Here is a 57,671-nt window from a genome sequence, read left to right as displayed (position 1 = left end):
TTGGCCTCCTCCGCTGTAAATACCGTTTGTCCTGCAGGTCTTGGGATCCTGCATTCCTCCAGGATCTTATCAAACAATTCCCGGTCCTCTGCCGCATCCACATCCTCTGCCGCAGTTCCAAGAATAGGAATCCCCATTTTCATCAGCGCTTGTGTCAGCTTAATAGCCGTCTGTCCGCCGAACTGGACCACCGCCCCGTCTGGCCTTTCCATATCAACGATGCTTTCCACATCCTCTGGGGTAAGAGGCTCAAAATATAGCTTATCAGCGATATCAAAGTCCGTGCTTACTGTCTCAGGGTTGTTATTAACAATGATGGTTTCATATCCTTCCCTGCGGAAGGTCCATGTACTGTGGACCGAGCAGAAGTCGAATTCGATCCCCTGTCCGATACGGATAGGGCCGGAGCCAAGAACCAGTACCTTTTTTCTCCCCCGGGTGTTTACCGCTTCATTCTCACTTCCAAAGCAGGAATAATAGTAAGGGGTTTCGGCGGCGAATTCAGCGGCACAGGTATCTACCATTTTAAACGCAGCTACAATGCCGTTCTCCTTTCTCATCCGGTGAATCTCCTCCCCCGGAATTTTAGTCAGACTGGAAATGACCGTATCCGGAAATTCCAGCCTTTTTGCCTCCTTCAGAAGATCCAGAGTCAAAGGACCTTTCTTAAGGGCTTCTTCCATTTCCACAAGAATGGCCAGCTTATCAATGAACCACACATCTATTTTTGTAATATCATGGATGGTTTCATAGGAAAAGCCTCTTCTTAAGGCCTCAGCTATGACCCATATCCTTCTGTCATCTACAAGGTGTAGGGTTTCAGCCAGTAATTCATCCGTAAGTCCTGAAAAATCGTAGGACATAAGGCTGTCCACATGCTGTTCCAGGGAACGGATGGCCTTCATAAGGCCGCCTTCAAAATTGGTACAAATGCTCATGACCTCGCCTGTCGCCTTCATCTGGGTTCCCAGGCTTCTCTTTGCGCTTAAGAATTTGTCAAAGGGAAGGCGGGGCATCTTGACCACACAGTAATCCAGCATTGGTTCAAAGCTGGCATAGGTCTTCTTTGTCACCGCATTTTTTATTTCATCCAGGGTATAGCCCAGAGCAATTTTTGCAGCAACCTTTGCAATGGGATAGCCGGTAGCCTTGGAGGCCAGAGCGGAGGATCGGCTGACACGGGGATTTACCTCGATCACACAGTATTCAAAGCTTTCCGGATGAAGGGCATACTGTACGTTGCAGCCTCCGGTGATTCCCAGCTCACTGATGATCTTTAATGCTGAGGTGCGCAGCATCTGGTATTCTTTATCCCCCAGGGTCTGGGAGGGAGCAACCACAATGCTGTCTCCGGTATGCACGCCCACGGGATCGATATTTTCCATGTTGCACACAGTGATCACATTGCCTGCGCCGTCCCGCATCACCTCGTATTCGATTTCCTTCCACCCTGCAATGCAGCGTTCCACAAGAACCTGTCCCACCCGGGACAAACGAAGTCCGTTTTCCAGGATCTCACGGCACTGTACCGGATTTTCGGCAATACCGCCTCCGGAACCTCCCAGGGTATAGGCAGGACGGAGCACCACCGGATATCCGATCTTTTCCGCAACTTTCAGGCCATCCTCCACATGCTCCACAATATCAGAGGGTGCCACCGGCTCGCCGATTTTTTCCATCGTCTCTTTAAACAGCTCCCGGTCCTCTGCTTTTTTAATGGTAAGGGCTGTGGTTCCGATCAGGCGCACCTTGTGCTCCTTTAAGAATCCCCGATCCTCCAGCTCCATGGCAAGGTTTAACCCTGCCTGACCTCCAAGGGTAGGCAGGACGCTGTCTGGCCGTTCCTTTAAGATCAGCTGTTCCACCACCTCTACGGTCAGTGGTTCAATGTAAACCTTATCTGCAATATCCTTATCCGTCATGATGGTCGCCGGATTGGAGTTTAGCAGAACTACTTCGATTCCTTCTTCTTTTAAGGAACGGCAGGCCTGAGTACCGGCATAGTCAAATTCCGCTGCCTGGCCGATAACGATAGGACCGGAGCCAAGCACGAGCACCTTTTTAATATCCTGATTCTTCGGCATTATTTTCCCACCTCCATCATTTTTATAAACCGGTCAAATAAGTACCCGGAATCCTTTGGTCCCGGGCAGGCCTCCGGATGGTACTGCACGGTAAATATATTTTTGCCCGTATATTTTAACCCTTCGTTGGTTCCGTCGTTTACATTGACAAAGGCAGGAACAGCCACTGATGGATCCATGGTCTCCACATCCACCACGTAACCATGGTTCTGGGAGGAAATATACACCCGGCCGGTTTCCAGATCCTTTACCGGATGGTTGCCTCCCCTGTGGCCGTATTTCAATTTGTGGGTATCTGCACCGGCTGCAAGGGCCATCAGCTGATGCCCTAAGCAGATGGCAAATATGGGGACATTGGATTCATATAATTTCTTTATTTCTTCAATGATCTCCACGCATTCCTTCGGATCCCCCGGCCCGTTGGAAAGCATTATACCATCGGGACAGGAAGACAGGATCTCCTCTGCTTTCGTCAAAGCAGGGTAAACCGTCACTTCACAGCCTCTTTCCTGCAAGGACCCTGCAATATTCCTCTTGGCTCCAAGATCCAGCAGGGCCACCTTTTTCCCGCTGCCCGGAAGAATATATTTCTCTCCGCAGGTGGTTTTCTTAACCACTCCGGTCACCGAATATTGTTTCGTACGCAAAATGACATCGTCAAGGTCATAACCTTCATCGGTTGTGATCATGCCGTTCATCGTACCTTTTTCTCTTAGAATTTTTGTAAGGGCTCTTGTATCGATACCACTGATACCTGGAATGTTGTGTTCTTTTAAGAAATGCTGAAGTGTATCCCCGCTTCTAAAGTTGCTGGGAATTCTAGATAATTCTCTGACAATGTAGCCATCCGGCCATGGGTTTAATGATTCCATATCTTCATGACAAATACCATAATTCCCTATCAGGGGATAAGTCATTACAACTGCCTGCCCCGCATAGGAGGGGTCGGTGAGGACTTCCAGATAACCTGTCATGGAAGTATTAAATACGATCTCACTGATCACTTCCCGGGTGGATCCAATGCTCGATCCTGTAAACACAGTACCGTCTTCCAGTATTAAAAAAGCTTTCATACGCAAAGTCCTTGTCCTTTCTCAATGCTATGGTTATTGAGCTGCCCGAATGCTTCTGTTCAGCCATGCCATTCCTATTTTGGCAGAAGAAAATAACTCCGAAAGGAGAATATGTATGCCGTTTAAATGGTTCTGCATGTCTGAACGGTAATGCCCAAATTGAATAGATTATACATGATACTGCGACATTTTTCAACTGTTTTCTTCTTATATATTTTTTTATATTTACTTATAAATCATGCATAATTTATAATTTTATTAAAAAAAATTGTATAATAATACATTGTACCTGGCTGATTTTTCAAAAGTATAGTTTTTCATAAACCGTACAGACTATGACTGAGGTGATAAATTATGATTGATAACAGCGAACTTCCCATTGGCTTTACCATGGAGTTGGCACAGCACTCGGATATTCTGACCCGGTTCGCCGGACTTCCGGAAGAACAGAGAAACCGGATCGTAGACGGAGCAAGATCCGTTGAAAGCCGGGATGAAATGCGAAACTATGTGGAGTCCATGTTTCAAGAAACAAAATCATCCTTTTTCTAAAAGGCCTCCCGCAGGATTAAATTTTATCTTTCCCTGCGGGGGCTTTTGTAATTATTCCTTTTCCCCTTTAATATATTTAATAATAATCAATTCATTAAGGGGCATTCTATGAAAAAATACATGATGGCTGCGCAACAGGAAACCACTGCTACCGGCATTCTTCAGGTAGATGTTGTTTCCCGGGAAAATAACTTTCCGATCCGGGATGCGGAGGTTTCCATTGCCTACAAGGGAGATCCTGAAAGTACGGTAGAGCAGCTCACCACCAATTCATCCGGTCAGACAGAGCAGGTAAGTCTTGCTGCTCCTCCCGTCGACTACAGCTTATCACCCGGCCTTGTCCAGCCTTACTCGGAATACATACTTATGATCCGTGCCCAGGGCTTTGAACCTGTTGCTATCTCCGGTACGGAGATTCTGGCAGATACGACGGCCATCCAGCCGGTTCGCATGACTCCTGTCCAGGATGAAATCACTCCGGACGTTCCCATTGTCATCCCGGACCACACCCTTTATGGTGAATATCCTCCCAAAATTGCGGAAGCTGAAGTTAAAACCGTGGCAGAAACCGGGGAAATCGTTTTAAGCCGTGTGGTTGTTCCCCAGACCATCATTGTCCACGACGGAGTTCCCACGGATCCCACTGCTCCCAATTATTACGTTCCTTACCGGGATTATATTAAAAATGTGGCATCCAGTGAGATTTATGCCACCTGGCCCAGAGCATCCATTACCGCCAATGTGCTAGCTATTATGAGTTTTACCTTAAACCGGGTCTATACGGAATGGTACCGGAACCAGGGATATGACTTTACCATTACATCCTCCACAGCCTTTGACCACAAATGGATTTACGGGCGGAATCTTTATGAAAGCATATCACAGGTAGTGGACGAAATCTTTAACAGCTACTTATCCCGCCCGGGTATCAGGCAGCCCATACTTACCCAGTACTGTGACGGGAACAGAGTCCAATGCCCCAACTGGATGTCTCAGTGGGGAAGCTGCACCCTTGGAGAACAGGGCTATTCCGCCATTGAAATACTGCGTCATTTTTACGGAAGTGATATGTATATCAACACTGCCGAACAGGTATCCGGAGTTCCCTCTTCCTGGCCCGGCTTTAATTTAACCGTCGGCGCCAGCGGAGATAAGGTACGCCAGGTCCAGGAACAGCTTGATACCATTGCAACGGTCTATACCGCCATCCCCCGTATCAGGGCTGACGGAATCTTCGGTCCCGCAACCGCTGAAGCTGTCCGGCAGTTCCAGTCTATTTTCGGACTTCCGGTAACCGGGGTCATTGATTTTGCCACATGGTATAAGATCTCCCACATCTATGTAGGGATTACCCGGATCGCAGAATACTCTTAAAAACAGTCACTAATCCCAAAAATCAGTTCATAAAAAAGAGGAAGGCCCTCATAAACAGGGTCTTCCTCCTTTTATCCTAACCTTCTCCCCCCAGCAGATCAGCCGCCACATATCCCAGCAAAGCCAGCGCGATCCCTCCAAGAAGCTCATACAGCTTCACCATTTCCCACGGCATATCCCATAAGATAACGAAAGGAGAGGAACAAACCAGACCAATGATGACACGGTACATTTGGCGTTCATGATGGGTGAGCAGGCGTTCCACTACTTTTGCAAACAGAAAAACCCCGAGTAATAAACCAGTTATATAGGGAGCAAGCACCATCCCATTTACCAGAAGGCTTTGGAAGTCAAAAGATGACAAGGCTCTTATACAGGCATTGTTCGTCTGCAATATCGGTTCATAATAACCTATCATCATCATGATCATGGAACCGCTCACTCCCGGAACCACCATGGTGGCCGCAGCCAGCAGTCCCACCAGAAACATTGAGAGCATCCAAAGCTTTCCGGAGGATAGATAGGCCGCACCGGAAGCCATATCCATTCCTTCCCCGCTATGGCCGGAAGTGATGGTTGTTTCCGCAATATAAGTAATGAGAAGGACCACGCAGCAGGTAAGGATCGCCGTGATGATCCCTTTTTTTCTGTCTGTACGGTCTTTGGAAAACGATTTTTGAAAGAGGGATGGAAGCCCTCCGCCGATCAGCCCTAAAAATGCCATTTTGGTCTGGAGCGGATATGTATGGAAGAGATATTCAAATGCCAGAGATAGAAAAACAATGCCTGCCGCCGCTCCAATCCCGTAGGGAAGAAGAACCCGCAGGCTTTTTATAGGTTCCCGGAAAAGCTGCGTTACCGCATGAATAATCTTATCGTACACTCCCATGGTAATGGCCAGCATTCCTCCGCTGATGCCGGGAAGTATATTTGCCACACCAATGATAACACCTCTTAGAATCTCACTGATATATTCCAAGCAATTCCTCCTGAATGAATGATGTATGGTATATCCTATGCCTTTCTGACCGCTTCTAATACACCTTTCCTCTGGTTCCGGCCATCAGGCATCAGAAGGATCAAGATTCACGCAAAAAAAGCCGCAGGGGCGTGACTTTATGGAAAAGCCTGCGTCCCGGCGGCCAGATTTCAGAATACTGCCGGTCTTTTTACCATAAACGTGCTGTAGCCGCATTGCCTCAGTGCCTGCTCCATACGCACCGCATTATCCAGATTACGAAATGCTCCCACCCGGACCTTGTATATTTCGTCTTCATAAACAACAAACGCCGGGAAACCCTGGGCTTTTAACGTGCTGACCTGCTCTTCCGCCAGGGTATGAACCCGGAACGCTCCCGTCTGTACCTGATAATATTCGGGACGTAATTCCTCCTGCTCTTTCACGGATTTCAAAATGCCATCGGCTATGGCCTGGGCAATGGCCTCAAAGTTCTGATCAAAGAAATTATTGTCCTCTTCATTGTCAATAAAACCCACCTCTACAAGAACTGTTGGTATATTTGTCCGCCTGAGAATAACCAGGCCCGGACGTTCCACTGTGCCTAAATTAGCGAATCCTGTCTTATTTAAGACGTCTCCTATATTCCTGGCAAGAATGCCCTGTACCCCTTTATCTTCAAATACAAGAACTTCTATTCCGGAGCCGGTGCCAGGTACCGGCATGGCATTGCGGTGAATGGAAACAAGAAAATCTGCTTCCCCATCGTTGGCCATCACGGCCTTTTCAAGAGGGGTATTGTAGGTATCGTCAGTTCTGGTATATCTGACGTCAACTCCGTTGTCTGCTAGAATTCTTCCCACAGCCATCGCAAGCTTTAAGTTATCATTTTTTTCCTGCCGTCCTTCAAAGGATGCACCTGGGTCCGCGCCGCCGTGTCCGGCATCTATTACTACGATCGTTCTCTCAGCCAAAAGAAAAACTCCCTTCACATACTTCTATTCTATAAAGTATGTAAAGGCAGCCTTCTGGGTACCACTTTTTCGTACCATATTTATTCTTTTTCTCCCAATTCCGCCATTACATCCACGTCTCTTGGTCCTACCGGAGTGGAAAATACAATCTGAGTGCTGGTCTTTCCGTATTTTTGTATCCGGCCGATAAAAACATCCAGCTCCATGGTGCTGGGAAAGGCTACTTTGACCAGCATGGAGTAATCTCCTGTGACGCAGTTGCATTCCAGAACATTGGGAATGGTCTCCATCTCTTCATAAAACTGGATCTTTTCCACAGGCGGAACATCCAGGCTTACAAATGCGGTGATATGGTATCCCAGCTTCCTTGCATCCACTGCCGCATGATAGCCTGTAATAATTTTTTCCCTCTCCAGCTTTTCAATTCTGGCGGATACCGCAGGAGAAGACAAAAAAGTGGCTTCTGCTATATTTTTTAAGGATTCCCTGGCATATTTTTGTAATATCTTCACTATTTTTTTATCGATGTCATCCATGTTTTCCTCCTGAAAAGAAAAAAGCGTCAGCACCACCCAGGCACCGAACGCTTTTGTTCCTTTAAATAAAACTGCACGTTTATGAACTTCTCATAAAATGATCATAACCAATCAAAATCTGCTTGTCAATGCTTATTTTTTAAGGGATGGCATCTTTTTCATCCGTTCTATGGCTTCTGCCGTATTTTCATAGGTACCAAATGCCGTCAAACGGAAATATCCCTCGCCGTTTGGTCCGAACCCGCTTCCAGGAGTTCCCACCACGCCGGCTTCCTCCAGCAAACGGTCAAAAAATTCCCAGGAGGTCATTCCTTCCGGCACCTTTAACCAAATATAAGGAGCATTGACACCTCCATAAACCTCATATCCGGCTTCCTTCAACCCAGTGTAGATGGTTTTGGCATTTCTCATATAGTAAGCTACCTGTTCTTTTAACTGAGCCTTTCCTTCTTCCGAATAGACCGCAGCGCCGGCCTTCTGAACGATGTAGGGCGCACCGTTAAATTTGGTCCCATGACGTCTGGCCCATAAGGAATGAAGGGCAACCCCTCCCCTTTCCAAGGCCTTTGGTATGACCGTAAAGCCCAGACGGACCCCGGTAAAGCCGGCATTTTTGGAAAAGGAGCGAAATTCAATGGCACAGGTTTCTGCACCCTGGATCTCAAAAATAGAATGCGGTACATCATCCTGGGCGATATAGGCCTCATAAGCGGCATCATAAAGGATCACTGCCCCCTTTTGATTGGCATAATCCACCCATACCTTCAGCTGGTCCCGTGTCAGGGTCGTACCAGTAGGATTGTTGGGAACGCATAAGTAAATCAGATCAGGCGTTTCCTGGGGAAGCTCCGGAACAAAATGGTTATGAGCCGTACATGGCATATAAATCACCCTGCTCCACCTGCCGGTTTCTTCCTCATATTCCCCTGTTCTTCCAGCCATGGCATTGGAATCCACATAAACCGGATAAACCGGATCGCAGACCGCAATACGGCAGCTCTCGTCAAAAATCTCCTGAATATTGCCGCAATCGCTTTTCGCCCCATCCGAGATAAAAATCTCGTCGGGGGATATGTTGCAGCCTCTGGCAGCGTAATCTTCCTTTGCAATGATTTCCCTTAAAAATCCATAGCCCAGATCCGGCGCATAGCCATGAAAGGTTTCTTTATGGCCCATTTCATCCACCGCTTCGTGAAGTGCGTAAGTAATGGCAGGCGCAATAGGCTGTGTTACATCACCGATCCCAAGCCGTATGATCCTTTTATCCGGATGTGCCTGGATATAGGCGTTTACCTTTTTTCCAATGGTGGAAAAAAGATAGCTTCCCGGAAGCTTTAAGTAGTTTTCATTGATTTTTACCATAAGTTCCTCCTGTTTCCTTACAGATTATTTATATCAAATTCTCCTTCAAAAACCTCAACCGCCGGCCCGGTCATGAACACATGGCCGCTTCCTTCCCGATCCCAGTGAATGGTCAGATTGCCGCCCTTTAATTCTACTTCAACCATATGGGCAGTGCGGCCGCTTAAGGCCGAGGCAACTGCACTGGCTGCTGCTCCTGTCCCGCAGGCCCAGGTCTCCCCGCTGCCCCGTTCCCATACCCGCATGCGAATGTAATTCCGGTTCACTACCTGGATAAATTCTGAATTCGTCCGTTCCGGAAAACGCTCATGGTGCTCAAAGGCAGGACCAATGGCCTCTAAATCCAGGCCGTCAATAAAATCCATATAATAAATGGCATGGGGATTGCCCATGGAGATACCGATAAATTCATACTCCATCCCGTTAACCCATATGGGTTCCGGCACCTGGCTGGTAACCTCCGGCACGCCCATGTCCACCGTAATACGGACAGCTTTTCCGTCCTCAGTGCTGACCTTTAGATGTTTGATTCCAGCACCGGTTTCCACGTTAAATTCCGTTTTTTCCACCAGTCCGTGATCGTAAACATATTTTCCAACACAGCGGATACCATTGCCGCACATCTGGCTCTCCGAGCCGTCCGCATTAAACATCCTCATACGGCAGTCCGCTGTTTCTGACGGACAGATAAGGATCAGACCATCGGAGCCGATGCCAAAATGGCGGTCACTGACCTTTTTCGCCAGCTTCTCCGGGGTTTCCACAATTTCCTCAAAACAATTAATATATACATAATCGTTGCCGATTCCCTGCATCTTCGTAAATTTCATCATTCTCTCCCATAGCTACCGATTGATCAGGCTCATGATCATCTGGGCGGTTTCCACCATATTGGTTCCGCTGTCCATGCTGCATTTCTGGATGTACCGGTGGGCATCAGTTTCGGACATATGGTTCCGTTCCATTAAAAGCTCCTTTGCCTGTTTGATCAATTCCTTTTCTTCGCTGCTCCGCTCCTTTGGCTGGCTTTTTAATTTCTTCCGTCTTTTGGCAAGAGAAGCTACCATCATTTCAAGAGTGCTTACCAGATCCTGGGCCTTTAATGGATGGCCCAGACAGACCACCCCCTCCGGCGCCCTGCCGCTCCACTGGCTGGGGGACACCAAAAGAAGCATCTGCATGCCTTTGGGAAGGCATTCATAAAGCTCATTAAACACCATATCTGCAAACCTGCAGCCGCATACTACGATTCCACTGCCCAATTCGTCGGCACTGTTTACCGCCTGGGCACCGGAGGTGCAGACCGCTGCTACCATAAAGCCGTTCCTTACAAGAATATTTCTAATATTTTTTGCATCCTCTTCTCTGGAAAATGCCACTATCACATTGGTCAAACACTCTCACCTCCAGATAACCGTATCAGAAAACAGAAACCATTAGTATTTATACAGGTATTCTTCCACTTCCCAATCTGTTACCTGGGCCCGGAACAGATGCCATTCGGTTTCCTTGGCCTCCAGGTATTTGGTAAAGATATGTTCGCCCAGCACTTTTTTCATAAAATCATCCTTGCGGAAGAACTCAATAGCTTCTCCCAGAGTTTCCGGAAGATGTTCCATTCCTTTTTCCAGAATTTCCTCCGGCAGCATGTCGAAAATGTTCCTGTCAACGCTCTCCGGAGGAGTCATCTCTTTTTCGATTCCATCAAGGCCGGCAGCCAGGCAGGCAGCCAGAGCCAGGTAAGGATTGACGGCAGGATCCGGGCAGCGAAGCTCAATCCTGGTTCCTGCGCCTCTGGAGGCGGGGATGCGGATCAGGGGGCTTCTGTTCGCCTTGGCCGACCATGCAATATAAACCGGTGCATCGTAACCGGGAACCAGGCGCTTATAGGAATTGACCAGAGGATTGGTGAGTATGGCCATCCCTTTCATGTGATAAAGGATACCGGCTATAAACTGATAGGCAACCTTACTTAAGCCAAGCTCATCGGATGCGTCCTCAAACATGTTCCTGCCCTTTAAATCAGACAGGGACATATTGATGTGCATCCCTGAGCCGTTGACGCCTGCCTTTGGCTTTGGCATAAAGGTAGCATGAAGTCCGTGGCGCTTTGCAATGGACTTCACTGCCATCTTAAAGGTCATGATGTTATCCGCCGTTACCATGCCCTCTGCATACTGAAAATCAATTTCATGCTGCCCCGGAGAAATTTCATGATGGGAAGCCTCAATCATGAATCCCATTTCTTCCAGGTTCAGCACGATATCCCGGCGGACATTCTCAGCCAGGTCAATGGGAGCCACATCAAAATAGCTTGCCATTTCATGAGTATCTGTTGTGGGGCGCCCCTCTTCATCGGTATGGAAAAGAAAGAATTCACATTCTGGCCCCGCATGGAATTCAAATCCCATATCCCTGGCCTTTTTCAATACTTTTTTAAGCACGAATCTGGGATCGCCTTCAAAAGGCGTCCTGTCCGGGCAATATACATCACACATTAAGCGGGCAACCTTCCCCTGCTGGGGACGCCATGGAAAGATCTCAAACGTATCAAGGTCCGGATAAAGGTACATATCGGATTCTTCTATTCTTACAAAGCCCTCAATGGAAGAGCCGTCAAACATGCATCGGTTCTCCAAAGCCTTATTAAGCATGCTTTTAGTAATGGCTACATTCTTCAGCATACCGAAAATGTCAGTGAACTGAAGGCGGATAAATTCCACATCTTCTTCCTCTACGATCCGGAATATATCTTCTTTGCTATATTTGCTCATATTGCGTTCTCCCTTCTCAACATCCAGAATTAAAAAGTCCAGTTTTCCTGCAAAAGCAAAAAGGGCAGGCAAAAACAGTCACCACATGGACCATCTTCGCACCACCCCGTCATATGTGTAAAATATAACAGCTTCAAAAAAATTTGTCAATGCTTTTATTTATGACTTTTATTTATGACTTTTATATCCTAAAGCCCGTATGGCATTTAATATCGCAAGCACGGAGACTCCTACGTCACCGAATACAGCCGCCCACATGGTGGCAATTCCTGCCGCTGAAAGTAAGAGTATGAGCACTTTCACCCCTATGGCAAAAATGATATTCTGCTTCACTATGACGGCTGTTTTCCTTGCGATTGCTATGGCATCAATAAGCTTTGACGGCTCATCGGTCATAATCACAACATCCGCAGCTTCCACTGCAGCATCGGAACCGATTCCTCCCATGGCAATTCCAACATCGGCGCGGGCTAGAACCGGTGCATCATTGATACCGTCGCCTACAAAGGCCAGGTTCTGTCCTTCCCGTTTCCTTGACAGCAGTTCTTCTACCTTGCCAACCTTATCACCGGGTAGCAGTCCGCCGTGAACCTCATCAAGTCCCAGCTGTTCCCCAACCGCCTGGCCCACCTCCGGCTTATCACCGGTCAGCATCACCAGTTTCCTGACCCCTGCTTCCCTTAAGCCCTTTAAGGCCATGGGAACATCCTCCCGGATGGTGTCGGAAATGGTAATAGAGCCAAGATAACGCCCGCTGTCAGCCACATAAAGAGAGGTTCCTGATACTGTCTCCTGGGCTGGAACTGTAATGCCCTGCTGTTCCATAAGCCTTGCATTGCCGATATAAAGTTCCTGTTCATTTCCTTCCTCTTTCAGCTCTGCCCTGATGCCGTATCCTGCAATTTCTTCCACCCCTCCGATTAAGGTCTCATCAACAGGCTTCCCATAGGCTTCCTTAACGGATAAAGCAATGGGATGGTTGGAGTGAAACTCTCCATGAGCCGCAAGCCTTAAAAGCTCTTCTTCGGTTCCTTCCACAGGGGCAACCCTTGTGACGCGGAATTTTCCTGTAGTAAGAGTTCCCGTTTTATCAAACACAACGGTATCCAGGGAAGCCATGGCTTCCAGGTAATTGCTTCCCTTCATAAGGATCCCGTGCCTGGAAGCAGCTCCCAGCCCTCCGAAAAAGCTTAAGGGAACGGAAATCACCAGAGCGCAGGGACAGGAAACCACCAGAAAGCTGCATGCACGGTATATCCAGGTCCCCCATGAGCCGCCTAAAAGGAGCGGAGGAACCACTGCAAGAATCAGGGCAAGAATTACTACAACCGGCGTATATACCCTTGCAAACCTGGTGATGAAGTTTTCCGCTTTTGCTTTTCGAAAGCTGGCATTTTCCACCAGCTCCAGGATTTTTGCCACTGTGGAGTCATCAAACAGTTTTGTTACCCGAACCTCCAAAACACCGTTTAAATTAATGGAGCCGCTGTATACCGCATCGTTTTCCTTTACTTCTACCGGCATGGATTCTCCTGTCAGGGCTTTTGTGTCCAGGCCTCCGGCACCCTTTACAACGATTCCGTCAAGAGGAACCTTTTCGCCCGGTTTTATCACGATAATATCCCCTACGGAAACCTCATACGGGTCTACTTTCTCTTCTCTGCCATCTTTGATAAGGTTGGCATATTCCGGATTAATATCCATAAGCTCGGTAATGGATTTTCTGGATTTGTTTACTGCGTAATCATTAAAGAGTTCGCCGATCTGGTAAAACAGCATAACTCCCACTGCTTCTTCCATAGCCCCAATGCCGATGGCACCGAAGGTGGCCACCGTCATAAGAAAATTCTCATCGAAAAACTGGCCGTTTTTAATATTGCGTGCCGCCTTTAAAGGAATGTCATATCCTGCTGCCAGATAGGAAACCAAAAAGAGCATCCAATACCAGGCCGTCTTTTCCTCCCAAAGCATTCCTGCTGCAAAAAACAGGGCGCTGGCTGCAAGCCTTATTGCCATCCGTTTCTGTTTCTTCGTCATAACTGCTCCTTTGCTCTTACCGAAGTACCTTAAATTCTGCTTCCGGTTCAATTTTATTTGATATCTTTTTGGCTGCCTCCAGAATTTCATCAGTCTTTCCGTCCTGGACTTCCATGGTCATCCTCTGGGTCATAAAGCTGATTGATGCGCTTTCCACACCATCCAGCTTTTTTACCTCTTCTTCAATCTTGGCCGCACAATTGGCACAGCATAAACCTTCCAGCTTAATAATCTTCTTCATAACCGCTTCTCTCCTTTTTGACTCTTCATTCTTTTCTTATTCAATTCTTCACTCACTAATATGCTCCATACCCTGGGCCAGAATTGTCTCAATATGACCATCGGCCAGTGAATAGAATACGGTTTTTCCCTCTCTTCGGAACTTTACCAGTCGCATCTGCTTCAGCACCCGGAGCTGATGGGAAATAGCTGACTGCCCCATCTTTAAAAGATTGGCGATATCGCATACACACATCTCCGACCTGCTGAGCACATAAAGGATTTTTATCCTGGTTGCATCTCCAAATACTTTGAAAAAATCCGCCAGATCAAGAAGCTCCTGCTCCTGGGGCATAGCCTCCAGAACATGATTCACCACCTCTTCATGAACGCAGATAAAATCACATTGGTCAATTTCACAGTCCTGAATGCTTTTCTTAATGTCCTGCTCCATTTGGAACCTCCTTCATCTTATTATTAATATATGAATATCTGTTCATATGTTTATATTATCACATTTTCAGGAAAAGTCAACCATTTTTTTACTTACTTGACAGCCTGTTATGGCAGTGGTAGACTTAAAGTCCTTTTCCAATCTAATTTCACATCTTACATAAAGGAAAAGAGAATATTGATACCACGGTAGAGTCCCCGGAAAAAGAGAATCTCTTCTTTCGGAGAGCAGCGTTTCCATAGCATTCACTGGCGGCGCTCACCGCTTGGCAAGATATTAGGACCCTTTTCAACCGGTTATGACAGGATTTTTTCATTGCATAAAGCTGCCCGCTGCCGGAAGGAACAGGTTCACAAATATTACTACCAGGAGGAACTTTTATGATTCAAGTGGAACACATGAACAAGACCTTCAAGGTCACAAGAAGAAGTGCCGGCTTTTCTGAAGCAGTCAAGGCCCTTTTTCACAGAGAGGCGGAACGCATCCACGCCCTTTACGATATCTCCTTTACCATAGGAGACGGAGAAATGGTAGGCTATATTGGCCCCAATGGCGCTGGAAAAAGCTCCACCATTAAGATTCTAAGCGGAATCCTTACACCGGACGACGGTATCTGCCGGATCAATGGCCGGATTCCATGGAAGGAACGAAAGGCACATGTTAAGGACATAGGCGTTGTCTTCGGACAGCGAAGCCAGCTTTGGTGGGATGTTCCCATCCTGGATTCCTATGAACTGCTCCGCGACATCTATGAAATCCCCACACCCCAATACCAGGAAACCCTGGACGAGCTGACAGAACTTTTGTACTTAGGAGAGCTCTTGCGCACACCTGCCAGACATCTGTCCTTAGGCCAGAGGATGCGCTGCGAGATTGCAGCTTCCCTTCTCCACAGACCAAAAATCCTTTTTCTGGATGAACCCACCATCGGCCTTGATGCAGTCTCCAAGCTGGCGGTCCGGGATTTTATCCGAAAGCAGAACCAGAAGCATAAAACCACGGTGCTTCTCACCACTCATGATATGCAGGACATTGACGCCCTGGCAGACAGGGTCCTTTTAATCGGAAAAGGAAGGCTGCTTTTAGACGGCGCCCTGTCCGATTTAAAATCCCACCGCCCCAGGGAAGATGCCACACTGGATGAAATCATTGCCGCCCTTTACCGGGATTACAGGATATAGGAGGGAAAGCCATGAAAAAATACTGGTCTTTTTTCCGCATCCGTTTTATCCGGGGACTTCAGTACCGGGCAGCAGCCCTTTCCGGAATGGTGACTCAGTTCGTATGGGGAACCATGGAGATTCTTTTATTCCGTGCCTTTTATGAGGCTGCACCGGAAAGCTTTCCCATGGAGTTTCAGGCACTTTCTACCTATGTGTGGCTGCAGCAGGCCTTTCTGGCCCTTTACATGACCTGGTTCTGGGAATCTGAGCTGTTTGATTCCATCACAACTGGTAACGTGGCCTATGAATTATGCCGCCCGGTCCGCCTTTATGATATGTGGTTTGCCAGAGGCCTGGCGGTCCGTCTTTCCAAAGCAGTCCTGCGGTGCATGCCAATTCTGCTGTTTGCCTGGCTGCTGCCGGACCCCTATGGCCTGGCACTGCCCGGAAGCTTCCATACATGGTTCTTCACCCTTTTATCCATGACCCTTGGACTTCTTTTTGTCGTTGCCTTCGGCATGACCGTATACATGTCCGTTTTTTACACCATTTCCTCCCAGGGGATCAAACTAATCGTCACCTCTCTTTCCGAGTTTTTAAGCGGCGCGGTCATTCCGCTTCCCTTTCTTCCGGATGGAATCCGGCAGGTGGTGAATTTTCTGCCCTTTGCATCGGCTCAGAACGTTCCCTTCCGGATATTCGGCGGAGACTTAAATGGGCAAGATATGTATGTCAGTCTTCTGGTACAGGTGTTCTGGCTGGCAGTGTTTCTGATTATCGGACGGACCATGGAGCGCAATGCTTTAAAACGTGTTGTGATCCAGGGCGGTTGAAAGGAGGCAAACTATGAAATCCATCCGGTTATATGAAAAATATCTGCTCATGCATTTAAAAAGCATGATGCAGCATAAAACCTCCTTCTTTTTCACCACCATAGGGCAGTTTCTCATATCCTTTAATATATTTCTTGGGGTTCTTTTTATGATGGATCGTTTTAATGAGGTAAAGGGATTTTCCTATGGGGAGGTTCTCCTTTGCTTTTCCATTACACTTATGGCCTTTACCATAGCCGAAACCGTATTCCGGAGCCTGGACACCTTTGAGACCATCATCGGAAACGGAGAATTTGACCGCATCCTTTTAAAACCAAGAGACAGCTTATTTCTGGTTCTGTGCAGTAAAATAGAGCTGACCAGAATGGGCCGGCTTATGCAGGCTGTGATCATGCTTGCCTACGGACTGCACTCCAGTACCATCGTCTGGACCCCTGTCCGCGCCCTTACTGTTGTTCTTATGATCACTGGAGGTGTGGCAGTGTTTGCCGGCATTTACCTGATTTTTGCCTCCATATGCTTCTTTACCCTGGAAGGCCTGGAATTTATGAATATATTCACAGACGGAGCAAGAGAATATGGAAAATATCCCATCGGCATCTATGGGAAGACACTTTTTACCATATGTACCTATCTGGTCCCCTTTGCCCTGTTTCAGTATTATCCTTTTTTATTTCTTACAGGCAGGACTTCTAACCCATGGTACAGCCTTCTTCCGTTGGCCGCCTGTTTATTTTTGGTTCCTGCGGGTTTCCTATGGAACTTCGGACTATCCCGGTATCAGTCGACCGGATCTTAAACAATAGCAAAAAGACCAGGGAGCAGGCGGAATTCATAAATCCGCCTGCTCCCTGGTCTTTTTTACGGTAGAATGATCATGGCAAACCACAAAATCATTCTACCCCTTCGTATGTCAACGGCTTATTCGCCTCCCTTTTTTTCAAAACCCGGTCAAACACCAGCAATGTCACGGTCACCGATACCAAAACACTGATGAAATCCGATACCGGTTCCGTATAAAATATTTTGTCGATCCCAAACCATACGGGAATAAGGGCGGCTCCGCCTAAAAATATTACCTTCCGGAACATGGAAAGAGAAATAGCCACCTTTGCTACTCCCATTCCCACAAACCCATCTACCACCGCATACTGCAGCGCAAGAGGTATAATGCCCATGGTATAAATCTTAATGGCCCAGACCGTCAGCTCCACATAAGCCTCATTCTGGGTAAAAATGCGGACAAAGTATTGGGGAACCGTATGAGCCAGGATAAACATGATGGTGGTAAAACCAAGGGCAAGGCTTGAAATATGAATGCCTGCCTTCTTAATCCTGTCCGGCCTTCCTGCCCCGTAATTATAGCCTAGTATGGTTTGTGTTCCTCCTGTAATTCCCCCAAGAGGCATGGTGACCATAAGCATAAAGCTCTGTACAATGGTCATGCAGGTAAGGAGCATGTCTCCCTGGCTCTCTCCGCCGTACCGCTGAATCAGCATGTTTAAGGATATGATCAAAACATTGTCAAATGCAATAATAAGAAAGGGGCTTAAGCCCAGCATCAGCACACGCTTCATAACCTGCCAGTCATAATTGCCAAAGGTGATCCGAATGGGGGGCTTGTCTCCAAACAGGAACCGGAGAACATAAAAGCAGGAAGCCATCTGAGACAGCACCGTAGCGATTGCAGCTCCCCGTACTTCCAGGCCAAATACGAACATGAATACAGGGTCCAGCACAATGTTGCAAACAGCCCCCAGAAGAACAGATTTCATACCGGTCTTTGCAAAGCCCTGACAGATGATGAACTGATTCATCCCCGTAGACAAAAGTGCAAAAACAGTCCCCAGAAGGCATATGGTAATGTAATCATTGGCATAAGAAAAGGTGGCTTCGCTGGCTCCAAACCACATCAGCAGCTTTTCCTTTGCCAAAAAAGAAGAAATAGTAAACAGCACCGATAAAACCGCTAAAAGTAAAAAGCAGTTTGCCAGTATCTGACTGGCAGCCCGCTGGTTTTTCTCGCCCATGCGGATGCTCATCAGAGGGGAGCCGCCTACGCCCACTAAAAAAGCCACAGAAGAGATCATGGTAATAATGGGGCCGCAGATTCCTACGCCTGCCAATGAAATCTCACCGGTTCCGGCGATGTTCCCTATGTACATCCGGTCTACAATGCTGTAAAAAACACTAACAAACTGGGCCAGCATGGAGGGAATCGCAAGCCTCCACACCAGGCCCCTGATTTGATCTGTATCTAAATTATTTTCTGTTTTCACTTCATAACTCCGTTAATCCGGTCACTGGACCATGGCCCCGTCAGCCCCAAAGGTATAGGAAGCTCCGTCAATATTCATGGTGGTATCATGAATCATGATGCCATTGGAATCCAGATAATACCAGATTCCTTCCACCTGGACCCAGCCGGTCTGTTTTATATAATTCTTTGTATAATATTTATTTCCGTCAATGGTCTTCCAGCCCTCGGAAGGGATGAGAGCCCCGTAATCTGCAAAGGAAAATTCAAGGGTCACATCTCCGCTGATTCCTTCCACTTTTCCCTGATCCGTACACTGCCAGATGGTTCGGTTCTTAAAATTGTTGACGGTCCCGTACCTGGCATACCATACATCATATGGGACCTGGTCCATATCAATGTAATTGGTCAGCCACTGGTTATTGGCATAGACAATGGGACGATAGCCTGCATCGGCAATCGTCTTGCAGAACGCATTGATGTTATCCGTAATCTGCTGCTTTGACAGATGATTGTCAAGAAGGTGCTGGGATTCCACATCATAGGCAATGGGATAGGAAACCTGGTAATCCTTAACCATCCGAAGCACATATTTGGCTTCCTCCACGGCAGTCTGGGTATCTAGAGCCTGGGTATAAAAAAACACTCCGGTTTTAAGCCCGTTAGCCGCCGCTCCCTCCATGTTTATCGTATAGTAGGGATCCCTGTCATTGAGATAACCGATGCGTACCATGGCAAAGGATACTCCGTCCTGCGCCACCTTCTTCCAGTCGATCCCTCCATTTGACTCATTCTGGCGGTTCTGGTACTTTGTTACGGTAATTCCCTTAGCTATTGCACCTGCAATGGGAAGGCCGGAGGCATCCACATATTGTCCGTTTTCCAGCTTCCAGGCTTCCGCAGAAAATCCGGTGGCCGGTGCTGCCGTTGTCATGAAACACATAAGGCCTGCCGCTAGGCATAAGACCGCTTTCCGTTTTGTATTCTTTTTCATCATTTCCTCTTTCCTGCCCACGCTTTTCAGGCATAAAGGCATACCCCCAGGGTGTTTATTCTTCAATGATTCATCCGATGTTAATCTGTCCCTCTGCGAAAGGCATTGATGTCATGGATCAATGTCTTAACGCTGTCAATAAATGAATCAAAGGCTCCGAATTCATATAGATTTATAAGCAGCATGCCAACGGGTACTGCTAAGATCATGCCGGCGATCCCGCTTATCTTAAATCCCAGATATAAAAACAGCAGCGTCATGAGAGGGTCCAGCCCCATGGTATCGCCTACGATCTTAGGCTGTATGACCTGCCTTAGCACAAGAGTCAGTACATAGATGACCAGCAGGCCGAAGCCAAAGGCATACTCCCCTGCCACAAGGCGGATCACCGCCCAGGGAATCAGAATGGTACCTGTTCCCAAAATCGGCAGGAAATCAAGAATGGATATGATAATTGCAAGAAGCAGCGCATAATTTACTCCCAATACCAGAAACCCTGCCGCAAGCACCGCTGCAATGATAAACATGATTTTAAACTGGGCAAGAAAATAGCCGCCTACCAGTCGCTTTGCGTCCTTTTTTAAATACCGGAAATACTTGGTCCCTCCAGCCGGGATATAGGGACGGATCACTTCCATGATCTTATCCCGGTCCACAATAAAGAGGTAGGAGGAAAAGATCGTAACAATGGTGTAAACCAGGGCAGCCGGTATGCTCTTTACCACATTTCCTGCCACCGTCACAGTAGGAGAGGCAATCTTTTGGACCATTACGTTTAAATATTCGCCTATATGGGTAAAAAACTGGTTCACGGATACCTGAATGTTCTCTGGCAAAAACTGCAAAAGCCCTTCCACCTGCAAAAGCAGCTTCTGGATCTCAATCCAGGCGGATTCATAATACTTGGGAATATCTCCTGCAAAACCCGCCGCTTCCGATATCAGCTTGGAAAGCAGAAAATAGAGCACTGTAATAATCAGGGCCAGTACTGCCACTACGATCATTACGGAACTGTGTTTTCTAACGATTTTCAGCCGTTTCTCCAGAAAACGCACCAAGGGATTTGCAATGACCGCTATGATCCAGCCTATGACAAAGGGCAGAAAGAAATTTAATAGCCTTGGTCCCCACACACAAATTAAATATAAAAATAAAATCGGTATAATAATATTGAGAATCAGTCTGCAATACTTTTTTACTTGTTCCATTTTCATCACCTGCTTACATGATACTCCCCAAATACCTTCCTGACAAACGAATAAATTCTAAAGATATTCTTTCAAAAAACGGTACAGTTTTTCCATCTCTTCATCTGTTCCGATGGTAATTCGCAGGTAATTGTCAATCCTAGGCTGCTTAAAGTACCTGACAAAGATATTTTGTTCCCTGAGAGCCATGTAAATTTCCTCGGCGCGTCTTTCCCTGTGAGATGCAAAGATGAAATTTGCCATAGAATCCGGGAATGTAAATCCCAGCTCCTTAAGCCAGCCCTTGGCCGTCTCCCTTGTGCATCTAATCTTTTTAAGCGTATCCATAAAATATCTTTCATCCTCAAGAGCTTTTGCTCCCAGAACCAGAGAGGGGATATTCATGGTGTAGGAATTATAGGAATATTTTACATCGTTTAACCTGCGGATCAGCTCTGGATGCCCGAAAGCACAGCCGATTCTCATTCCGGCCATGGAACGTGATTTGCTGAAGGTCTGCACCACCAGAAGGTTCTCGTATTTTTCAGTCAGCCTAATGGCGCTTTCCCCTCCGAAATCAATGTAGGCTTCATCTACGATTACCACTGACTCCTGATTATGGGCAATGATATCCTCTGCTTCTGAAAGAGGCATAAGAAGTCCTGTAGGCGCATTGGGGTTTGGAAATATGATTCCCCCATTTTCCCTGTAATAATCTTCCTTTTTTATGCGGAATTCCATATCAAGAGCAGGCGTCTCATACGGAATCTTAAATAAATCCGCCCATACCTTGTAAAAAGAATAACTCACATCAGGAAACAGTATGGGCTTATGGGAATTAAAAAAGGTCATAAAAGCCACTGCGATCACATCATCAGAACCCACTCCCACAAAGATCCGTTCCTCATCTGCCTCATATGCCTTTGACAGGGCTTTAATCAGAACCGTTGCGGCCGGATCAGGATATTTGCGGAACCAGTCGCAGTCCATCCGTTCCATAGCCTCCCTGACGCCCGGAGCCGGCGGATATGGATTTTCATTGGTATTCAGCTTTATTAATTTTTCTCCCTTTGGCTGCTCTCCCGGTACATAGGGGGCCACTCTGCGGATGTTTGCTTCCCATGGTCTCATTGCACTTTCCCCCTTTTTTCTGTAAGGCCATATTCTTCTGCTATCTTCTGAAATGCAGGAAGAGCGCGTTCTATCTGTTCATAGGATACGCAGTAAGCGATCCTGACATAACCCGGACATGCAAAGGAAGTTCCGGGCACCAACAGCACCCGGTGCTTTTTGCAGGCCTGGCAGAATTCCTTATCATCCACCGGTGCCTTTACGAATAAGTAAAAAGCTCCTTCCGGTTTAATACAGTCAAACCCATATTCTCTTAAGCTGCTGTAAAGAAGCTCCCTGTTCCTGTTATAAGCTTCCAGATTTACCTGTTCATCCACGCAGCGCACGATCACCCGCTGCATAAGAGAGGGAGCATTGACGCAGCCAAGGACCCGGGTTGCAATGGCAGCCGCCGCAATGACCTTCCGGGAATCCTCTACCTCTTGGGGAATCACCAGATATCCGATCCGCTCCCCGGGAAGGGATAAGGATTTACTGTAGGAATAGCAGACGACTGTGTTGTGATAAAATGGAGTGACATAGGGAACCTCCACCCCGTCATAGGCCAGTTCCCTGTAAGGTTCATCAGAGATCAGAAGGATCTGGGTTCCAAGGGTCTCTTCCTTTTCCAAAAGAATGGCAGCAATTCTGCGGAGGGTCTCTGCAGAATAAACCACACCCGCAGGATTATTGGGAGTATTGATGATCACAGCCTTTGTCTTTGGAGTGATCCGCTTTTCAAATTCCTTAAGATCAGGCTGAAAGGTGTCCGTATCCGGGGGAACAACAACGAGAACACCTTCATAATTCCTGACATAGGAGCCATATTCCATAAAATATGGCGCAAACACCAGAACCTCATCGCCTGGATCCAATATGGTTTTTAATATGACATTCATTCCGCCGGCTGCTCCAACGGTCATAAGAATATTTTCCAGATGAAAATGAGTCCCGAACCGCCTGTTTAAGGACTGGGCAACTGCAGCTCTGGCATCTTCAAATCCTGCGTTGCTCATATATCCGTGAACGTAAGTGGTTTCCTCTTCCCTGATAATGTCAAGAATGGCCTGGTTCACCGCCGGCGGAGCCGGTACATTGGGATTTCCAAGGCTGAAATCATAGACATTCTCCCTGCCGTATTCGGCAGCCATCTTCTTACCTTCCTCAAACATGGCACGGATGGCGGAATTATTCTCTACAAGGGGTCTCATCTTGTCTGCTATCATAATCTTATCCCTTTCCTTTTTACTGCCTGTCAGGCGTTCTTACTGATTGCTATGCTTTTTCATGATTACATTCACCGTTCGCGCCGATGAGCAAGCTTCATAGCGCTCTCTTGCGCTCATTATATCACAAGTGCTGGAAGCGGTCTATTCATATTACAAACTTCCCTTTTTTGAAATCTGCCTGGCCTGGGAAAGAGCCGTTCTGGCTTTTTCACAGCAGTCTGCAAGATCCTTATCCTGTGTCTCTATCATAACAAAAGCGGTGTTGAGCCGATACAGGGATTCTTCCGCACCTCCTGTAAGCTCCCGGGCCAAAGCCCCAGTTACCCGCTTCAGCTTATTTTCCATATCGATTTTCCGGATATTTTTACATAGAACCATTGCCTCATAAACGCCGTTTAAGCAGATGATATCGTCTTCTCTAAAAAATTGTTTCAGGCTTTCCATGTATGGGGCAAAAAATGGTTTTCCAGCATTGCAGTCTTCCTCTTCCGGCCCTACAATCTCAAACAGGATCAGAGCCGAAGGCAGAAAGCGGCGGTGAGCCAGATATGCCTCCATCATGGAAGCGGCAGCCTGGCTGTCAGGAATCCCATTCATCAATTCGGGCATTCCCAATGTCATCCGCTCCATCTGATTCAGCATCTTCCTGCTGCATTCGATCTGCCTGCGCAGCTCCACGATTTCATCGATGTGCAGCATTACTCCGTATAAAAAGCTGCCATCTGCTTTCACCGTCAGCTTGGAATGGCATAGAATCCAGATATAGCCGCTTTTTGAGAGGACCCGGAATTCCACCCCTCTTAAGTTTTCCTCCGGCTTTAAGTCTTTTGTCAGCTCATAGACCTTTTCACGGTCCTCCGGATGGATCATAGCCATAAACCGGCTGCCAAACCGTTCTTCCAATTCCTCTTTTGAATAATCCACGATTTCCATAAAACGGAGGCTGGTATAAAGCAGCTCCATGTGTTCCGATCTTTTGCAACGGAAATACCCTCCAGGCATTCCGGAGCCTAAAAATTCCAGTTCATCGTTTTTTAACTGAAGGACCTGATTGGTATCCTGCAGCTTTTTCTGGGCCAAAAGAGTATCACTGATATCCATACAAACATTTACAACGGCCAGCCTTCCATCCTCTGCCTGGACCACACGGCTTTTTGTCATGACCCACAGCCAGCTTCCATCCCGTTTTTTCATACGGTGGCGGAAGGCATATTCCATGCCCGGCGATATATAATGGAAGATGGATTCCCGGATCCGCCTCAAATCCTCTGGATGAATGAGGTTGGCGATCTTTCCATCCACAGCCTTAGTAAATAACTCATAAGTATCATATTCCAGAAGGCGGAGCAGTTCATTGTTGACAAAATACAAAGGCAGATCCTTTTCACAGTAAACCCCAAGAAGAACGCCGGGAGCGATCTGGGCGAATATGGCACCGGCTGCCCACTCATTTTCCTGGGCAATGTTTTCAAAAGAAAGGTCTCTTCCGGAAAGCCTTAAGACATCTCCCAGAATTTTTTGGGAGTCCTCCAGCTTCTGGCGCTGCTCCATCTGCTCTGTGGCATCTCTTACCGAACCATAGTACAGACGGTGCTCATCCTGCTCCCGCAAAAAGAATACCCGCAGATGCACCCACATCAGTTCACCGCCCGGACGGTATTGCCGGAAAATCCCTTCTCCTCCGCGAAGGGGATTGGTGTATGCGCTTTCAAAAATGTTCAGGACCCAGTCCATGTCATCCTTATAAACCTTATTTAGGAGAAACCACCTGTGTTCTTCCATATCTGCCGGGTTATCTCCTGTAATCCGGTAATATTCCTGGTTTACCCGGAGAATCTCGCACCGGTCCTCATACACCTCGTACAGGGCAATCGCTCCCAGCATGTTATTGAGCATTGCCTCGCTGGTTATGTTCTCATTAAACAGATCCTCCAGCTTCAGCTGCCCGATCTGGCTGGTCTGGATCCCTCCGTAATCCACATTTTCCTCCTCCATCAGGAGCCGTTCCGCTTCCCCCAAAGGAAGCGGTTTATAATAATAATATCCCTGCCCGTATATGCAGCCGATATTTCTTAAAAAATCTACCTGCTCCTTTTTTTCCACCCCTTCTGCAATGATTTTCATCTGCATGACCCTTGCCATTCTAACAATGGTCTCTAAGATCCCCATTCCACGGCTTTGGCTGTTTTCATTCATATCCAGAAATTTGGTGTCGATCTTAATGACATCTACGTTAACATCCTTCAGCATGTTAAGGGAGGAATAACCGCTGCCAAAATCATCCATAAACACCGGAAAGCCCGCTTTACGCAGATCCTCCAGCACCCTGCGGATCTTATCATCATCCTCCGCATAAGCGCTTTCCGTGATCTCTATTTCCAGGTATCTGGGATCAATCTCATACCGGCTCACCAGCTCCTTGAACTTTTCAACCACATCAATGGCGTAGATATCCATGCGTGACATATTGACGGAAATGGGGACCAGCCTTTTCCCTTCCCTGATCCAGGCGTTCAGCTGCCTGCATACCATTTCCCAGATATAGATATCCAAATAGGTGATAAACCCGTTCTGTTCCAAAAGAGGAATAAACTCTCCCGGAGAGATCAGTCCCCGCAGAGGATGCTGCCATCTGACCAGGGTTTCCAGTCCTATGATCTTTCCAGTAAGCATATTGCACTGAGGCTGGAGGTAAAATATAAACTCTCTTTTCTCCAGAGCCCGCTGGATCTCCGAAAGAAGAAGCTGATCCTTTTCCATCTTCTGCTTCATTCCCGGATCATACCAGCCCATGCGCCTGGCGTAATTGCCCTTTACGGAATTCAAAGCGATGGCCGCCCTGTCATACATCATGCTGACCGAAAGGCTGCTGTTTTCTATCCGGTATATGCCGAAAGCCGGCAAAAAGCCCGCATTTCCCCCATACTGCCTGACATAGTTGTTAATCTCCTTTTCCAGGCCTTTTAATATGGAAATGTCTTCCGGAAGAATAATAATAAAATCGTCTCCCCCCATATAACCTGCAATGGTGTTATACAGCAATTCCAAAGATTTTAAATGCTTGCCGATCTTGATTAAGAAGCGGTCCCCTTCCTCTTCCCCGTACCACTCGTTAAACAGTTTAAAGTGTTCAATATCAATGGCTACCATCACATATGTTCCGTCCAGCCGTTCTTTCAAAAGCTGCTCCGCCTTCTCAAAAAAAGGGCCGTAACGGAAAAGCCCGGTCATGGAGTCTGTTTCTTCCCGCATCTCCCGAAGCTTTTTCTGTTCTTCTTCTTCCAACTTCTTCCTTCGGTCAATATCCTGGACATAACACATGATGACTGGTTCCGCGCAGTCCCCGCAACGGAATAAGACAGCGATCACTCTGACCCAGCAATGGTCTCCGTTTACCAGCAGCTTACGGAATTCCCCCTTCATCACCTTTCCGCTGGCGTGGAGCCGGTCCAGCAAGGTGGATTCCTCCCAGAATTTTAAAAACTTTTCCTTGTCTTCCGGGTGGATCATGTGGTCCGCCACCTTCGTGAGCAGGGAATCCAACCGTCCTTCTACCTGGGGAATCCGGAATTTGTCCTTTTGATAAAACAGGATCTTATAGGTATTTGCAGCAACATTCAGCTCAAAAAGTTCATCATAAACGGTATTGTCTGTCAGATGATAAAAAAGATTTTTATTCTTCTCATCAACGGGCCGGAACATAATAAGCCTGCACCCGCCGTGTCCTGGCCAGTCGATGAGAGCAGAAGATACATCCATCCAAAGTTCTAAAACAGAATTATAAAATATCACATGATCGGATTTCTGGGTTGTACCCGGACAGTCCCTGCAGGGTGCCAGACCTTTCCCGATCCCCTGATAACAAAACATCCCCTCTTTTAAATCCGGATAATATGATTTGGCCGCATCATTCAGATAAACGATCCTGTAGTCCTGGTCCACTATGTAAATACCGGCCTCTCCACTTTCATCCGACAAACGATTCATACACTCCCGCCTCTCCTGCATTACACTATCTACGCACCATATAAATTATTGTAATATTATAGTATGAAAACTCTGATTCCGTCAACAAGTTCAGGCTCAGGCGCGAAACGGAACGTCAGGGAAAATGCAAAAGGCACTTCAATCATCCGTTATTCCCAGACAGGATTCTTTTCCCTGTTCTGGCTAAACGCTGACTGCCGTGCCCTTTTTCCATTTTATTTTATCTGATTATTCCAATGCCCGTAGCTGCTCCGTCATTTCATGGGAGAGGGTAAACCGGCCTACATAGCCCACTTCCCCTGTCATCAGCACACTGCCATCTTTTTCGATCTCCACCTCAAGCACGCCTCCGGGCATGTGAACATACATCTTAGGATCTGTAAGTCCCATGCGGTAGGCCGCGCCTGCGGCCGCACAACCGCTGGTTCCTGATGCCAGGGTATATCCGGCGCCCCGCTCATAAATCTCAATTTCAATATTGGTCCTGTCCAAAACCTTTAAAAGCTCCGTATTGATCTTTTCCGGGAAATAATCGGCCGTTTCCGAATGCTTCCCGATCCGGCAGGCCAGATCCTTTGATATATCATTTAGCCAGATAACGCAATGAGGATTCCCAATGGACACACAGGTGACCCGGTATGGGATGCTTCCAAACATCATGGTTTCGTTAAGCACCTCTCGCCTTGGACCTGTGACAGGAATTTCATCGCTGTAAAAGCTCAGCTTTCCCATGGAAACCTTTATCCTGGTCCCATCTTCATTTAGATACTGAATGGTCTGCTGTCCGCTTAATGTATTGACAATAAAGCGGTTCTTCTGAACATATCCGGCATCCTTTAAGTATTTTCCAAAGATTCGTACGCCGTTGCCGCTTAACTCTGCTTCACTCCCATCGGGATTTAAAATTTTCACCTCCAGCTTATCCTGCCCCAGGACAGGGCCTACCAAAAGCCCGTCGGACCCCACTCCGAAATTCCGGTTGCAGATCAGACGGATGCTTTCCTCTGTCAGCTTCAATTCATTTTTATTCGGGTCAAAGATCAGATAATCATTCCCCAGCCCGTGATATTTTTCCAAGGTAATATTCATGATAAAACTCCTTTCCTAATTCCTGTCCGTTATCTTTTTAAGAGTGTTCCCGCTTTGCCGGGTACAAAGGTACGCCTGCAGGGTGTATCCCGTGGCTTACAATCTCCTCGCACAATTCTTGATAAGAGATTCCTGCAGCTTGAGCCTTCTGGGGAAGCAGGCTGAAAGGCGTCATCCCTGGCAATGTATTGGCCTCCAGGCAGAAAAGGCTCCCATCCTCCTCCATAAGGAAATCAACCCTGGAATAATATCCAAGTCCCAGAACACGGTGAACCTTTAAAGCCATACAACCCATGAACTCCTCTTGTTCCTCTGTAAGACTGGCCGGGCAGATCTCCTCAGTCAGGCCAGCCTGGTACTTATTTTCATAATCATAAAACCCCTTCTTCGGTATGATTTCAATGGCCGGAAGGGCTCTTTCTCCCAGGATTCCGACTGAAAACTCCCTCCCGGTTATTTTCACCTCAGCCAGTACCCGGTCTTCATAGGAAAAAGCAGAATCAAGGGCCATTTCCCACTGATCCTCCCCCTCCACCATGGTAATGCCCACACTGGATCCGCAGCCGCATGGCTTCACCACACAGGGGTAAGGAAATGGCTCCAAAGACTCCCCTCTGGAGTAAAGCCGCCAATCAGGGGTAGGTATGCCGGAATTTCTCATCAGCAGTTTTGCCATGGGTTTATCCATGGCTTTTAAGCAGCCTTCATAACCGGTTCCCGTATAGGAGATGCCATAGGCATCAAGAACGGCCTGAATTTGTCCGTTTTCCCCTGCACCACCGTGCAATGCCACAAATACTATATCTGCCAGCCCGCAGATTTCTATTACCCGGTTTCCAATATATCCTTTCCCATTCCGTTCTTTCGAAAGGCGGTCAAGCTCCGGGACCTCTCTTCCGATTTCCCAGAAAAAGCCAGTGCCGTCATGAAGGCTTTTAAAACGGACCTCTTCTCCATCCGCTGCTCCCAAATAAGAATCCAGCAGGTAAACTTCATGCCCAGTCCTGATCAGAGCGTTTGTGATCATAGCTCCTGAGGATAAGGAAACTTCTCTTTCCGGGCTGAAGCCGCCCGCCAATACTACGATTTTCATTGCCATCTTCCTTCTATCCATACAAATTTGCTTTATATAATCAATTATATACAGCACTTTTTATCATTTCAATCAATATAATGCTTTTTTTATTGCAAATTATGTTGTATTATATAAGGCAGCAAACAGGAGGTTTAAGATTTCATGGACAACTACCAGAAGCGGGGGTATTTAAACAGCGATTTCCGGCTGTTTCATCTGACCGATACGAAAAAACAGGATTTTGAATACCACTATCATGATTTCGACAAGATCATTATATTCATCAGGGGATCCGTCACCTACCGGATCGAAGGCTGTACTTATCAACTGAAACCCTATGACATCCTTCTGGTGGGCCATAATGATATTCACAAGCCTGACATTGATTCGTCAGTCCCCTATGAACGGATCATCGTCTACCTTTCTCCAGGCTTTTTGCTGGCTTACCGGTCGGACAGCTATGATTTAAGCACCTGCTTTCAGAAATCAAAGGAGCTTCACTCCCATGTCCTTCGGATCCATTCCATGGAAAAAAGCGATTTATACCGTACTTTGGCCAATTTGGAATATGCCTGTACCCATGAAGGCTATGCCAGAGACTTATACTGTCAGGTGGTATTTCTGGAATTCATGATCCAGTTAAACAGAGCTTCCCTGGACAACCGGGTACAATACCTGCCACCAGTTACCGGCGACAGGCGTATTCTGATCATTATGGACTATATAAACAGCCACTTAACAGAGGAGATAACCGTAGACACCATTGCAGAAGCCTGTTATATCAGCCGTTATCATCTGATGCATCTGTTTAAAGGAGAAACCGGCTACACTCTTTTTGATTATATAACCGAAAAACGCCTTGCTATGGCAAGGGATTTATTAAAATCAGGCACACCCGTCACCGAGGCTTGCTTTCGCAGCGGCTTTAAAAACTACTCCACATTTTTTAGAGCCTATAAAAAACATTTTCACGTTTCTCCTTCGGAAGCTGTAAAAGATCGTGGAAATGTATAAGATTTTCTTAAGCTTCCCCTCTTTTATTGAAATGGTCCAGGCATCATGCTATTCTAAGGATATCACAAGAGCTATGGAAATATGATGATATCAGGAGGGGTTCAATGAAAAAAAGAAAATGGGGATTCATTCCGTCTCTTCTGGCGATCCTCTGCTTAAGCGCCTGTTCCGGCAAAGGCATGACAATGGCCAGGGACACCAAAGCAGATTTTGGAGCCGCCATGCCGGCGGAGACAACTACCCAGGAAAGTGCAGCCAGCCAGCAGGAAAATTCAGGGAATGCTTCACTTGAAAGCGAAACAGGAACCGGCCCAATACTTCCGGCCGGAAGAAAGCTTATCCGTAACGTATCCATGAACGTTGAGACGGATGAATTTGATGCCCTGGTAACGGAACTGCAGATAAAAATCACCCAGCTGGGGGGATATGTGGAGCAGTCTGATATGTCCGGCAGCCGCATGGACGGCAGCGGAAAACCCGTCCCAAGATTTGCCGATATGACTGTACGGATTCCCGTAAGCCAGATGAACAGCTTTGTTCGTACGGTGGAAACCAACGGAAATGTAACAGATAAATCAGAATCCACTCAGGATGTAACACTGCAGTACAGTGATTTGGAAAGTAAGAAAAAATCCCTGGAGATCGAACAGGAAAAGCTGTGGGAATTTCTTGAAAAAGCAGAATCCATAGATACGGTCATTACCCTCCAGCAGCGTCTTTCCGAAATACGCTACCAGTTGGAATCTATGGAATCCCAGCTTAGGCTTTACGACAACCAGGTAGATTATAGCACCGTCTCATTATCGATCAGGGAAGTTAATACCTTTACCCCAACTTCTCCGGAATCTGCCGGTACCCGCATCAGTAAGGGATTTTCAAACAATTTCAAGGCTTTTAAAACCATAACAGCTAACTTTTTGATCGGTATGATTGTAACCATTCCTTTTTGGTTTCCCATTGTGCTGATAGCAGGAATCATTATTTTCATCTCCCGAAAGAACAAAAAGAAAAAAGTCCCTGTCCCTTTGCAGCCTCAAAAAGAAAAGGAGGACATAACCTCTTCCTGAACTGTTTTCTCCACAATCCCAAACATGCAGCAACGCAGGGCCTTTCCTGGCCCTGCGTTCTTTAATCCCCTCATTTTATAAAATATCGATAAAATCGTTTTCCAGTAATTTAATTTGTTTTCCTGTCTTTTTCACATTCACGTTTTCTCCGGTGGTAAATACAACAGGCGATATCATTGCCTTTCCCTGCTTTTTTACATACTCAAGATCCACACAAGCCAAAATATCTCCTTGTTTCACATGATCCCCCTGTTTCACACGTATATCAAATCCTTTTCCCTGTAATTCCACCGTATCGATTCCAATATGAATCAAAACCTCCATACCGTAATTTGTACGGATTCCATATGCATGTCCTGTGGGGAATACGGAAACCAGTTCTCCTGAAACCGGTGCTGCAACGATTCCCTCCTTCATCTCAACGGCAAATCCGTCTCCCATGGCTTTTGAAGAAAATGCCGGGTCAGGAACATCTTCCATTGCAATCAACTTTCCTGTCATGGGAGACAAAAACTCCTCTCTTCCCTGACTTTCTGTTGTCCCTGACCGATAACTCTTTTTTAGTTCAAAAGCCACTTTTTCCACTTTTGTGCCATAGACCACCTGGATATTATGCTCGTCAATCTTAATTACGCCCAGGGAACCGGTGGCTTTCAGCTTTTTTTCATCTGCAAGCTTTGTATTATTCAGTACAAGCCTCAGCCGGCTGATGCAATTATCAATCTCTTTAATATTGTTCTTTCCCCCTAATGCTTCCATAACCGCATTGCCAAGTTCTCCCGCTATAATTTCTTCAGCTTCTTCCAACTCGTTCTCATCTTCCCGTCCCGGGGTTTTTATGTTGAATTTTAATATGGCAAACTTAAACACATGATAATATATAATTGCATAAACAATGCCAACCAAAACATTTAGATACCATTTCGTTTCTGTTCCCCTTAAAATGCCGAAAATTGTAAGATCGATCAGGCCGCCTCCGGCATTGCCGATCATCACTCCCAGCAAGGTATTAATCAGAAAAGATAATCCTGCCATAAAAGCATGAAAGATAAACAGGATTGGGGAGATAAAAATAAAGGAGAACTCAATAGGTTCTGTTATGCCGGTTAAAAAGCTGGTTAAGGCAGCAGCAAATAAAACACCTTTTACCTTATCTTTATTTTTAGGCAAAGCAGTCTTATACATGGCATAACAGGCAGCAGGCAGGCCAAATACCATAAAGGGATGGGTTCCCTGAGTCAGGAATCTTGTGGCTTGACGCATGGTGCCAAGATCAGGATCGGGATTCATCAATAATGTATTAAAAATTGTCAGAGCTCCGGAAACCTGTTCACCGTCAATGACAGCAGTTCCGCCAATGGGTGTAAAACGCACCAGCTGATTTAAAATATGATGAAGTCCGGTAGGAATCAGCAAACGCTCCAAAAAGCCGTAAATAAAGGTTCCAAATGCCCCTGAACCCTGAATAACAGATCCCATTGCATTGATGCAGGTACTAAACAGCGGCCATACAATAAACATAACAACCGACAATATTGGAATGGTTACCGTAATCATAATAGGCACAAACCGTTTGCCGCTGAAGAAACTAAGGGCCGTCGGAAGCTGGGTCCGGTGAAAGCGGTTGTGGATCGCTGCTGTCCATATTCCTGTAATAATACCTCCGAAAACGCTCATACGGTAAGTGAATATGCCAAAGGTAGTCTCATACATGGAATTTACCTTTACAGCAGCTTCCTGAGTGGACCCATTTGCAGTCAGATAATCAACGCTGACTGTCTCTCCTGTTATTCCTTTCAAAGAAAGAAAATACTGGATTGTTACGTGGAACAATACAAATCCTATAATTGCCGAAAAAGCTGAAATTTCTTTATCATCTCTTGCCATGCCAATGGCCACTGATATGCAGAACAAGATTGGAAGCAGGCCGAACATCTGGCCAACCAAAGAATTTACAAGCCCTATAAAGCCGGATATTGCGGGAATACCGGAAAGAGTATTTCCAAATATCAACGGATTTTTTAACGTGGATGCTATTCCAAGAAGCAGCCCGGCTGCTACAATGATGGACAGCGGCGCCATCAATGATTTCCCCAACTTTTGTATAAAAATTTTCACTACATTTCCTCCTCACATTGTTATGTTAATTCCGGCCAGAAATCCTTATTCGCTTCAATTAACTGATCAAGTACTGTTTTTGCCAGATCTGCATCTTTCATGGTTTTTGATAGGATGAGCGCCTGCCACAATTTCTGGTAAGAATGTTCAAAGTAAGCCTCTACAACCAATTTTTCCACTGCATGCTGCTGCTCAATTAAGCCTTTCTGAAACCAGGGGATCTCACCGATCACCATAGGTTCTGGCCCGTTAGAGCCTACAATGCAGGGAATCTCCACCATAGCCGTTAGCGGCAGGTTTTCCACTGCACCTTTATTCTCCACAATCAAAAGCATCCTCTCATGGGTATTAAAAGCAATGGCTCTGGCCAGGTCAACAATAAAGCTGGCATGCACTCCGATTTCCAATGTTGTGTCCTTTGCCGTTTCACATTCCTTAATTCTGCGGCATTCTTCAAATACCCGCTTTTCACGGCCTTCCCGAATTAAGTCAACTCTGGTATAGTCAGGGTCGGATTCTTCCACCGCATGATCCGGATACAGGTAGTATTTTAAATAGGTGCTTGGAAGTACCGACGGATCTGTCTTGTACAATTCACTTGCAAACCTGTAAGTCTTTAACCAGTCAGGATCATTCAGGCGTGGCTCTTTTCCGATGCTCTCCAGATTATAGCCATGTTCCAGAACGTATTCCTTTATGACCGGCATCAGGTCATTCCCCTCTTTATCTCTGATATCACACCACCAGCCAAAATGATTGAGTCCATAATATCTTACATCCATTTCTTTTCTGGAATTCAGGCCTGCAATATATGCCATACGTTCTTCAATATCTATGGGCATGTCGCAAATATTTAAGACCCTTGAATCAGGCTTCACCTTACGGATTGCTTCCGCAACAATTGCAGCCGGATTGGAGTAATTCAGCATCCAGGCATTAGGTGAATATTTTTCCATATATTCAACCAGCTCCATCACTCCGGTAATGGAACGGAAACCGTAAGCAATTCCGCCTGGCCCGCAGGTTTCCTGCCCCACCAGGCCGTTCCTTAAAGGAATCTTCTCATCAAAGTCTCTCATTTCGTACTTCCCTACCCGAATATGGGCCATTACAAAATCAATATCAGTAAATCCCTCTTCCGGATCTGTTGTGGCAAGAAATTTAATATCAGGTGCCTGTTCTCTTATAATGATTTCACATGCATCAGCTACGATTTTCTGCCTCTCATAATCATTATCATATAATTTAATCTGGCTGATTGGAAAACGATCCAAATTATCCAATAACATTAATATGATTTCAGGCGTATAAGTACTTCCGCCTCCTGCAATTACAATTGATGATCTTTTCATGCTTTCCTCCATTCTGTGCATGCTTTATTGTTCAAGCAGACACTGGTGAAATGTTTTTTCCACCTTTCCTTTTTTACGGATTCCGGATTCCGGATTTTCTAAACAGCTGTTATGACAATATTATACAAAAAAATATTAAAATTAAAATAGTTTTTGTGCAATCAGTCAGATATGTCTGCAAAAGTTAAAATTGTCATAATCTGAAATTTATGACAGGCCATGTTTTATCTTCTACTTGTAATGAAATTCTTTCTTTGCTATACTGAAAATAAATGATGAAAAGAGGCGTTTTTATGAATCTGGATGCCCTTATTAACGAAAATTATGATAAGTTAAATAACAACGATTTTTATATTCTTCAGTATGTAAAAGAACATATACCCTTATGTTTAAATTTCAGTATTTCGGAATTATCGGAAAAATGCAGTGTTTCCACAGCATCAATTCTTCGTACTGCTAAAAAACTGGGATTCTCCGGTTACAGCGAATTTAAATATTATTTGCGGCAGGAAAAAACAAATGAAAAAAATATCAGTATTAAAAGAGAGCTCGTCAGCGAGTTAAATAATGATATCCAGCAGACAATCAAGCTCTTTGAACAAAATACGGTAAAAAACGTAATATTTAATATGATGAAAGAGGCAGATGTTATATACGCTTACGGAACTGGTCACGGCCAGCGGTTAATTCTCAGCGAATTTGCCAGATGCTTAATGAACGTAAAAAAGAATCTGATTGTGATCCCTGCTTCCACTGAATTGAATATTGCCATGGATACTATGAAAAAGAATGACCTCTTATTTATTGCTTCCCTGTCCGGTAATTTAAAATTTACAAAAGAGGTGATTCTTAATTTAATGCTTAAGGAAATCCCTACAGTTTCCATTACTAATTTAAGTAATAATGAGCTGGCATCACTTGTAAAATATAATTTTTATTATCAATCCTCAAGCATTAGCAAAGACAGAAACCTTAATACATCTTCTTTTCTAACGTTACACCTGCTTTTGCACCTGATTTATGAAGAGTATACCGATTATATTTCCTGATCATTCATAGAATGGCATTACCTCTTCTCATGATTCATAAAATTTGCAAAGAATATGTTCAATCATATGATAGAACTAATAAAGGTTCTATACTGAATGTTGGGGTGTGCTTGAAAAGCACACTTCCAACATTCTTTTTGTTGTAATAAAATTTCAAACGAATCCCACCCCAACTATTGACAAAGAGCCCTAATAAAATAAGCAGCAGGCATTTTAAGGGGTTATCCTTATGCCTGCTGCTTATTTTATTGCAATGGAACATCCATTCGTTTATCCTGACAGTTCTTTCAGGATAAGTGTATAAACTCATCCATGTCTTCCATTATTCTTCCACGAACAAAAGGCGAACAAAATCCCGGTCATGCCAAAATAGAACCAGGTAGATGGATTGCTGAACCAGGTGGTGAAAAAAGAAAGGATCATGTACATAGCAAACTGGGCATAGAACAGATAGCCAATGGGATTGCGGGTACGCTTTGCCATACGCATGAGAAAAAAACCGGTCCCGCCCAGAATGCAGCCAAAGAGCAGTACACCTACAATCCCAAAATCATAAAAAGAATCATAAAACAGGGTGACAGTGGTCAGTTCCTCTTTTGTCACATAAGTGGGAAAATCCACAAGAGCCGGAACCAGGAACTTCAGTCCTGTAAGCGCCCATAGCGGGAAGAGCATCCGAAGGCCAAAGGTATGGGATGGAAGCCACTCAACCAGACAATTAAAATTATCGTAATTGTTAGCGATGTACATATAAGGCTGGGTAATGAATATGGGCATCTGGCTGTTTTTCATCTGGAAAATGCCGTTTAAATAGGACACATCATGGCCTCTGGCAATGGTGAGGATCACATAAATAGGGATCATTCCGATTGCCAGGCCCACCCCGTATGCAATTTTCAGCCTGTGTTCCATTGCAATGTAGGTGAGAACTGCTAATCCCACAGCCAGAATGAGCTGGAAGCGGGACACACACAAAACAGGGATCAGGCATGCGACGACGTCCATGAGCACGGCCAGAACCAACCTTAAGCCGTTTCTCCCCTGCTCTATGCAAAAATATAAGACCGAAAGGGAAGGCACCAACACACAGGATACGGTAAAATAGTGAATTCCCGTTATGTGGAACGTGGAATAAGCATGGGGCACTCCTTTCACAAAGAAGGGAATGAACCCCAACACAACCGCCTCAACCATAAAACCGGTAAGGGATACAAGGGTGACAAAGACCATGGACAGAAAAAGAGGCCTTTCATAACCCTTAAAGCTGAACCAGCTGGAGCGCTGCCCCCCTGATTCTCCCTGGAGCTTTGCAAAAAATTCAAAGGTAACCCAAAATCCCAGGAATGCCACCAGAAAACAGAGCCATGTTATAATATTCCAGTCAAAGGAAAGCTCTGAAAGCTTTAAACAGGCGATGCCTTCCCCTCCTACCCAGAACAGGGAGAACAAGCCTCTTAAATGAATGATATTCTCGGTTCTACGGTAATCCCGCCAGTACAGGAAAAGAGCTGCCAGCATTAAAATAATACCGGACAGCCAGTAAAATCCTGCTCTTGCAAATAAATAAGATGCCCCATAGCTGATCAGATAAACGCTCATCGTAACATATCCCCTTTGGCATATAATAAAAATGCAGCCGTATATGGAAAAATGCAGCAGCCGCCCCGGCGACAAGCTGCATTTCCTCTCTGGGAGTCCATTATATGCGGCTGATAAACTCTTTCATGTAATCTTCTACTTCTTTTACCGTGGAGAAGGACATGGCCTTTTCCGCCACTGCCTGAAGCTCCTTGATACTATAACCGGTAATCAGCTTTCTTGCATTTAAAATCGCTGATGCACTCATACTGAACTCATTTAAGCCAAATGCTAAAAGAAGAGGAATCAACAAGGGGTCGCTGGCAGCCTCTCCGCACATACCGACCATGATCCCTTCCCTGCGCCCGCATTCAATGACGTGGCGGATGCTTCTTAAAACCGCTGGATTTAATGGGGAATACAAATAAGACACCTTATCGTTCCCTCTGTCCACGGACATGGTATACTGAGTCAGATCATTGGTTCCGATGCTGAAGAAATCCACTTCCTTTGCAAATACATCTGCCATGAGGGAAGCCGCAGCCGTCTCCACCATGATTCCAACCTGAATGTCCTTATTATAAGCCAGCCCCTTTTCATCCAGTTCCTTCTTAAGCGCTTCAACAAGAGCTTTTGCTTCCCTGTATTCCTCCAGACAGGTCACCATGGGAACCATGATTCGGATATTGCCGAAAGCACTGGCTCTTAAAAGAGCCCTGAGCTGAGGCTTATATACATCCTCCTTACGGTCCAGGCAGAACCGGATGGCCCGGTATCCCAAAAACGGGTTTTCATCCTTTTTAAGGCCCATATATGGGATTTCCTTATCCCCGCCGATATCCAGGGTGCGGATGATCACAGGCTTGCCGTTCATGGCAACTGCAACTTTCTGATAGGCTTCAAACTGCTCGTCCTCGGTAGGCATTGACGTACGGTCCATGAATAAAAATTCCGTACGAAACAGTCCGATCCCTTCCCCATCATAATGAAGAACCTTTTCCACATCCTCAGGCTTTCCGATATTGGCTACCAGCTCAATGGAAGCCCCGTCCTTTGTTACCGTAGGTTTTCCGATATATTGTTCCAGTTCCTTCTTTTCCTTTAAAAATGCTTCTCTCTTTGCAGCATATTCTGATTTTACCGAATCCTCAGGATTAACCAGGACAATCCCCTGTGAGCCATCCAGTATCATATCATCCCCATCGGATACCTGGTTTAAAAATCCCTCAATTGCTACAACGGCAGGAATCTCCAAAGCCCTGGCCAGAATGGCACTGTGAGAAGTCTTTCCACCCAGTTCTGTGACAATGCCAACGACTTTGTCCGGATTGATCCCTGCTGTCATAGATGGAGTCAGATCTTTGGCAATGATCACGGTTCCTTCCGGAAGCGCAGAAATATCCACGGAGCTGATTCCCATAAGGATCTTCTGCACGCGGGTCTTTATGTCCCGCATATCCGTGGCCCTCTGCTGCATCAATTCGTCCCCCATGGAAGCAAACATATCGGCATAGGTGTTGCATACTTGTTCTATGGCAAATTCGCTGTTGACATTCTCCCCCGTGATCGTATTCTCGATCTCACCTGTCAGCATCGGATCTGATAGAAGCAATAAATGGCCGTTTAAAATCTCCGCTTCCTTTTCTCCCACTCTTGTTGCCAGATCCTTTGCCAGGGCATCGGTTTCTTCCATGGCCTGCTTTACTGCAGACTGAAAGCGGATCTTTTCAGCCGCCGGATCCGTGATGGCTTCCCTCCTGATCTTAAGTTCCGCCTCTTCCACGCTGACAGCTTTCCCGATGCCGATTCCCGCGGATGCACTTGTACCTTTAAACATAATTTCTCCTCCTTATTAATTATTGAAGATTAATCTATTCGCCAAGGCCCTCTTCAACAGCCTTGATCATGGTCGCCAGAGCTTCCTCCTCATCTGCTCCCTCACAGACGAAAGTAATCTCATCCCCGCTTTTTACACAGGCGCCCAATACGCTAAGCACGCTTTTCGCATTGGCAGTGGTATTCTTAAACCGAAAACTCACTGTAGATTTAAAGTTCATGGCTTCCTTACAAAGAATCCCAGCCGGCCTTAGGTGCAGGCCGGTAGGATTCTTTATAACAACTTTTGCGCTGACCATACTGAATTCCCTCCCTTTATTCTTTCATCATTTTCCCTCTTTCGGAAGAAAATCTGATTCATTGAGATTCAGACTCTTCCGTGGAGGAAGCGGTGGCACTTTCCTCCGTTCCCGGGCCAGGATTTTTATGGGCTGCCGTCACATTGAAAGGCGTATAACCTACCACCTCAAATCCTCCTGATACCTCAAATGTCAGCATTCCGGGATTGGGTCCGGTTTCCTGACCCGACAGATCAAGAACCGCATTCAAATTATCTTCCGTCAGGGCATCTAAATCTTCTTTCAGCCCCTTTATGGTAACATCAGAAGTCTCCTTATCAAACGTATAATCGTAATCAGCCTCTGCTCCCTTTTTATCCAGATCCTTCAGCTTTAAAGTGAATGTTCTGGTCGTCAGCGGTTCTACCTTCAGCTTCACGGTCACATTCTTATATTCTTCTCTTGCCACAGAGGTGCTGGGCGGCAGATACTGGCTTAAATCCAGCTGAATCACCTTATCAGAGGTGGCACCATCGATATTCAGCTTATCTGATGCAACAGAAAGGGTGGACAAGGATGCCAGAATGGACTTGGTTCCGATCACCGGCACAGACTTGACACTGGATTCCACACCCGTATACCGGTATCCCTTAGCCACTTCTCCTGTCACCTCAAAATTGAGCGAAAGGTTCTTTGCCTTCAACACGGATACATGATATTCAATCTCCTGCCTGCTGACAGTCACCTTATCTCCCAGGTCCAGCAATTTGTTACCGTTGGCATCATAAAAGATGGGAGAAGCCACCGAATTCAAGTCCCCATTGGCGTTATCCACATTGATCTCGATTCCCATATGGTTGATTTTGCCGATCTGGGATTCCGGGCCTTCCACCGTCACATTATCAGGTGACAGGGTGACAACGCCCGGAGCATACCCGTCTTCAGCGTCTCCCGTTATCCGGACCTGAAGATCAAACTTCTTGCGCTGAAGCTCTTCCGTTATGATCCGGATCACCATAGGCTTTGCCGTTATGGTATCTCCTTTTACCAGATTCTCCTTATCCTTGTTTATCTCTACCGTAATGGGAATGGCTCCCGTCACGTTATAATCCTTTAAATCAACATAAGCATGAAAGTCCGATGCCTTCACCAGGGATCGGTCTCTGGTTCTCACCTGATAACTGACTGTTACCGCATCCTTTCCAAAGATTTCGTAGGCTAAATTGGCAGCCTCCAGTACGTCCTCATTGCGCACCTCCACTGGAACCACCTGGGAATCGTAAATAACAGGATTGGAAATGTTGACAACAGCCATCCATACCGCAAAGGCAAGCACCAGAGACGAGAGCTTAAGTCCAAGATTATTTAACAGCTTTTCCTTCATTCTTTCGCCTTCCCTTCAAAATTCGGAATCTGCTTCCTTCCTCTCCCTGCTGCTTTACACCTGCAAGGACCGAACGAAGCATATCCGCATCCGTGATCCGCTTTAAGCCTCCCTCTAAGGCCACAGTCACACGCCCGGTTTCCTCTGATACAACAATGGTAACACTGTCGCTAACTTCGCTGACCCCTACTGCGGCCCTGTGCCTGGTCCCCAGGTCCTTGCTGATGGTCATATTATCGGACAGGGGCAGATAGCAGGTAGCCGCTGCCACCCGGTTTCCGCGGATCACCACCGCCCCGTCATGAAGCGGCGTATTATGCTCAAAAATATTAATCAGAAGCTGGCTGCTGACTACTGCTCCTACCTCGATCCCGGTTCGCTCGATTTCTTTTAAAGAGTCCCCTCTTTCAATTACCATAAGCGCCCCTGTTTTCACCTTTGCCATTTCAAATGTAGCCTTTACCAGCTCATTGATGGTCTTATCCGTAAAACCGGAATTGTCCCTGCCTTCATCAAAGGTAAGGATTCCTGTAAAAGGATTCTTGCTTCCAAGCTGTTCCAGGGCCTTCCGAAGCTCAGGCTGGAAAATCACAATCGCCATGGTCACTGCCGGGGTAGCGATTTTATTAAGGATCCAAAAAATATTATCCAGCCGGAATACATATGCAAAAACATAGAAAAGAAGAATCACAATAATTCCCTTTAAAAGTGTCCATGCCCTTGTGTTCATGATCCAGGTCAGCAATTCATACAGCAGAACGGCTATAATAATAATTTCAACCAGGTTTGTTTTCGATATTCTGGGCAGAAACGATACCCAGGAGTACATTCCGTCTAAAAAATCTGCGATTGTCTCCACCTCCCTTTTATCTTTTCCTAATAATTGCCCATATTTTACGGGCATTAAAGTATGCCCCCGGGGCGTTCCCATTGATTTCCCATGCTTTCGAGGCATCAAGGTATGCCCCCGGGGCGTTCCCATTGATTTCCCATGCTTATGGGGCATCAAGGGATGCCCCCAGGGCGTTCCCAATGATTGCTCGGGCTTTTTGGGCATCAAAGTATGCCCGCAGAACGTTCCTATCTCTGCGGTCTTTGGAGTTTTCTAGCGTTGATTTTCTGAACTTTTACATCAGGCGCGCTGACCGTCAGCTTTGGAACCGCCTTGACATAATAATAATAATCATCATCTTCAAATTGTACGTATTCCGTCCTGGAATAATCCACTGCAAAGACAAAAAATGTATAAATTCCTGCAATAAGGAGGGAAATCAGGATCCCCACCAGGAGACGGGTCACCGATACCGACACATCCGCAGCGATATCCCCGATAAAAATAACCCCAAGCTGTGCAATGGTTCCTGCTACAATGGCAATGATCCAGGAATAATCCACAGATAAGCTCCGGGTGATGGCCACCACCACAAGAGATAGGGCAAAGGCTGTAACCATTACAAGCATCAGCTTATTGGAGAGCAGGCTCTTCATGAGCTGCATGAATTTCTGCACCTCATCCACTGACAAATCATTGGTCAGTACCCCCGCATTCTGCTTCACATATAAAAGCGTATAATAAATAAATACGCCGCAGCTTACGGGTATCACTGAGATCAGACTCCCTGACAGCCCGACGATCAAAGGGATGGCATAAGGAATCCTTAAAAGGAAAAATACCGGGGTCAGCACAAGCAGATAACTGTCACCCGGCTGGAAACCATAATAAAGGAGTCCTACCACCACAATAAAAACAGCCATGACCAGAGTGATTTCAATGGAAATTCCCGACAAGTGGGCAAGCATATAGCCTGCAGCCAGAAAAGAAATGGCTCCATAAGGCAAAAAGGAGCAAACCAGAGCCAGCACCAGAGGAATGTAAGCCTCCGTCAGCTGCGGCATAAAGCCGATATTCTTATTCATCAGGGAAAAAGCCAGTAAACTGAAAACGAACTTGATCACAGGCGTTATATATATGTCAAACCTGGCATAAAACTCTTTCAATCGTTCTTTAAATACAAGAAGGCCCATCATGATGTCCGTCCTCCCTTTGTTCTTTTTAAAGGCCTGGTGTTTCCTTCATACCGCTTGTCCAGCCTTTTTAATTTGGCAAGATATACCTTTATTCCACGGCTGGCATACCCATACCGCTTCATATATACAAAAATGCTGATCCCCAGGTAAACGACCAGTCCGAGAAAATAAATCAGACCGATCCGCATTCCTGCTGCAGTCAGGCCTTTCAGTTCCATGGTGTTCATCCACCGTTCCAAATCATATAATCCCCATAAAGCCAGGCATAAAACAAAGCTTAAGGTGTAGCTGAAAAAGGAACGGAACAGCTTGCTGCTGATGTAATCGCTTTTAAAATACCGGTTAATGGGAAATATCTTCTTTCCTTCATGTTTTTCAAACATTGCAAGGCTGGTCATGATCTTTATTTTTTCTTCACTAAGCATATGGTTCCCTCACTATACCATAAGATATCACCCTATTATACCATAGAACCTTTTACTTTGCGAGCATAATACAGAAATTTTATTTTTTTATAACATCCCAGACATTTCCCGGATTTTCTCCTGCAAATTTATAAGCGCAGCTGGTATGCTGCGCTCAGACGGTAAAATAAGATTCCATACATTTCATAACACCGGGCAAAACGGCGCTCAATTACTTCTAATGGATAAGAAGCCTGGCCAGGCTTCCTCATACAACAGACAAACCGGCGTTCGGACGTAAGTCCATGCACCGGTTTTATGAATGCTCATGACATCTGAAGTCTGAGCGCAGCAGGACTGCTGTCCTTCCTTACTCATACCTCAGGGCATCAATGGGATCTGCCTTCGCAGCCTTGGAAGCAGGATAAATGCCAAAGAACAAGCCCACCAAAGCAGAAAAGCCAACTGCCACCAGGACCACTGCCGGCTTTATGACCACCGACAGGCCAAAGAGTGCTCCGCCTGCCAGCACAAGCCCTCCGCCCACCACAACTCCAAGGACCCCGCCAAAAGCGGATAGAATGGCTGACTCCGTTAAAAACTGGATCAGTACATCTCTAGTTCTGGCTCCCAGTGCCTTTCGAATCCCAATTTCTCTTGTCCGCTCGGTAACGGATACCAGCATAATGTTCATGATCCCGATTCCTCCTACCAAAAGGGAGATAGCCGCGATTCCTCCCACAGCAGCAGATAAGCCTCCCATGATAGAATCTGCACTTCCCATTTCACTGGACACAGAATAAAAGGTAATATCCTCCTTGTTCCGGTTCTTGGCCTTAGCCATATAGGCAGTAAACTTATCGGAAAATGCCTTCATATCGGTACCTTCCTTTGCATAGAGACGAAGGCTGAAAATGTTATCATTGGGCCATGTAAGCAAGGTATCCGGCACATACCCTGCCTTGGTTTCGTTCGCTCCTGTCAACATAGCTTCAAAAGGGTTCTGTTCCAACCGGTAGATTCCCACCACATTGTAATCGTCCGTAATGCCGTAAATGGTAGTGCGGAAGGTTTTTCCCACCGCATCTTCCGTACCGAAAAGTGCCTTGGCTCCCTTTGCTTCCAGCACAATATTGTTTTTTCTTCCTTTAATATCAGACTCACTTAAATTACGGCCATAAATGATGTTGATTTTCTGGACCTGAGGATAATTGGCGTAGATTCCTTCAAACTGGAATTTGACCTTATTGCGGCCAAAGACAGCCTCCGCATTGACGCTGGCATTGCTGTCTATGTAACTGATTTCATCTCCGAATACCTCTTTTACCCGATCAATATCATCAAGGGAGAAATAGTCGCTTTGCCTCATATCCTCACCATCTTTCGGCCAGACATAAACATAAGCCAGGGTTACTCCCACATTTTTATAAAGATCAGATACCATAAACCGCATGGTATCTCCAATGGATACAATAGCAATAACAGACCCAATTCCGATGATGATACCAAGCATGGTCAGAAAGGACCTCATCTTGTTGGCCTTAATGGCATGAATGGCCATACTCATATTCTCCAGCAGCATGATGTTCCCTCCTCCTATTCATATCTTAAGGCCTCAATGGGGTCCTTTTTCGCTGCTTTGGAAGCCGGGTAAAGACCGAAGAAAATACCCACCAGCGCAGAAAAACCCACTGCCAGAATCACTACAGAGGGCCTGATGACCACGGTCATCTGAAAAATGGCTCCTCCTGCTTTCACAAGGGCTACCCCCAGGAGGATTCCGATGATTCCTCCGCAGGCCGACATAAAGGCGGATTCCGTTAAAAACTGGATCATGATATCTCTTGTCCTTGCACCCAAAGCCTTCCGGACCCCGATTTCCCTGGTCCGCTCCGTGACGGAAACCATCATGATATTCATGATTCCGATCCCTCCAACCAGCAAAGAGATGGCAGCAATTCCGCCTACGGCCGCCGCCATGCCGGAAAGGCCGGCATCTACGCTTCCCATCTGTTCAGCCACAGACATGGTGCGGATCTCTGATTCCGGACGGCCCTTTAATTTGGCAACGTACCTGGTGAGTTCTGCCAGGAATGCATTCATATCCACTCCATCCCTGACATAAAAATTCAAGTTCTGAAAGTAATCATTGGGTTTTGTAAGGACCGTATAAGGCAGAAAGCCAGACTGCGTCTGTCCGTTGCCCATTAGCATTGCCATCATGGGGGAAATTTCCTTATGATAAACTCCCACAACCATGTATTCCTGGGTATCCTTATTTATGGTCATGCGGAACGTCCTGCCAACACAGTCGGCCGTACCAAACAGCTGTACCGCACCCTTATCCTCCAATACCACATGATTTGCCGCCCCTTTTACATCCGCCGTATTAATGGCTCTTCCGTAAATGATATCCAATGGCTGCACATCGGTATAATTGGAATCGATCCCCTGGAATTGATACTTAACTTTTCTGCGCCCATTGACAGCCTCTGCGTCAGCATTGGCATCGCTGTCAAGATACTGGATTTTATCCTGGTACACTTCCCTGACCCGGTCCATTTCATCTCTGGTAAAATAATCCGACATTCGGAAATCCGGTACATCCCAGGACACCAGAATGATGGCCCGGTTAAACCCCACATCCTTATAGGCATCGGAAAATAAATTCCTCATACTGTCCCCTACGGATACTATGGCGATCACTGCTCCAATTCCGATGATGATTCCCAGCATGGTCAAAAAGGACCTCATTTTATTGGACTTTATGGCATGAAGCGCCATACTCATGTTTTCTAACAGCATGGCGTCCCTTCTTTCTCCATAGTCTCATACTCTTCCGGTCCCTGGTTCAGGGGAACATTAAGCTCATCGCTGACCAGCTGCCCATCCCGAAACCGTATGATCCTCCCTGCAAATGCAGCAATATCCTCTTCATGGGTTACCAGCACCACGGTGGCTCCCTCTTTGTGAAGCTTGGTAAACAGCTCCATAATCTCCTTTGATGAGGCGGTATCCAAGTTACCCGTAGGCTCATCGGCCAGAATCAGAGGAGGCTCGTTAGCCAGCGCTCTTGCTATGGCCACTCTCTGCCGCTGACCGCCGGAAAGCTCATTGGGCATATGCTCATAACGGCTTCCAAGTCCTACCCGCTCCAGAAGCTTGATCGCCCGCTCCTCCCTGGCCTTTCTGGAGATATGGGCATAAGTCATAGGAAGCTCCACATTTTTCAGTGCGGAGGTCCTTGATATAAGATTAAAGGACTGAAAGACAAATCCTATTTTCCGGTTTCGGATTGCCGATAAATCATCGGCAGGAAGCTCTGCCGTATCAATTCCGTCAAGATAATAATGCCCCATGGTAGGCCGGTCCAGGCACCCTAAAATATTCATGAGCGTTGACTTTCCAGAGCCTGACTGCCCCATGATAGCCACAAATTCTCCCCGCTTAATGGTTAAGTTTACCCGCTTTAAGCCCAGCACCTTTATGGAACCGGTATCGTAAACCTTCACCACATCCACCAGCTTTATCAAATCTTCCATGATATTTTCCGTAGCGCAGGCAGGAAGCTTATCCTTTTTTTTCCACATACTTCCTCCCCCTTATTGAACCGGTGAAGCCACGGTTACTTCCATACCCTCAGTTAGCATGGAGGATGGAGCGTCAATCACCTGCATCCCTTCTGTCAAAGCTCCTTCTTCATCTGGTATGATCTCCGCCTGGATATCACTCTCCACCCCTGTTTTCACGGGAATGAAGGTTACTGTCTTATCCTTCACGCAGGCAATGGCGGTGCTGCCGTCAGGCTGCTGGATGACTGCGGAAATAGGCACCACCCATACATCCTCTGCCTTTTGAAGCTCGATCTTGGCCTTAGCAGTAATACCTGCGATCAGACTGGTATTCTGATCGATGATCCGTATGGTGGTGGGAATGACTCTTTCTGTAGAACCATTTCCCTTCTCCTCACCGGTGGGAGAAATGGCGGTTACCTCTCCTCTTGCGGTTTCACCGTTTAAAATATCCGCACTGATTTCCACCGGCTGTCCGATGGCAACCTTTCCTATGGAATACTCGCTGACATTGATCTTCATTTCCAGCACATCCAAATTGTTTATAATAAACATAGGCTTGTCGTCATCGGTTTTATCTGCAAAACGGCCCACCTTGCAGTTGACCCTTACAACGGTACCTGCAATAGGACTGGTTACCTTGGTATTGTTCAGAGCCTCTTTCTTCTGTTCCAGTTCAAATGCCTCTTTTTCAATTTGCAGGGAATAGGATTCATTTGCCACAGGCCTTCCATCCTTTAAGGTGTAACTGCTCATTTCCCTCTGGGCGTCGTTCATGGCATTGGAAGCGGTTTCAAGCTCAACCTGGGAAGCGCTTCCTCCCTGGAATAGTGCCAAAGTCCGGTCATAATTTGCTTTTGCCGTTTCATAATCCTGCTTTGCCTTTGCATATCCGTTCTCAGCCTCCAGCTGTTTATCCTGATAGGTGCTTAAAGCCAGATCATAGGCGTTTTGAGCGATGTCCACTTCCTTTTTCGCGTCCTTGTCATCAAGAACTGCCAAAATCTGTCCTTTTTCTACCCTGTCCCCTTCTTTTACCGGAAGCTCCAGGATCTCCGCATGAAGGTTGGATACCACTTCCACGCTGTCCGTTCCCTGGACCGGACCGCTGACGGAAAGCATTTCCACCACCTCTCCCTTGGCAAGGGGGGATACTGTTACCGGAACAGCCATACTGCCGCCTCCAGCCATAACTTTAAAGGCAACAAAAAAAACCCCAATGGCCGCTGCTCCAATGGTTATGATCTTCCTCTTTTTACTCCATTTTTTATGTAAGCGTTTCTTTTTCTTTTTTCCTTTCTTTTCTTCTTCCATCAGGCTTTGCAGCTCTTTATCAAATACTTCATCAGACATTGGCTCCATTTCTGCCGCTTCGCCTGTTTCCTTCTCATTGATCTTAAATCGTTTCATGCCCATTTCCCTCCTGTATTGGCCCACTTCTTTTTTCTTTATTATAACGGGCTGATATAACTTTTTTAAGTATAAAATTCTTATAAATTTCTAAACTTTTCCATTTTTTATAATTTTTACCCGGTATTGACCCCAAAAAACAATATTTCATGCCGCCTTCCCTTAACGCAGAAACACACTTCCTTAATTTTCTGACATACCCACAACTAAAATATATAAATTCGCTTTTATTCCTCACATGCCAATACTTTCTGAATATACTTATACAGACAATAGAAACAGGGAATCTTCTAATGAATGAGCATTATCCTTTTGTAAATCCGCCCCTTCCTTACCCTTATGATGCCTTAGAACCATGTATCGACACAATGACCATGTGCCTGCATCATGACAGGCATTTACAAACCTATGTGAATAACCTGAATGCTACGCTGAAAGACTGTCCGGACCTGCAAAGCTGGTCCTTGAAAAAGCTGCTCTGCAATGCAGACTGCCTGCAAAAAGACGTTCAGAAATCCGTCAGGAATAATGGAGGCGGGGTTTACAACCATATCTTTTATTTTAACGGCATGTCAAACGCTGAATCCCGCTGCCAGGCCGGAATGCTCTACTATGCCCTTGTGGTAGATTTTGGATCTGTAGAAGACTTTTACAAGGAATTCAAGGAAAAAGCGCTGTCTGTCTTTGGCTCCGGATATGCGTGGCTGGTGGTAGACCAAAAAGGTAAGCTTAAAATTGTCACTACAGCCAACCAGGATACCCCCATGGTCCAGAACCTTTGCCCGGTACTTACCATAGACGTGTGGGAACACGCTTATTATTTAAAACATTACAACGAACGGGAGGCATACATCCAAAACTGGTTCCAGGTGATAGACTGGGAGCAGGCAAATAAGAATTACCGGAAATGTATGGCGTGCAGATGCTGAGTTCCCGGACCCATTTTCCCAATAAGAATCCCGAACCCGTTATAAGTTATAAATGAAAAGCACCGTCTGGTGGCTGCCTGGCTGAATAAAGCCAGGCAGCCACCAGACGGTGTCAGATTTTAGTTGATTTTGAATACCTATGGACATCGGAAGCGGAGAGGCCTCTGCCATCCACATCATACGCTCCTTCCACTTGGCAAGCAGCTACTGCACCACCCCATAAAAATCCATGGGGAAAAGTATCTTTTATTTTTTCCATTAGTTCCTCCTTTATCAAGCGCATCCGTCACCCCATTCAACCAGGAGTTCAATCAACATCCTCCCCATTGGATTCAATCAGTTTTTTATACCAGAAGAAGGAATCCTTCTGCATTCCTTAGGATCATCGTCAGTACGGATTCGATATAATGGCTTTGCCTCTTCCTGTTTCATTGATCTGTGAGATATAGGTTTTTACCGACCGTATGGAAATGTTTAAAGTATTGGCTAACTGCTGGGCTGTCAATACCTTAGCCTTGTTTTCCATCATATAGTTAATCAATTCTATCTGCTTGCTCTGCATATGATCACCCCGTTAAAAACATTGCAACTGATTTCCTTCTGCTATAGTTTCTGATGGCAGAATATCTCAAGCTCATGGGCCGCCGCATATCAGGCCTGGATTTATGATAATGGTACTTAAAATCCAATACAAATATAGATTTGCACCAACCCCGTGCAAATTTTATAATTACTGCATTCTTAAGTATGTCAGAAAAATCATTTCTTAACGGCATAAAACAGAAAAACCATGAAGCAGCTTCACCGGTATTCGGCTGCTTCATGGTTTTTCTATTGTTTCCTGGTTAATCTGACTATATCAATTTTATAAAATGCCCATAATGTCCTAATAAGGCAGGCGATTAAACAAAAAGTCTCTCAGCCCCTCATATGCCGTATCTTCGTCTGTACCGGTAATCTCCACCCTTATGATATCATCAAATTTAATATTCAGTCCCATAATTGCCATCACATCGGAAGCATCAGCAGTTTTTTCATCAAGGAAAAGTATAATCCTGCTGTTATATTTTTGACTTTCCATTGCCAGCTTTACTGCCGGCCTGGCATGGATTCCAGACTGTTCCCTTACGGTATAATCAAATGCTTTCATGTTCCCTCCCTGTACCCATTGGATTTCATAAAAAACAACCGTTCCCTGCTTGATCTGAAAGCCCGGCTTTCCGCTTCCTGATACCAGGACCTTCACCCCTGTTTCTTCTGCACTGCTTCATAATCTCTGAATTCTCAATAAGAATGTCCGTCTCCCCTTCCACCGAAAGAATAATGCTTTCTTTGGGAAATTCCAGATTAATAGGAAACATGGGATTATTGATCCCCGTAGCAAACATTCCGATATTCAATATTTTTCAGCAAACCTTATCTTTCATTTGCTGTTACAGAGTATTTTTTTTATTTTATCATAAAAAGGCTGTATTTTCAACGAACAGGTATGACTTAACTGCCAAAAGGAGTCATCGCTGCTGACATTACGTCAGTGTGCAATGACTCCTTGGGAAACAGAGATAGCAGATCAACCGGAAACTTAACGAATTACACCTTCCAGATGATCTAATACCTCTTTAAGCTGTGGTAAATGCTACTTATGGGCAATCAGCAATTCAGCCAATACTGTCTTTGCTATCTTGCCGCTGGGAACCATAGGATTTATGGAAAATGCCTGCTGGGCCGTACTAAAAAAACACCTTGTAAACATACCGTCTGCTTTATTTTTATCAGATCACCCTTATCGCCGGGAAATGGTCCCCATTGCCGGAAGTCCGGAGATTTATTAATTATTATTTGGATCTGCAGCCATCTGGTCTACAAACGCCTTGATTTCCTCATCCTTACATCCTTCATAAAAGCAATCCAGAAATCTAGGGATCATGCATTCCCTTACCAGTTGGGGATCCAGGGCCTTTAATGCCTCAAGAAGCGGTTTTGCCACCTGTTTTTTCACCTCAAAAAGAAGGTTGGCATTCCTGTTCTGAGCCTCTTTCCTTCCATCGGGGTATCCCATCCCCTTTGGGGAACCGAAAGCCCTGGCAAAAATATTATTTAAGTTTAACTCTGCTCCCCAGCCAAAGCCCTTGGCATAAGGCAGAGACAGGGCATTTCCGTTATTAATCTGTAAAAACAGATAAGCATCGGCAGGCTCTATGCAGTAACCGCACACAACTCCGGGATACATGTTTAAGGACATCAAGGCTCCCTGACCTGTGCCGCAGCCGGTGATCACAAAGTCAACTGCACCGGAATTTAAAAGAAGGGCTGCCTGAATGCCTAAGTGCAGATAAGTAAGCCTTGGATTTTCTTTTGTATATGCCTCCGGCACATCCTGATCTGTCAGGGGCCTTTCCATGGCTGTGTTATAAACCTGATGTCCCATTGGCTCAGTTACAGATTTTAATTCCTTTAATATGATTTGATTTTTAGGCGCCTGACTGAATTCATTTAATAATGCAATTTTCATTGATACCCATTCCTTTCCTTCTGTGCTCTTTGTCTAAACCTGTTTTTCGATTGCCTTGTCCGCATCCCTTTTCATCCTTAAAAAATCCTCCCGGGACAAAGGAAGGTTCATGGATCTTGCCGTATCCTCGATCTGGGACAGTTTCCTTGCACCGCAAAGCACATTGATAGCAGGGGATGCCATGGAATTCCATCTGATACAAAGGTTTGCAAGACTGCACTGGTATTTGTCCGCTAAATCCTTCCAGCCAGCAAGCATCTCATTTGCCGTCCTGATGTTCTCCGGCTTCCACCAGGCTTTTCCGTCCCGTACCTCTCCCTTTTTCGGTTTATAATCGTTGAATGCCTTTCCGGCCAATAGTCCCTGCTCTATAGGAGAATAGGTCTGGAAAGTGATTCCATTGTCCTCGCAGAAAGGAAGCAGGTCTGTTTCAGCCTTTCTATCCAGGATGCTGAATTTCTCCTGAATGACATCCAGTTCTCCTGCCGCCACATAATCCTTTAGAACGGTCAGATCCACATTGGACGCACCGATGGCACGGATCTTTCCTTCCTCCTTCATCCTTAAAAGCTCTCCCATGGTTTCCGAAACAGGAACCATGCCATAAGTCTTGCACTGCCAATGAGTGTAATACACATCAATGTAGTCTGTTCCAAGAGTTTTTAAACTCAGCTCCAAATCTCTCCGTATCGCCCTGGGAGATAAGTCCCTGGATATGGTATGGCCCTCCTTGGTAAAATGTTCTTCTCCCCCATGATCATACCATTGGAGGCCGCACTTGGTGGAAAGGATCACACGACTGCGGTCCGTCTGCTTGAGAGCCTGCCCGATCACTTCCTCACTGTGTCCGAACCCATAGACCCTGGCAGTATCGATCCAGTTGATTCCCAGATCCACCCCTCTTAAAATGGTTTTCACAGACATCTCATCGTCATTGGCGCCCCACCATTCTCCGCCGCCGATTGCCCAGCAGCCCAGCGCAAAGGCATTGGCCCTGATTCCTGATTTTCCTATTTCTCTCATTTCCATGGCCATTCCTCCTTTTCCCATCACTATGAAAATGCGTCCAGTAAATCTTCATACGTGGACGCAGCCTGCAGCTTCTGCATAATCGCCTCATTTCCAAGCTTGCCCGCCAGCTCTGCAATCAGGCGCAGATGATCCTTGACCCCGCCACTGTCGGAAGGCACTGCAAACAGGAAGAAAAGGTCCACTGGTTCCTCGTCATAGGATTCCCAATCCACCATTTGCTGGGTTCTACCTACGGCAATCCCCACCTTATCCACAAATTCAGATTTTCCGTGGGGGATTGCCACATGCCCCCCGATTCCTGTAATCCCTTCTTCTTCCCTTAAATACACATCCTTAACATAGCCTTCCAGATCCTCAACGTATCCTGCGTTCTTAAGGAGCCCTGCCAGATGGCGGATTACCTCATCCTTATTACCTGCCTTCATGTTTAAATCAATGACTCTTTTATCCAGAATCTCTTTTACTGCCATCTTGTTTCTCCCCTTACTTGATAAAATACTGATAGACCTCCAGAGAAGTTTCCAGCCGTCTCATTGCCTCCATGTTGTCGTCATTCTCTGTAAGCAGCAGAAAATCTTTATAAAACTGCTTTGTCCTATTTATTTCAAATTTTGACGTCATTTTCATTGCTAGAAGGAAAATGGTATCCGCCATATCCTCATGCCATTTTACCGGCTCATCTAAAATTGCCACTACAATGCGGGATTCATTCACCTCTGCCATGTTTCCATGAGGAATGGCGATCCCTCTGCCTATACTGGTTGTAGTGGCTCTTTCCCTGTCAAACACACTTTCCAGATAATTCTGAGTCACATCTCCCTTTTCTTCCAGCCGCCTTACCATCATGGTAATCAGCTGGTCCTTATCCCTGACTTTCGGTTTCACCAGGATTAAGTCCACCTCAAACAACTGGTGGCATAAACTGTTAAACTGGAAATCCGGCCTGTTTCTCAGCCTGGAAACCTGGGCAGCCTTCCGGCGTATGACCTCAATTTCCTTTTCACTGATACGGTCTCCTACCGTAACCACCCTGGAATCCTGCAGATCCAGACCAGAGCCATCGATGATAATATCTGTTTCCGGATGAAGGGCCAGCTTAAAATCATGGCGGCTCACAGCCTGTACATCTGTGATTTCAGGAATGCTGTACTTGATCATTTCAATGGAAAGCTGGCAGGCCGCCATTCCCCTCTGGCTGACCAGAAGGGCTGTTAAGGGTCTCCCCTTTTTCCTGCGGATGATGGCGGCCTGGATATAAAGAGCGATTCCAGCCAGTTCATCCTCCGTTACCTGTACGTCATAATATTCCTCGAATAAACTGCTGGTAGACCAGGCGGCCAGAAATGTCTGCTTGTATTCACTTTTTACATATTTGCTTATGCTGTCCACTGCAACTGTGGAATACTTCATCCGGAAGATGGCTGATCTCATGTGGATCAGCAGGCCTTCATACAGCATCTGATCCCCGGAAAGGTCTGCATCCAGCAGGTCATCAATGGTCTCGATCACCAGCTTTACAAAGTGCTCCAGATTTCTGTCATACTGCATGGCATAATCCTCGTCGCTGACATCCGTAAAGCTCTTCAGTTTTTTGGCGGACAGCAGCAGCACTGCCAGGAGAATGGTATCATCTTCAGACAAGTCCACCTGATATTCCTTCCGGATCCGTTGGTAAATGGATTCAGCAAAGGAATATTCATTGTAACGCTGGATATTCTCCTCCTGCACATTGCTGGACAGAAGCCCATCATCCAGGCCCTTCCTGGAAACGGACAAGCATGCCATAATCCATACCATTTTAAAGGAATGGTCAGCCAGCTCGATCCTCCAGGCATTTTCTGCCTCCACGATCATCCTCCGGATGCGGGCGGCATCCACTCCCGGTGCGTAGGTACCAATCAGTGCTTCCATGACTTCCGGCAGCATTTCCAGCATATAATCCTTAATCGCGATCCGGAAGCTGTACTCTTTCCCTGTCAGACATACCCCTTTATTCCTCACAGCTGTTATCTTTATATTCCTTTTTTCAAACCAGCCGGATACATTCTTCAGCAGATTACTGACGGTGGGAGGGCTTAAGTAGAGGCTGTCCGCCAGATTCTGCAGGGTCAGGACCTCTCCCGGCCTCATTTTTAAAAGCTTGCCCATAAGCTGTTTATCCCGGTTTTCCAGATCTCCGGCTGGGTCCTCCCCCTGTTCCAGGCGGCTTTCCAGGATCTTTCTCTGCCTGCTGTCAAGCTCCAGCCATATTCCTGTTCCCCGCCTTTTCTCTATGTTTCCAAGCCCTTCCGCCTCCAGCCATTCCTCAAGCTGATTAATACGGGTCCTCACTGTTTTTTCAGATAGTCCCACATTATCGGCAAGCTGCAGTATGGTGTAAGTCTCTCCGGTCATCAGGCACTGCAATATTTTATTGTTATATAATGCGATCTTATCTTCCTTCAAGTAAACACCCCTATTCTTTAGGAATTACTCATTTCCGACTTGTTTTGCTTCTCCATAAATATATCTGCCGCTGGAGCCGATCACTTTCATGTAATTCTTCACGAACTCCTTGATTCCGGCTTCCGCCGCCATGCAAAGATGCATATAATCCATCCCAGGATTCCCCTCAAGTTCCTTTAACATGGCTGTTTTTCCTGCTTCAAAGGCATCGGTGCATACGTTGATTTTGTTAATGCCTCCTGCCACCGCCTTTTTTAAATTTTCTTCCCCGGAACCGGACCCGCCGTGAAGTACCAACGGCATATTTAAAGTCTCCTTCAACTGATGAAGACGATTAAAATCCAGCTTCGGGATTTTCCCCTTGGGATAGGCCCCGTGAGCCGTACCAATGGCAACAGCCAGAGCATCAATGCCTGTTTTTTCCACAAAATCCATTGCCAGCTCCGGATTGGTATACAAATCCGTATCCGCATCGTCCTCATGGTCTGCCTGGCCTACATGGCCAAGCTCCCCTTCCACGGAACAGCCCATGCCATGGGCTAGAGCGGTGATGATCGCCGTTCTCTTTACGTTTTCCTCATAAGGCAGGGAAGATCCATCGTACATGACGTTGGTAAATCCCCGGTTAATGCAGTCCGTAATGGTGTAAAAATCAGACCCATGGTCAAGATTCAAAGCCACCGGCACATGTACCCTGGAGGCAAGCTCCCTTATGACAGGAAGCATTTCTTCCGCATGGGCATGGTTTTTCATCTGCCCGGGGCCGAACTGCAGAATCATGGGAGAATGTTCCTCTTCCGCTGCCATGATTCCCGCTCTGGCCATCTCTATATTGATGCTGTTCATGGCCATAACCCCGTAGTAATTTTTATTTGCATCGTCAAGGATGGCTTTCATTGATACTAACATTTTTTTCTCGTCCTTTCCATATTGTTGCCCATGCCTTTGGGGCAGGGCCACCCCGTTACACCCGGTGTCAGGGTATTCTCTAAGATCTGCTGTCTTACTGGATATTAATATCCAGATCAAAGTCAAGTTCTTCCTCTTCCTTTTCCACCTGTTGGTCTAAAGGACGCTTAAGAACTGCATAAACCACTCCTGTCACTACAGAACCAATGGCCAGGGCAATTAAAAACCACAGGGGATTTTTCATCATGGGGACCACGAAAATACCTCCATGACCTGCCACGGATTCACAGCCCATGCCTACTGCAATGGCTCCGGCTACAGCAGAACCGATCATGCTGCTGGGGATCACTCTTGCAGGATCAGCCGCAGCAAAGGGAAGGACGCCTTCGGTAATAAAGCAAAGGCCCATGGGAAGTGCCGTTTTTGCAGTTTCCAGCTCGACTTTTGAAAATTTGTTTTTTCTTAATAAAGTAGCAATAAAGATTCCGATGGGAGGAGTCATGCCTCCGATGATCTTTGCAGCCATGGGTCCGTTGATTCCATCTGCTCCCAGTGCGTTGGCAGCCATGGAAGCCGTCTTGTTAATGGGACCGCCCATATCAAATCCCATACAGGCGCCGATTACTCCTCCGATTACTGCCTTTGCCCCGCCGTTTAAGGAGATGATCCACTGCTGGAACACGTTCATAATAAAGGCCAGGGGAATGGAGAACACACAGAGGAAAATCATACCGCATACCAGGGTGGATACCACTGGTATAAACATAACAGGCATCAGGCCTACACACCACTTGGGAAGCTTCCAGGTCTTCATCCAGTTTACAAAGGAGCCGATGATAAAGGCCATCAGCAGACCTCCTAGAAATCCTGCCTTGGATTGGGAGGAACAATATCCGATCACTATGCCGGGCACAATTCCCGGACGCCCTGCTATGGAATAGGCCACACCGGCCGTCATTACCGCTACTGCAAAATCCATTGCTATGGATCCCAGCTTATTAATGCCCCACCAAAATCCAATCCAGGAAAATGGATTTAAATTGGAAAACGGCGTTGCCCCTGCTTCTATGGCGCTGCCAATATCATATCCGCCAAACCCCTTTGCCAGCGCACTGAGGATCCCTCCGCAAACAACAATGGGAATCATATAGGAAATTCCCGTCATAACATGTTTTTTAATATCAAATTTTTGCTTTGCCATTGTATTCCCCTCTTTTTCCATATTTTTTCTTTGCTGCACTCCGGTTACTTCCCCATTTTTTCCTGGATCTTTGAGATCACTCCTTTGGGGGATTTCATTACCATGCTGATGGGGATCTCCACCACCGGTTTCCCTGCAAAACGGTCTTTGTTCACCCGGATATCCGCAGAAATCAGGATTACATCAGCTTCCAGGATTTCCTGGGGTGTCAGTTCATTTTCCACTCCAATAG

At 46.2% G+C, this 57,671-nt stretch carries 52 protein-coding genes (2 of these 52 cut by a window edge); 9 read left to right on the top strand and 43 right to left on the bottom strand.

All coding sequences use genetic code 11. The features are described 5' to 3' along the window. Nucleotides 1-2,084, bottom strand: the 5' portion of a protein-coding gene (gene carB / locus CLOSA_RS06530) for a carbamoyl-phosphate synthase large subunit (protein ID WP_013271980.1). 1,117 nt of this gene lie to the left of the window's left edge; 2,084 of the gene's 3,201 nt are visible here — the first part of the coding sequence; its start codon is at nt 2,082-2,084; its stop codon lies off the left edge, out of view. Continuing rightward, a complete protein-coding gene (locus tag CLOSA_RS06525) occupies nt 2,084-3,157 on the bottom strand; it encodes a carbamoyl phosphate synthase small subunit (RefSeq protein WP_013271979.1) in 1,074 nt (357 codons plus the stop codon). Before CLOSA_RS06525 ends, carB begins: the two co-directional genes overlap by 1 nt. A 354-nt stretch (nt 3,158-3,511) precedes the next feature. On the opposite strand from CLOSA_RS06525, the gene CLOSA_RS06520 reads away from it, so the two are divergent. Both CLOSA_RS06520 and CLOSA_RS06515 read left to right on the top strand, forming a co-directional pair. Beyond that, entirely contained in the window at nt 3,512-3,709 is a 198-nt protein-coding gene (locus CLOSA_RS06520) for a hypothetical protein (RefSeq protein WP_013271978.1), read from the top strand. Between the two features lie 108 nt (nt 3,710-3,817). Beyond that, nucleotides 3,818-5,083, top strand: a complete 1,266-nt coding sequence (locus tag CLOSA_RS06515) for a peptidoglycan-binding protein (RefSeq protein ID WP_013271977.1) — start codon at nt 3,818-3,820, stop codon at nt 5,081-5,083. Nucleotides 5,084-5,159: 76 nt separating this feature from the next. Here CLOSA_RS06515 and CLOSA_RS06510 read toward each other — a convergent pair whose 3' ends face one another. The 10 genes from CLOSA_RS06510 to CLOSA_RS06465 all read right to left on the bottom strand — a co-directional run bounded on the left by CLOSA_RS06510 (nt 5,160) and on the right by CLOSA_RS06465 (nt 14,397). Next, nucleotides 5,160-6,062 carry a DUF368 domain-containing protein gene (locus tag CLOSA_RS06510; RefSeq protein ID WP_013271976.1) on the bottom strand — a complete coding sequence of 301 codons (903 nt, stop codon included), beginning with the start codon at nt 6,060-6,062 and terminating at the stop codon, nt 5,160-5,162. Nucleotides 6,063-6,232: 170 nt separating this feature from the next. Next, nucleotides 6,233-7,015 carry an N-acetylmuramoyl-L-alanine amidase gene (locus tag CLOSA_RS06505; RefSeq protein ID WP_013271975.1) on the bottom strand — a complete coding sequence of 261 codons (783 nt, stop codon included), beginning with the start codon at nt 7,013-7,015 and terminating at the stop codon, nt 6,233-6,235. An 80-nt stretch (nt 7,016-7,095) separates the two neighbouring features. Next, complete coding sequence (locus CLOSA_RS06500; RefSeq protein WP_013271974.1) at nt 7,096-7,551, bottom strand: Lrp/AsnC family transcriptional regulator; 456 nt, start codon at nt 7,549-7,551, stop codon at nt 7,096-7,098. 132 nt (nt 7,552-7,683) lie between these two features. Then, nucleotides 7,684-8,913 (bottom strand): LL-diaminopimelate aminotransferase, encoded by a 1,230-nt coding sequence (locus CLOSA_RS06495; protein ID WP_013271973.1) that lies wholly within the window; start codon nt 8,911-8,913, stop codon nt 7,684-7,686. Nucleotides 8,914-8,930: 17 nt separating this feature from the next. Continuing rightward, the gene (dapF, locus tag CLOSA_RS06490) at nt 8,931-9,743 is read right to left on the bottom strand and encodes a diaminopimelate epimerase (RefSeq protein WP_013271972.1); all 813 of its coding nucleotides are present in this window, start codon (nt 9,741-9,743) and stop codon (nt 8,931-8,933) included. A 15-nt stretch (nt 9,744-9,758) separates the two neighbouring features. Next, entirely contained in the window at nt 9,759-10,307 is a 549-nt protein-coding gene (locus tag CLOSA_RS06485) for an ANTAR domain-containing response regulator (protein ID WP_013271971.1), read from the bottom strand. A 42-nt stretch (nt 10,308-10,349) separates the two neighbouring features. Next, on the bottom strand, nt 10,350-11,687 hold the full coding sequence (gene glnA, locus CLOSA_RS06480; RefSeq protein WP_013271970.1) for a type I glutamate--ammonia ligase: 1,338 nt from the start codon (nt 11,685-11,687) through the stop codon (nt 10,350-10,352). Nucleotides 11,688-11,855: 168 nt separating this feature from the next. Next, nucleotides 11,856-13,724, bottom strand: coding sequence for a heavy metal translocating P-type ATPase (locus CLOSA_RS06475; RefSeq protein ID WP_013271969.1), 1,869 nt, complete (start codon nt 13,722-13,724; stop codon nt 11,856-11,858). 16 nt (nt 13,725-13,740) lie between these two features. Next, nucleotides 13,741-13,965 carry a cation transporter gene (locus CLOSA_RS06470; protein ID WP_013271968.1) on the bottom strand — a complete coding sequence of 75 codons (225 nt, stop codon included), beginning with the start codon at nt 13,963-13,965 and terminating at the stop codon, nt 13,741-13,743. Between the two features lie 48 nt (nt 13,966-14,013). Beyond that, on the bottom strand, nt 14,014-14,397 hold the full coding sequence (locus CLOSA_RS06465; RefSeq protein ID WP_013271967.1) for an ArsR/SmtB family transcription factor: 384 nt from the start codon (nt 14,395-14,397) through the stop codon (nt 14,014-14,016). Between the two features lie 380 nt (nt 14,398-14,777). On the opposite strand from CLOSA_RS06465, the gene CLOSA_RS06460 reads away from it, so the two are divergent. The 3 genes from CLOSA_RS06460 to CLOSA_RS06450 are packed head-to-tail and all read left to right on the top strand — an operon-like array spanning nt 14,778 to nt 17,192. Further along, nucleotides 14,778-15,578 carry an ABC transporter ATP-binding protein gene (locus CLOSA_RS06460; protein WP_013271966.1) on the top strand — a complete coding sequence of 267 codons (801 nt, stop codon included), beginning with the start codon at nt 14,778-14,780 and terminating at the stop codon, nt 15,576-15,578. Between the two features lie 11 nt (nt 15,579-15,589). Continuing rightward, a complete protein-coding gene (locus tag CLOSA_RS06455; protein ID WP_013271965.1) occupies nt 15,590-16,393 on the top strand; it encodes an ABC transporter permease in 804 nt (267 codons plus the stop codon). 13 nt (nt 16,394-16,406) lie between these two features. Beyond that, the gene (locus CLOSA_RS06450) at nt 16,407-17,192 is read left to right on the top strand and encodes an ABC transporter permease (protein ID WP_013271964.1); all 786 of its coding nucleotides are present in this window, start codon (nt 16,407-16,409) and stop codon (nt 17,190-17,192) included. A 94-nt stretch (nt 17,193-17,286) separates the two neighbouring features. Here the strand turns inward: CLOSA_RS06450 and CLOSA_RS06445 are convergent, their stop codons facing one another. The 8 genes from CLOSA_RS06445 to CLOSA_RS06410 form a co-directional block, all read right to left on the bottom strand. Further along, nucleotides 17,287-18,672: an MATE family efflux transporter gene (locus tag CLOSA_RS06445; protein WP_013271963.1), complete on the bottom strand. Its 1,386-nt coding sequence runs from the start codon at nt 18,670-18,672 to the stop codon at nt 17,287-17,289. Nucleotides 18,673-18,693: 21 nt separating this feature from the next. Then, the gene (locus CLOSA_RS06440; RefSeq protein ID WP_013271962.1) at nt 18,694-19,644 is read right to left on the bottom strand and encodes a glycoside hydrolase family 25 protein; all 951 of its coding nucleotides are present in this window, start codon (nt 19,642-19,644) and stop codon (nt 18,694-18,696) included. Nucleotides 19,645-19,724: 80 nt separating this feature from the next. Continuing rightward, nucleotides 19,725-20,852: a sporulation integral membrane protein YtvI gene (gene ytvI, locus CLOSA_RS06435; RefSeq protein ID WP_013271961.1), complete on the bottom strand. Its 1,128-nt coding sequence runs from the start codon at nt 20,850-20,852 to the stop codon at nt 19,725-19,727. A gap of 57 nt (nt 20,853-20,909) precedes the next feature. Further along, nucleotides 20,910-21,962, bottom strand: coding sequence for a histidinol-phosphate transaminase (gene hisC, locus CLOSA_RS06430; RefSeq protein WP_013271960.1), 1,053 nt, complete (start codon nt 21,960-21,962; stop codon nt 20,910-20,912). Beyond that, nucleotides 21,959-23,167, bottom strand: coding sequence for a pyridoxal phosphate-dependent aminotransferase (locus CLOSA_RS06425; protein WP_013271959.1), 1,209 nt, complete (start codon nt 23,165-23,167; stop codon nt 21,959-21,961). The genes hisC and CLOSA_RS06425 overlap by 4 nt, the downstream gene beginning before the upstream one ends. A 153-nt stretch (nt 23,168-23,320) precedes the next feature. Further along, nucleotides 23,321-27,157 (bottom strand): EAL domain-containing protein, encoded by a 3,837-nt coding sequence (locus tag CLOSA_RS06420; protein ID WP_013271958.1) that lies wholly within the window; start codon nt 27,155-27,157, stop codon nt 23,321-23,323. Nucleotides 27,158-27,385: 228 nt separating this feature from the next. Beyond that, on the bottom strand, nt 27,386-28,246 hold the full coding sequence (gene dapF, locus CLOSA_RS06415; RefSeq protein ID WP_013271957.1) for a diaminopimelate epimerase: 861 nt from the start codon (nt 28,244-28,246) through the stop codon (nt 27,386-27,388). Nucleotides 28,247-28,283: 37 nt separating this feature from the next. Further along, entirely contained in the window at nt 28,284-29,339 is a 1,056-nt protein-coding gene (locus tag CLOSA_RS06410; protein ID WP_013271956.1) for a D-alanine--D-alanine ligase family protein, read from the bottom strand. 144 nt (nt 29,340-29,483) lie between these two features. On the opposite strand from CLOSA_RS06410, the gene CLOSA_RS06405 reads away from it, so the two are divergent. Next, nucleotides 29,484-30,335, top strand: a complete 852-nt coding sequence (locus CLOSA_RS06405) for a helix-turn-helix domain-containing protein (protein ID WP_013271955.1) — start codon at nt 29,484-29,486, stop codon at nt 30,333-30,335. 104 nt (nt 30,336-30,439) lie between these two features. Next, on the top strand, nt 30,440-31,402 hold the full coding sequence (locus CLOSA_RS06400; protein ID WP_013271954.1) for a DUF4349 domain-containing protein: 963 nt from the start codon (nt 30,440-30,442) through the stop codon (nt 31,400-31,402). Between the two features lie 75 nt (nt 31,403-31,477). Here the strand turns inward: CLOSA_RS06400 and CLOSA_RS06395 are convergent, their stop codons facing one another. Together CLOSA_RS06395 and CLOSA_RS06390 are read right to left on the bottom strand one after the other, a co-directional pair. After that, complete coding sequence (locus CLOSA_RS06395) at nt 31,478-33,520, bottom strand: glucose PTS transporter subunit IIA (RefSeq protein ID WP_013271953.1); 2,043 nt, start codon at nt 33,518-33,520, stop codon at nt 31,478-31,480. A gap of 20 nt (nt 33,521-33,540) precedes the next feature. Next, nucleotides 33,541-34,872, bottom strand: a complete 1,332-nt coding sequence (locus CLOSA_RS06390) for a 6-phospho-alpha-glucosidase (RefSeq protein WP_013271952.1) — start codon at nt 34,870-34,872, stop codon at nt 33,541-33,543. Nucleotides 34,873-35,165: 293 nt separating this feature from the next. On the opposite strand from CLOSA_RS06390, the gene CLOSA_RS06385 reads away from it, so the two are divergent. After that, entirely contained in the window at nt 35,166-35,921 is a 756-nt protein-coding gene (locus CLOSA_RS06385) for a MurR/RpiR family transcriptional regulator (protein ID WP_013271951.1), read from the top strand. A 306-nt stretch (nt 35,922-36,227) separates the two neighbouring features. Here CLOSA_RS06385 and CLOSA_RS06375 read toward each other — a convergent pair whose 3' ends face one another. The 11 genes from CLOSA_RS06375 to CLOSA_RS06325 all read right to left on the bottom strand — a co-directional run bounded on the left by CLOSA_RS06375 (nt 36,228) and on the right by CLOSA_RS06325 (nt 48,411). Further along, on the bottom strand, nt 36,228-37,520 hold the full coding sequence (locus CLOSA_RS06375; RefSeq protein ID WP_013271950.1) for an O-antigen polymerase: 1,293 nt from the start codon (nt 37,518-37,520) through the stop codon (nt 36,228-36,230). 100 nt (nt 37,521-37,620) lie between these two features. Continuing rightward, nucleotides 37,621-39,336, bottom strand: a complete 1,716-nt coding sequence (gene ptsP, locus CLOSA_RS06370; RefSeq protein WP_013271949.1) for a phosphoenolpyruvate--protein phosphotransferase — start codon at nt 39,334-39,336, stop codon at nt 37,621-37,623. Between the two features lie 34 nt (nt 39,337-39,370). Continuing rightward, complete coding sequence (locus CLOSA_RS06365; protein ID WP_013271948.1) at nt 39,371-39,634, bottom strand: HPr family phosphocarrier protein; 264 nt, start codon at nt 39,632-39,634, stop codon at nt 39,371-39,373. 58 nt (nt 39,635-39,692) lie between these two features. Continuing rightward, nucleotides 39,693-40,997: a CdaR family protein gene (locus tag CLOSA_RS06360; RefSeq protein ID WP_013271947.1), complete on the bottom strand. Its 1,305-nt coding sequence runs from the start codon at nt 40,995-40,997 to the stop codon at nt 39,693-39,695. Further along, nucleotides 40,975-41,847 carry a diadenylate cyclase CdaA gene (gene cdaA / locus CLOSA_RS06355; RefSeq protein ID WP_041708943.1) on the bottom strand — a complete coding sequence of 291 codons (873 nt, stop codon included), beginning with the start codon at nt 41,845-41,847 and terminating at the stop codon, nt 40,975-40,977. Before cdaA ends, CLOSA_RS06360 begins: the two co-directional genes overlap by 23 nt. A 230-nt stretch (nt 41,848-42,077) precedes the next feature. Beyond that, on the bottom strand, nt 42,078-43,025 hold the full coding sequence (locus tag CLOSA_RS06350) for a hypothetical protein (protein WP_013271945.1): 948 nt from the start codon (nt 43,023-43,025) through the stop codon (nt 42,078-42,080). After that, on the bottom strand, nt 43,022-43,450 hold the full coding sequence (locus tag CLOSA_RS06345) for a hypothetical protein (RefSeq protein WP_013271944.1): 429 nt from the start codon (nt 43,448-43,450) through the stop codon (nt 43,022-43,024). Before CLOSA_RS06345 ends, CLOSA_RS06350 begins: the two co-directional genes overlap by 4 nt. 349 nt (nt 43,451-43,799) lie before the next feature. Beyond that, nucleotides 43,800-45,011 carry an ABC transporter permease gene (locus CLOSA_RS06340; RefSeq protein WP_013271943.1) on the bottom strand — a complete coding sequence of 404 codons (1,212 nt, stop codon included), beginning with the start codon at nt 45,009-45,011 and terminating at the stop codon, nt 43,800-43,802. Between the two features lie 14 nt (nt 45,012-45,025). Then, nucleotides 45,026-46,234: an ABC transporter permease gene (locus CLOSA_RS06335; RefSeq protein ID WP_013271942.1), complete on the bottom strand. Its 1,209-nt coding sequence runs from the start codon at nt 46,232-46,234 to the stop codon at nt 45,026-45,028. Then, entirely contained in the window at nt 46,225-47,019 is a 795-nt protein-coding gene (locus CLOSA_RS06330) for an ABC transporter ATP-binding protein (RefSeq protein WP_013271941.1), read from the bottom strand. Before CLOSA_RS06330 ends, CLOSA_RS06335 begins: the two co-directional genes overlap by 10 nt. 12 nt (nt 47,020-47,031) lie before the next feature. After that, entirely contained in the window at nt 47,032-48,411 is a 1,380-nt protein-coding gene (locus CLOSA_RS06325) for an efflux RND transporter periplasmic adaptor subunit (protein ID WP_013271940.1), read from the bottom strand. 293 nt (nt 48,412-48,704) lie between these two features. Between CLOSA_RS06325 and CLOSA_RS06320 the strand changes: the two genes are divergently transcribed. After that, complete coding sequence (locus CLOSA_RS06320; RefSeq protein WP_013271939.1) at nt 48,705-49,340, top strand: superoxide dismutase; 636 nt, start codon at nt 48,705-48,707, stop codon at nt 49,338-49,340. Nucleotides 49,341-49,452: 112 nt separating this feature from the next. Here the strand turns inward: CLOSA_RS06320 and CLOSA_RS22085 are convergent, their stop codons facing one another. The 10 genes from CLOSA_RS22085 to CLOSA_RS06270 all read right to left on the bottom strand — a co-directional run. Continuing rightward, nucleotides 49,453-49,599 carry a family 1 glycosylhydrolase gene (locus CLOSA_RS22085; RefSeq protein WP_085952045.1) on the bottom strand — a complete coding sequence of 49 codons (147 nt, stop codon included), beginning with the start codon at nt 49,597-49,599 and terminating at the stop codon, nt 49,453-49,455. Between the two features lie 129 nt (nt 49,600-49,728). After that, nucleotides 49,729-49,902 carry an HTH domain-containing protein gene (locus tag CLOSA_RS22080; protein ID WP_081443007.1) on the bottom strand — a complete coding sequence of 58 codons (174 nt, stop codon included), beginning with the start codon at nt 49,900-49,902 and terminating at the stop codon, nt 49,729-49,731. 324 nt (nt 49,903-50,226) lie between these two features. Next, nucleotides 50,227-50,586: an HPr family phosphocarrier protein gene (locus tag CLOSA_RS06310; protein ID WP_157669000.1), complete on the bottom strand. Its 360-nt coding sequence runs from the start codon at nt 50,584-50,586 to the stop codon at nt 50,227-50,229. Between the two features lie 582 nt (nt 50,587-51,168). After that, on the bottom strand, nt 51,169-51,852 hold the full coding sequence (locus CLOSA_RS06300) for an RpiB/LacA/LacB family sugar-phosphate isomerase (RefSeq protein ID WP_013271937.1): 684 nt from the start codon (nt 51,850-51,852) through the stop codon (nt 51,169-51,171). A gap of 33 nt (nt 51,853-51,885) precedes the next feature. Then, on the bottom strand, nt 51,886-52,881 hold the full coding sequence (locus tag CLOSA_RS06295; protein ID WP_013271936.1) for an aldo/keto reductase: 996 nt from the start codon (nt 52,879-52,881) through the stop codon (nt 51,886-51,888). Nucleotides 52,882-52,904: 23 nt separating this feature from the next. Further along, a complete protein-coding gene (locus CLOSA_RS06290) occupies nt 52,905-53,354 on the bottom strand; it encodes a PTS sugar transporter subunit IIA (RefSeq protein ID WP_013271935.1) in 450 nt (149 codons plus the stop codon). A gap of 13 nt (nt 53,355-53,367) precedes the next feature. Continuing rightward, nucleotides 53,368-55,329, bottom strand: a complete 1,962-nt coding sequence (locus CLOSA_RS06285; RefSeq protein ID WP_013271934.1) for a BglG family transcription antiterminator — start codon at nt 55,327-55,329, stop codon at nt 53,368-53,370. 24 nt (nt 55,330-55,353) lie between these two features. Next, on the bottom strand, nt 55,354-56,238 hold the full coding sequence (locus CLOSA_RS06280; RefSeq protein ID WP_041708939.1) for a class II fructose-bisphosphate aldolase: 885 nt from the start codon (nt 56,236-56,238) through the stop codon (nt 55,354-55,356). A 94-nt stretch (nt 56,239-56,332) separates the two neighbouring features. Then, on the bottom strand, nt 56,333-57,439 hold the full coding sequence (locus tag CLOSA_RS06275) for a PTS fructose transporter subunit IIC (protein ID WP_013271932.1): 1,107 nt from the start codon (nt 57,437-57,439) through the stop codon (nt 56,333-56,335). 44 nt (nt 57,440-57,483) lie between these two features. Beyond that, nucleotides 57,484-57,671, bottom strand: the 3' portion of a protein-coding gene (locus tag CLOSA_RS06270; protein WP_013271931.1) for a PTS fructose transporter subunit IIB. Its footprint extends 121 nt past the window's final position; 188 of the gene's 309 nt are visible here — the last part of the coding sequence; its start codon lies off the right edge, out of view — the gene reads right to left on this strand; it ends in the stop codon at nt 57,484-57,486.

This window comes from [Clostridium] saccharolyticum WM1, assembly GCF_000144625.1.
GTDB classification, from domain to species: domain Bacteria; phylum Bacillota; class Clostridia; order Lachnospirales; family Lachnospiraceae; genus Lacrimispora; species Lacrimispora saccharolytica.
Note: the sequence above shows the minus strand (reverse complement) of the source record. Positions and strands in the feature narration are given on the sequence as shown.

What these genes read in the sequence shown, in the direction of transcription:
- dapF (WP_013271957.1), bottom strand. Translation starts at nt 28,246, where the DNA reads ATGAATATTACCTTGGAAAAATATCACGGGCTGGGGAATGATTATCTG.
- CLOSA_RS06350 (WP_013271945.1), bottom strand. Translation starts at nt 43,025, where the DNA reads ATGATGGGCCTTCTTGTATTTAAAGAACGATTGAAAGAGTTTTATGCC.
- CLOSA_RS06290 (WP_013271935.1), bottom strand. Translation starts at nt 53,354, where the DNA reads ATGGCAGTAAAAGAGATTCTGGATAAAAGAGTCATTGATTTAAACATG.
- CLOSA_RS06275 (WP_013271932.1), bottom strand. Translation starts at nt 57,439, where the DNA reads ATGGCAAAGCAAAAATTTGATATTAAAAAACATGTTATGACGGGAATT.
- CLOSA_RS06365 (WP_013271948.1), bottom strand. Translation starts at nt 39,634, where the DNA reads ATGGTCAGCGCAAAAGTTGTTATAAAGAATCCTACCGGCCTGCACCTA.
- CLOSA_RS06525 (WP_013271979.1), bottom strand. Translation starts at nt 3,157, where the DNA reads ATGAAAGCTTTTTTAATACTGGAAGACGGTACTGTGTTTACAGGATCG.
- CLOSA_RS06410 (WP_013271956.1), bottom strand. Translation starts at nt 29,339, where the DNA reads ATGAAAATCGTAGTATTGGCGGGCGGCTTCAGCCCGGAAAGAGAAGTT.
- CLOSA_RS06400 (WP_013271954.1), top strand. Translation starts at nt 30,440, where the DNA reads ATGAAAAAAAGAAAATGGGGATTCATTCCGTCTCTTCTGGCGATCCTC.
- CLOSA_RS06385 (WP_013271951.1), top strand. Translation starts at nt 35,166, where the DNA reads ATGAATCTGGATGCCCTTATTAACGAAAATTATGATAAGTTAAATAAC.
- ptsP (WP_013271949.1), bottom strand. Translation starts at nt 39,336, where the DNA reads ATGTTTAAAGGTACAAGTGCATCCGCGGGAATCGGCATCGGGAAAGCT.
- CLOSA_RS06475 (WP_013271969.1), bottom strand. Translation starts at nt 13,724, where the DNA reads ATGACGAAGAAACAGAAACGGATGGCAATAAGGCTTGCAGCCAGCGCC.
- CLOSA_RS06470 (WP_013271968.1), bottom strand. Translation starts at nt 13,965, where the DNA reads ATGAAGAAGATTATTAAGCTGGAAGGTTTATGCTGTGCCAATTGTGCG.
- dapF (WP_013271972.1), bottom strand. Translation starts at nt 9,743, where the DNA reads ATGAAATTTACGAAGATGCAGGGAATCGGCAACGATTATGTATATATT.
- CLOSA_RS06520 (WP_013271978.1), top strand. Translation starts at nt 3,512, where the DNA reads ATGATTGATAACAGCGAACTTCCCATTGGCTTTACCATGGAGTTGGCA.
- CLOSA_RS06330 (WP_013271941.1), bottom strand. Translation starts at nt 47,019, where the DNA reads ATGTGGAAAAAAAAGGATAAGCTTCCTGCCTGCGCTACGGAAAATATC.
- CLOSA_RS06500 (WP_013271974.1), bottom strand. Translation starts at nt 7,551, where the DNA reads ATGGATGACATCGATAAAAAAATAGTGAAGATATTACAAAAATATGCC.
- CLOSA_RS06440 (WP_013271962.1), bottom strand. Translation starts at nt 19,644, where the DNA reads ATGAAAAAGAATACAAAACGGAAAGCGGTCTTATGCCTAGCGGCAGGC.
- ytvI (WP_013271961.1), bottom strand. Translation starts at nt 20,852, where the DNA reads ATGGAACAAGTAAAAAAGTATTGCAGACTGATTCTCAATATTATTATA.
- CLOSA_RS06320 (WP_013271939.1), top strand. Translation starts at nt 48,705, where the DNA reads ATGAATGAGCATTATCCTTTTGTAAATCCGCCCCTTCCTTACCCTTAT.
- CLOSA_RS06295 (WP_013271936.1), bottom strand. Translation starts at nt 52,881, where the DNA reads ATGGAAATGAGAGAAATAGGAAAATCAGGAATCAGGGCCAATGCCTTT.
- CLOSA_RS06465 (WP_013271967.1), bottom strand. Translation starts at nt 14,397, where the DNA reads ATGGAGCAGGACATTAAGAAAAGCATTCAGGACTGTGAAATTGACCAA.
- CLOSA_RS06345 (WP_013271944.1), bottom strand. Translation starts at nt 43,450, where the DNA reads ATGCTTAGTGAAGAAAAAATAAAGATCATGACCAGCCTTGCAATGTTT.
- CLOSA_RS06515 (WP_013271977.1), top strand. Translation starts at nt 3,818, where the DNA reads ATGAAAAAATACATGATGGCTGCGCAACAGGAAACCACTGCTACCGGC.
- CLOSA_RS06360 (WP_013271947.1), bottom strand. Translation starts at nt 40,997, where the DNA reads ATGAAGGAAAAGCTGTTAAATAATCTTGGACTTAAGCTCTCGTCTCTG.
- hisC (WP_013271960.1), bottom strand. Translation starts at nt 21,962, where the DNA reads ATGAGACCATGGGAAGCAAACATCCGCAGAGTGGCCCCCTATGTACCG.
- CLOSA_RS06460 (WP_013271966.1), top strand. Translation starts at nt 14,778, where the DNA reads ATGATTCAAGTGGAACACATGAACAAGACCTTCAAGGTCACAAGAAGA.
- glnA (WP_013271970.1), bottom strand. Translation starts at nt 11,687, where the DNA reads ATGAGCAAATATAGCAAAGAAGATATATTCCGGATCGTAGAGGAAGAA.
- CLOSA_RS06340 (WP_013271943.1), bottom strand. Translation starts at nt 45,011, where the DNA reads ATGCTGCTGGAGAATATGAGTATGGCCATTCATGCCATTAAGGCCAAC.
- CLOSA_RS06450 (WP_013271964.1), top strand. Translation starts at nt 16,407, where the DNA reads ATGAAATCCATCCGGTTATATGAAAAATATCTGCTCATGCATTTAAAA.
- CLOSA_RS06325 (WP_013271940.1), bottom strand. Translation starts at nt 48,411, where the DNA reads ATGAAACGATTTAAGATCAATGAGAAGGAAACAGGCGAAGCGGCAGAA.
- CLOSA_RS06280 (WP_041708939.1), bottom strand. Translation starts at nt 56,238, where the DNA reads ATGTTAGTATCAATGAAAGCCATCCTTGACGATGCAAATAAAAATTAC.
- CLOSA_RS22085 (WP_085952045.1), bottom strand. Translation starts at nt 49,599, where the DNA reads ATGGAAAAAATAAAAGATACTTTTCCCCATGGATTTTTATGGGGTGGT.
- CLOSA_RS06300 (WP_013271937.1), bottom strand. Translation starts at nt 51,852, where the DNA reads ATGAAAATTGCATTATTAAATGAATTCAGTCAGGCGCCTAAAAATCAA.
- CLOSA_RS06390 (WP_013271952.1), bottom strand. Translation starts at nt 34,872, where the DNA reads ATGAAAAGATCATCAATTGTAATTGCAGGAGGCGGAAGTACTTATACG.
- CLOSA_RS06495 (WP_013271973.1), bottom strand. Translation starts at nt 8,913, where the DNA reads ATGGTAAAAATCAATGAAAACTACTTAAAGCTTCCGGGAAGCTATCTT.
- CLOSA_RS06405 (WP_013271955.1), top strand. Translation starts at nt 29,484, where the DNA reads ATGGACAACTACCAGAAGCGGGGGTATTTAAACAGCGATTTCCGGCTG.
- CLOSA_RS06420 (WP_013271958.1), bottom strand. Translation starts at nt 27,157, where the DNA reads ATGAATCGTTTGTCGGATGAAAGTGGAGAGGCCGGTATTTACATAGTG.
- CLOSA_RS06425 (WP_013271959.1), bottom strand. Translation starts at nt 23,167, where the DNA reads ATGATAGCAGACAAGATGAGACCCCTTGTAGAGAATAATTCCGCCATC.
- CLOSA_RS06375 (WP_013271950.1), bottom strand. Translation starts at nt 37,520, where the DNA reads ATGAGCGTTTATCTGATCAGCTATGGGGCATCTTATTTATTTGCAAGA.
- CLOSA_RS06335 (WP_013271942.1), bottom strand. Translation starts at nt 46,234, where the DNA reads ATGCTGTTAGAAAACATGAGTATGGCGCTTCATGCCATAAAGTCCAAT.
- CLOSA_RS06455 (WP_013271965.1), top strand. Translation starts at nt 15,590, where the DNA reads ATGAAAAAATACTGGTCTTTTTTCCGCATCCGTTTTATCCGGGGACTT.
- CLOSA_RS22080 (WP_081443007.1), bottom strand. Translation starts at nt 49,902, where the DNA reads ATGCAGAGCAAGCAGATAGAATTGATTAACTATATGATGGAAAACAAG.